General features: G+C 61.5%; 49 protein-coding genes and 3 pseudogenes (2 of these 52 cut by a window edge). 9 read left to right on the top strand and 43 right to left on the bottom strand.

Annotation, left to right across the window (positions count from 1 at the left end; genetic code table 11):
• Window positions 1-896, bottom strand: partial view of a calcium/proton exchanger gene (gene cax / locus ACH79_RS35910; RefSeq protein ID WP_161856735.1) — the 5' portion only. The gene continues 208 nt to the left of window position 1, outside the view; only the first 896 of its 1,104 coding nucleotides appear in the window; its start codon is at window positions 894-896; its stop codon lies beyond the left edge, outside the window.
• Between the two features lie 294 nt (window positions 897-1,190).
• Between cax and ACH79_RS35915 the strand changes: the two genes are divergently transcribed.
• Window positions 1,191-1,376 (top strand): hypothetical protein, encoded by a 186-nt coding sequence (locus ACH79_RS35915; RefSeq protein ID WP_161855155.1) that lies wholly within the window; start codon window positions 1,191-1,193, stop codon window positions 1,374-1,376.
• Window positions 1,377-2,030: 654 nt separating this feature from the next.
• Here the strand turns inward: ACH79_RS35915 and metK are convergent.
• A pseudogene (gene metK / locus ACH79_RS35920) lies at window positions 2,031-3,144 on the bottom strand (methionine adenosyltransferase).
• Between the two features lie 25 nt (window positions 3,145-3,169).
• Complete coding sequence (gene galE / locus ACH79_RS35925; protein ID WP_161856736.1) at window positions 3,170-4,168, bottom strand: UDP-glucose 4-epimerase GalE; 999 nt, start codon at window positions 4,166-4,168, stop codon at window positions 3,170-3,172.
• 549 nt (window positions 4,169-4,717) lie between these two features.
• Here galE and ACH79_RS35930 point away from each other — a divergent pair.
• On the top strand, window positions 4,718-5,029 hold the full coding sequence (locus ACH79_RS35930) for a hypothetical protein (protein ID WP_161855156.1): 312 nt from the start codon (window positions 4,718-4,720) through the stop codon (window positions 5,027-5,029).
• A 25-nt stretch (window positions 5,030-5,054) separates the two neighbouring features.
• Here the strand turns inward: ACH79_RS35930 and ACH79_RS35935 are convergent, their stop codons facing one another.
• On the bottom strand, window positions 5,055-6,440 hold the full coding sequence (locus ACH79_RS35935; RefSeq protein WP_161855157.1) for a polysaccharide biosynthesis/export family protein: 1,386 nt from the start codon (window positions 6,438-6,440) through the stop codon (window positions 5,055-5,057).
• Entirely contained in the window at window positions 6,437-7,990 is a 1,554-nt protein-coding gene (locus ACH79_RS35940) for a lipopolysaccharide biosynthesis protein (RefSeq protein WP_161855158.1), read from the bottom strand. The genes ACH79_RS35935 and ACH79_RS35940 overlap by 4 nt, the downstream gene beginning before the upstream one ends.
• Window positions 7,991-8,154: 164 nt before the next feature.
• Here ACH79_RS35940 and ACH79_RS35945 point away from each other — a divergent pair, with 164 nt between their 5' ends.
• The gene (locus ACH79_RS35945; protein WP_161855159.1) at window positions 8,155-8,946 is read left to right on the top strand and encodes a glycoside hydrolase family 16 protein; all 792 of its coding nucleotides are present in this window, start codon (window positions 8,155-8,157) and stop codon (window positions 8,944-8,946) included.
• A 5-nt stretch (window positions 8,947-8,951) separates the two neighbouring features.
• Here the strand turns inward: ACH79_RS35945 and ACH79_RS35950 are convergent, their stop codons facing one another.
• Genes ACH79_RS35950 through ACH79_RS36000 form a run of 11 tightly spaced genes read right to left on the bottom strand, consistent with a single transcriptional unit; the run spans window position 8,952 to window position 21,455 of the window.
• Window positions 8,952-10,016 carry a glycosyltransferase gene (locus ACH79_RS35950; protein ID WP_161855160.1) on the bottom strand — a complete coding sequence of 355 codons (1,065 nt, stop codon included), beginning with the start codon at window positions 10,014-10,016 and terminating at the stop codon, window positions 8,952-8,954.
• Entirely contained in the window at window positions 10,013-10,909 is an 897-nt protein-coding gene (locus ACH79_RS35955) for a hypothetical protein (protein WP_161855161.1), read from the bottom strand. Before ACH79_RS35955 ends, ACH79_RS35950 begins: the two co-directional genes overlap by 4 nt.
• 2 nt (window positions 10,910-10,911) lie before the next feature.
• Window positions 10,912-12,150 (bottom strand): acyltransferase, encoded by a 1,239-nt coding sequence (locus ACH79_RS35960; RefSeq protein ID WP_161855162.1) that lies wholly within the window; start codon window positions 12,148-12,150, stop codon window positions 10,912-10,914.
• Window positions 12,147-13,433, bottom strand: coding sequence for a glycosyltransferase family 4 protein (locus ACH79_RS35965; RefSeq protein WP_161855163.1), 1,287 nt, complete (start codon window positions 13,431-13,433; stop codon window positions 12,147-12,149). The genes ACH79_RS35960 and ACH79_RS35965 overlap by 4 nt, the downstream gene beginning before the upstream one ends.
• Before the next feature lie 9 nt (window positions 13,434-13,442).
• A complete protein-coding gene (locus ACH79_RS35970) occupies window positions 13,443-14,303 on the bottom strand; it encodes a glycosyltransferase family 2 protein (protein ID WP_246738262.1) in 861 nt (286 codons plus the stop codon).
• Window positions 14,304-14,362: 59 nt separating this feature from the next.
• Window positions 14,363-15,040: a methyltransferase domain-containing protein gene (locus ACH79_RS35975; protein ID WP_161855164.1), complete on the bottom strand. Its 678-nt coding sequence runs from the start codon at window positions 15,038-15,040 to the stop codon at window positions 14,363-14,365.
• A 28-nt stretch (window positions 15,041-15,068) separates the two neighbouring features.
• Entirely contained in the window at window positions 15,069-16,838 is a 1,770-nt protein-coding gene (locus ACH79_RS35980) for a Wzz/FepE/Etk N-terminal domain-containing protein (RefSeq protein WP_161855165.1), read from the bottom strand.
• 3 nt (window positions 16,839-16,841) lie between these two features.
• A complete protein-coding gene (locus ACH79_RS35985) occupies window positions 16,842-18,272 on the bottom strand; it encodes a hypothetical protein (RefSeq protein ID WP_161855166.1) in 1,431 nt (476 codons plus the stop codon).
• Window positions 18,269-19,510: a polysaccharide pyruvyl transferase family protein gene (locus ACH79_RS35990; protein WP_161855167.1), complete on the bottom strand. Its 1,242-nt coding sequence runs from the start codon at window positions 19,508-19,510 to the stop codon at window positions 18,269-18,271. The genes ACH79_RS35985 and ACH79_RS35990 overlap by 4 nt, the downstream gene beginning before the upstream one ends.
• Window positions 19,511-19,554: 44 nt before the next feature.
• Complete coding sequence (locus tag ACH79_RS35995; protein ID WP_161855168.1) at window positions 19,555-20,721, bottom strand: glycosyltransferase; 1,167 nt, start codon at window positions 20,719-20,721, stop codon at window positions 19,555-19,557.
• Window positions 20,721-21,455 carry a sugar transferase gene (locus ACH79_RS36000; RefSeq protein WP_246738263.1) on the bottom strand — a complete coding sequence of 245 codons (735 nt, stop codon included), beginning with the start codon at window positions 21,453-21,455 and terminating at the stop codon, window positions 20,721-20,723. The genes ACH79_RS35995 and ACH79_RS36000 overlap by 1 nt, the downstream gene beginning before the upstream one ends.
• A gap of 515 nt (window positions 21,456-21,970) precedes the next feature.
• Here ACH79_RS36000 and ACH79_RS45265 point away from each other — a divergent pair.
• Window positions 21,971-22,507 (top strand): transposase, encoded by a 537-nt coding sequence (locus ACH79_RS45265; RefSeq protein WP_161855170.1) that lies wholly within the window; start codon window positions 21,971-21,973, stop codon window positions 22,505-22,507.
• A gap of 436 nt (window positions 22,508-22,943) precedes the next feature.
• Window positions 22,944-23,480, top strand: coding sequence for a hypothetical protein (locus ACH79_RS43365; RefSeq protein WP_202639105.1), 537 nt, complete (start codon window positions 22,944-22,946; stop codon window positions 23,478-23,480).
• 618 nt (window positions 23,481-24,098) lie between these two features.
• On the opposite strand, the gene ACH79_RS36015 is transcribed toward ACH79_RS43365, so the two are convergent.
• The 6 genes and pseudogenes from ACH79_RS36015 to ACH79_RS36040 form a co-directional block, all read right to left on the bottom strand.
• Window positions 24,099-24,296 carry a hypothetical protein gene (locus tag ACH79_RS36015; RefSeq protein WP_161855171.1) on the bottom strand — a complete coding sequence of 66 codons (198 nt, stop codon included), beginning with the start codon at window positions 24,294-24,296 and terminating at the stop codon, window positions 24,099-24,101.
• Window positions 24,297-24,658: 362 nt separating this feature from the next.
• Window positions 24,659-25,966: a TRAP transporter large permease gene (locus tag ACH79_RS36020; protein WP_161855172.1), complete on the bottom strand. Its 1,308-nt coding sequence runs from the start codon at window positions 25,964-25,966 to the stop codon at window positions 24,659-24,661.
• A complete protein-coding gene (locus ACH79_RS36025) occupies window positions 25,963-26,589 on the bottom strand; it encodes a TRAP transporter small permease subunit (protein ID WP_161855173.1) in 627 nt (208 codons plus the stop codon). The genes ACH79_RS36020 and ACH79_RS36025 overlap by 4 nt, the downstream gene beginning before the upstream one ends.
• The gene (locus tag ACH79_RS36030) at window positions 26,582-27,592 is read right to left on the bottom strand and encodes a TRAP transporter substrate-binding protein (protein WP_161855174.1); all 1,011 of its coding nucleotides are present in this window, start codon (window positions 27,590-27,592) and stop codon (window positions 26,582-26,584) included. Before ACH79_RS36030 ends, ACH79_RS36025 begins: the two co-directional genes overlap by 8 nt.
• Window positions 27,593-27,679: 87 nt before the next feature.
• Window positions 27,680-29,338 carry a hydantoinase B/oxoprolinase family protein gene (locus ACH79_RS36035; RefSeq protein WP_161856739.1) on the bottom strand — a complete coding sequence of 553 codons (1,659 nt, stop codon included), beginning with the start codon at window positions 29,336-29,338 and terminating at the stop codon, window positions 27,680-27,682.
• Between the two features lie 2 nt (window positions 29,339-29,340).
• Window positions 29,341-31,423: pseudogene (locus ACH79_RS36040) on the bottom strand (hydantoinase/oxoprolinase family protein).
• A 222-nt stretch (window positions 31,424-31,645) separates the two neighbouring features.
• Between ACH79_RS36040 and ACH79_RS44865 the strand changes: the two are divergent.
• A complete protein-coding gene (locus tag ACH79_RS44865; RefSeq protein ID WP_256380284.1) occupies window positions 31,646-31,771 on the top strand; it encodes a hypothetical protein in 126 nt (41 codons plus the stop codon).
• 75 nt (window positions 31,772-31,846) lie between these two features.
• Window positions 31,847-32,689 carry an alpha/beta hydrolase gene (locus ACH79_RS36045; RefSeq protein ID WP_161856740.1) on the top strand — a complete coding sequence of 281 codons (843 nt, stop codon included), beginning with the start codon at window positions 31,847-31,849 and terminating at the stop codon, window positions 32,687-32,689.
• A gap of 7 nt (window positions 32,690-32,696) precedes the next feature.
• On the opposite strand, the gene ACH79_RS36050 is transcribed toward ACH79_RS36045, so the two are convergent.
• From ACH79_RS36050 to ACH79_RS36095, 10 genes and pseudogenes are all read right to left on the bottom strand, one after another.
• Window positions 32,697-33,068: a Rieske (2Fe-2S) protein gene (locus ACH79_RS36050; RefSeq protein ID WP_371419316.1), complete on the bottom strand. Its 372-nt coding sequence runs from the start codon at window positions 33,066-33,068 to the stop codon at window positions 32,697-32,699.
• Window positions 33,058-33,762, bottom strand: coding sequence for an ABC transporter ATP-binding protein (locus ACH79_RS36055; RefSeq protein WP_161855175.1), 705 nt, complete (start codon window positions 33,760-33,762; stop codon window positions 33,058-33,060). Before ACH79_RS36055 ends, ACH79_RS36050 begins: the two co-directional genes overlap by 11 nt.
• Window positions 33,755-34,531, bottom strand: coding sequence for an ABC transporter ATP-binding protein (locus ACH79_RS36060; RefSeq protein WP_161855176.1), 777 nt, complete (start codon window positions 34,529-34,531; stop codon window positions 33,755-33,757). Before ACH79_RS36060 ends, ACH79_RS36055 begins: the two co-directional genes overlap by 8 nt.
• Complete coding sequence (locus ACH79_RS36065; protein ID WP_161855177.1) at window positions 34,531-35,577, bottom strand: branched-chain amino acid ABC transporter permease; 1,047 nt, start codon at window positions 35,575-35,577, stop codon at window positions 34,531-34,533. The genes ACH79_RS36060 and ACH79_RS36065 overlap by 1 nt, the downstream gene beginning before the upstream one ends.
• Window positions 35,574-36,446, bottom strand: a complete 873-nt coding sequence (locus ACH79_RS36070) for a branched-chain amino acid ABC transporter permease (protein ID WP_161855178.1) — start codon at window positions 36,444-36,446, stop codon at window positions 35,574-35,576. The genes ACH79_RS36065 and ACH79_RS36070 overlap by 4 nt, the downstream gene beginning before the upstream one ends.
• Window positions 36,447-36,520: 74 nt before the next feature.
• Window positions 36,521-37,671 (bottom strand): annotated as a pseudogene (locus tag ACH79_RS36075) (ABC transporter substrate-binding protein).
• Window positions 37,672-37,750: 79 nt separating this feature from the next.
• Window positions 37,751-38,947: a 2Fe-2S iron-sulfur cluster-binding protein gene (locus ACH79_RS36080; protein ID WP_161855179.1), complete on the bottom strand. Its 1,197-nt coding sequence runs from the start codon at window positions 38,945-38,947 to the stop codon at window positions 37,751-37,753.
• Complete coding sequence (locus ACH79_RS36085) at window positions 38,944-39,780, bottom strand: xanthine dehydrogenase family protein subunit M (RefSeq protein WP_161855180.1); 837 nt, start codon at window positions 39,778-39,780, stop codon at window positions 38,944-38,946. The genes ACH79_RS36080 and ACH79_RS36085 overlap by 4 nt, the downstream gene beginning before the upstream one ends.
• Window positions 39,777-42,068 (bottom strand): xanthine dehydrogenase family protein molybdopterin-binding subunit, encoded by a 2,292-nt coding sequence (locus ACH79_RS36090; protein ID WP_371419486.1) that lies wholly within the window; start codon window positions 42,066-42,068, stop codon window positions 39,777-39,779. The genes ACH79_RS36085 and ACH79_RS36090 overlap by 4 nt, the downstream gene beginning before the upstream one ends.
• Before the next feature lie 127 nt (window positions 42,069-42,195).
• Window positions 42,196-43,473 (bottom strand): amidohydrolase/deacetylase family metallohydrolase, encoded by a 1,278-nt coding sequence (locus ACH79_RS36095; protein WP_161855181.1) that lies wholly within the window; start codon window positions 43,471-43,473, stop codon window positions 42,196-42,198.
• A gap of 297 nt (window positions 43,474-43,770) precedes the next feature.
• On the opposite strand from ACH79_RS36095, the gene ACH79_RS36100 reads away from it, so the two are divergent.
• Window positions 43,771-44,130: a MarR family winged helix-turn-helix transcriptional regulator gene (locus ACH79_RS36100; protein WP_246738266.1), complete on the top strand. Its 360-nt coding sequence runs from the start codon at window positions 43,771-43,773 to the stop codon at window positions 44,128-44,130.
• A 150-nt stretch (window positions 44,131-44,280) separates the two neighbouring features.
• On the opposite strand, the gene nikE is transcribed toward ACH79_RS36100, so the two are convergent.
• From nikE to hydA, 8 genes are all read right to left on the bottom strand, one after another.
• Entirely contained in the window at window positions 44,281-45,948 is a 1,668-nt protein-coding gene (gene nikE, locus ACH79_RS36105) for an ABC transporter ATP-binding protein (RefSeq protein ID WP_161855182.1), read from the bottom strand.
• The gene (locus ACH79_RS36110) at window positions 45,945-46,793 is read right to left on the bottom strand and encodes an ABC transporter permease (protein ID WP_161855183.1); all 849 of its coding nucleotides are present in this window, start codon (window positions 46,791-46,793) and stop codon (window positions 45,945-45,947) included. Before ACH79_RS36110 ends, nikE begins: the two co-directional genes overlap by 4 nt.
• Window positions 46,790-47,821 (bottom strand): ABC transporter permease, encoded by a 1,032-nt coding sequence (locus ACH79_RS36115; protein ID WP_161855184.1) that lies wholly within the window; start codon window positions 47,819-47,821, stop codon window positions 46,790-46,792. The genes ACH79_RS36110 and ACH79_RS36115 overlap by 4 nt, the downstream gene beginning before the upstream one ends.
• Window positions 47,822-47,833: 12 nt before the next feature.
• Entirely contained in the window at window positions 47,834-49,450 is a 1,617-nt protein-coding gene (locus ACH79_RS36120; protein ID WP_161855185.1) for an ABC transporter substrate-binding protein, read from the bottom strand.
• A gap of 135 nt (window positions 49,451-49,585) precedes the next feature.
• Window positions 49,586-51,022, bottom strand: coding sequence for an NAD(P)-binding domain-containing protein (locus ACH79_RS36125; protein ID WP_161855186.1), 1,437 nt, complete (start codon window positions 51,020-51,022; stop codon window positions 49,586-49,588).
• A complete protein-coding gene (locus tag ACH79_RS36130; RefSeq protein ID WP_161855187.1) occupies window positions 51,019-51,780 on the bottom strand; it encodes an SDR family oxidoreductase in 762 nt (253 codons plus the stop codon). Before ACH79_RS36130 ends, ACH79_RS36125 begins: the two co-directional genes overlap by 4 nt.
• 1 nt (window position 51,781) lies before the next feature.
• On the bottom strand, window positions 51,782-52,759 hold the full coding sequence (locus tag ACH79_RS36135; RefSeq protein ID WP_161855188.1) for an NAD(P)-dependent oxidoreductase: 978 nt from the start codon (window positions 52,757-52,759) through the stop codon (window positions 51,782-51,784).
• Window positions 52,760-52,787: 28 nt separating this feature from the next.
• The gene (gene hydA, locus ACH79_RS36140) at window positions 52,788-54,257 is read right to left on the bottom strand and encodes a dihydropyrimidinase (RefSeq protein WP_161855189.1); all 1,470 of its coding nucleotides are present in this window, start codon (window positions 54,255-54,257) and stop codon (window positions 52,788-52,790) included.
• A gap of 203 nt (window positions 54,258-54,460) precedes the next feature.
• On the opposite strand from hydA, the gene ACH79_RS36145 reads away from it, so the two are divergent.
• Window positions 54,461-55,123 carry an aspartate/glutamate racemase family protein gene (locus ACH79_RS36145; RefSeq protein WP_161855190.1) on the top strand — a complete coding sequence of 221 codons (663 nt, stop codon included), beginning with the start codon at window positions 54,461-54,463 and terminating at the stop codon, window positions 55,121-55,123.
• Here the strand turns inward: ACH79_RS36145 and ACH79_RS36150 are convergent.
• The 3 genes from ACH79_RS36150 to ACH79_RS36160 all read right to left on the bottom strand — a co-directional run.
• Window positions 55,117-55,776 carry a flavin reductase family protein gene (locus tag ACH79_RS36150; RefSeq protein ID WP_161855191.1) on the bottom strand — a complete coding sequence of 220 codons (660 nt, stop codon included), beginning with the start codon at window positions 55,774-55,776 and terminating at the stop codon, window positions 55,117-55,119. The two genes, ACH79_RS36145 and ACH79_RS36150, sit on opposite strands and share 7 nt — an antisense overlap.
• Window positions 55,777-56,709 (bottom strand): N-carbamoyl-D-amino-acid hydrolase, encoded by a 933-nt coding sequence (locus tag ACH79_RS36155; RefSeq protein WP_161855192.1) that lies wholly within the window; start codon window positions 56,707-56,709, stop codon window positions 55,777-55,779.
• A gap of 153 nt (window positions 56,710-56,862) precedes the next feature.
• A protein-coding gene (locus tag ACH79_RS36160; RefSeq protein WP_161855193.1) for an ABC transporter ATP-binding protein crosses the window boundary here: on the bottom strand, window positions 56,863-57,671 show its 3' portion. It continues 178 nt past the right edge of the window; the window shows 809 of its 987 coding nt (coding positions 179-987); the start codon falls outside the window, past its right edge; its stop codon occupies window positions 56,863-56,865.

Below are 57,671 nucleotides of genomic sequence, written 5' to 3' on the forward strand. Positions count from 1 at the left end.
AGCACAAGCACTGGCGCAACAAACAGCGCGATCTGGGACGCGCTTCCGAGCGCGATGCTGACGCTCATATCCAGGCGGTTCTTGCGGGCTGCGGAAAATGCTACGGCCATTTCAGCCGCCGCACCGACCAGGGCTACGATGATGAACCCGACGAACGCCGGGCTCATCCCCAGCGTCGTCGCCGCGTGTTGCACCGACTCAACGAAGATTTCGCTTACCAGCGCCACCAACACGGTAACAACGAGGAGTGTTCCGACAGCCAAATTGATCGGCCACTTTGCTTCTCCCGCCTCGCCGTGATCCATGCTCGCAAAGAGTTCCTTATGCGTCTTTAAGGAGAACAGCAGACTCAATCCGTATGCCACGATGAGCAGGATGGCCAAAGCAGCGCTGAAATTCTGGGCCATCACCTCTCCTCGGGCCAGATCAAGTTCGGAGACTGCCGCCGGCGCGAGTAGCGCAATCGTCGCCATCAACAGCAAGGCGGAGTACATCCTGCCTCCGGCGCGGTTGTATTCCTGAATGTGGTACCGGAAGCCACCCAACAGAAAAGACGCTCCGAGCATGAAAAGCGAATTGGTAACGATAGCGCCGGCAATCGATGCCTTCACCAGCATGTACTCTCCGGCGCGGAGCGCCGTCACCGCAATGATCAACTCCGTGAGATTTCCAAGCGTCGCATTCAGCAACCCACCCACGGCATCGCCCGTTTTTTCGGAGACCGCTTCGGTTGCATGACTAAGTAGGGCAGCAAGCGGAACGATTGCGAGAACTGCGAGGACAAACAGGAGCGTATGGGAGGTAGGCACAACCCTGGCTGCGATCAGCACGGCCGGCACAAATATCAGCATCCAGAGCAACGGGGTATGGCGGATTTCCCTTAACAGAGGGTTCATGATGTTGGCCGCCTCCATGCCTGATCGTCGTCAAAGCGCATTGATGCGGGACGCGGCCAAGGTCGACTTGAGCCAAAATGAAGCGACAGCCGGTCGTCCATGATCCCTGCGGACATGGAGCGTAGAGCAAATCGCCGCCGCACCACTCTTGTTGATCTAGATCAACGGATGCCTGCGTCGGATCTGGACCAGTAAGTCTCGCGCTCGCGCGGCGAGGGGTTCGCGGCCGGCGCGCAATCTTTTTGGACTGGCGAGGTTGCTATTGTCCGAGGCTTCCTGGACATGAGGTTTGCCATGGCTGAAACACCCAAGCTCTCGGTCGAAAAGGCGCTGAAAAAACTGCGCGCTGCCGATGCGCCAAAATCCAAGAACGCAGGACTGAGCGAAAAAACTGAAGCGCTCGAAGACGAGATAAAGCGCATGAGAGCGCAAAGACTTCGCCTAGACCGGCACCAACGACGATCGGCCAAGAGTGATTGATATTATCGTTGATTTGCGCTGATGGGATGGTCTGGTCGTGCTCCAGCCCCGAAGCAAGCGATGCGGCAGCCCGTCTTCTGGATGGATCTGCGCTGCACGCAGCCGGACCTTTTATTGCTCGCCTCCGCGTTCCCCGGGAAAGCCAGATCCGTCCCGGCGGTTAGACCGGGACGGTGAGCGAGTTATAACAAGAGTGGTTGCGGGGACACGCAACCATCTCAAATTGCTTTTTGAGGCAGTAGCCTAAAGCGCAATGTCAGACGAACAATTTGGGAAGCGGGCGCTCCCCTAGGGAAGTCCGCGAATCCAACGCTTTCGACGTGTTACTGAGAAGTTTGAGGGAAAATGTGCCTCATTGATCTTCATGATGCTTCAGCATCATTCCCCAGACTACCTTGCCGAAGACAGCGCGGTCAGCGGACCAGGCGGGAGAAGGGTCGGGGATCACTCTCGTTAGCATTTTTCGCGTGCTGTTCAGGGCGTCAAGGAGGCCCAACCGACCCATTGCGCTCTGGATGGTTGCGGGGCCTCCCAACATTCGCTGATCATCGCCTCCTGAGGTAGACAGGTCCTTGCGTTGCGGTGTTCTGGGGAAGAACGATGACAGCCGCCTCGTCCATTTGGGTCATGCTTCTACGCGACAGAACCGGCGGTTCAGACAGCGCGCTTCTGCGACTCGACCAGATCGGTCTTCTCCCAGGAAAAGCCGCCTTCATAGTCCGACATACGGCCGAAATGGCCGTAGGCCGCGGTGCGCGCGTAGATCGGGCGGTTGAGATCGAGATGGGTGCGGATGCCGCGCGGCGTCAGATCCATCGCCTTCGCAGCAGCCTTCTCGAGCCCGTCCTCCGGCACTTTTCCGGTGCCGTGGGTGTCGATATAGATCGACAGCGGCCGCGCCACGCCGATCGCGTAAGCAAGCTGCAGCGTGCAGCGGTCGGCGAGACCGGCCGCGACGATGTTCTTGGCGACGTAGCGCGCGGCATAGGCGGCCGAACGATCGACCTTGGTCGGATCCCTGCCGGAGAACGCACCGCCGCCATGCGGCGCCGCGCCACCATAGGTGTCGACGATGATCTTGCGGCCGGTGAGGCCGGAATCGCCGTCGGGACCGCCGATGTAGAACTTGCCGGTCGGATTGATGTGCCAGATGGTCTTGCCGTTGATCCATTCCTTGGGCAGCGCTTCGCGGACATAGGGCTCGACGATGTCACGAATCTGATTGGAGGAGAGGTCCTCGACCAGATGCTGGTGCGAGACCACGTTCTCGCGCACGCCGACGGGCTTGCCTTCTCGTACTGGACGGTGACCTGGCTCTTGAAGTCCGGACCGAGCACCTTCTCGCGGCCGGAATGACGCGCTTCGGAAATCAACCGCAGGATCTTGTGGGCGTAGAAAATCGGCGCCGGCATGAGGACCGGCGTTTCGTTGGTGGCGTAGCCGAACATGATGCCCTGGTCGCCCGCGCCCTCTTCCTTCTTCTCGCCCGGCTGCAGCGCATCGACGCCCTGCGCGATGTCAGCGGACTGCTGATGCAGCAGGATTTCAAGCGGTCTGTGAAAGCCGTCCTGCTCGTAGCCGATGTCCTTGATGGCCTCGCGTACGGTGCTTTCGATCTGTTCATTGGTGACCGATTCCGGGCCGCGGGTTTCGCCGGCGACACCACCTTGTTGGTGGTGGCGAGCGTTTCGCACGCTGCGCGGATCTGCCAGGGCCGGACCTCGGCGGTCCCTGTGATGTGCCTTAAGATGTCCCCTGAAGCGACAATGTCGAGTCTGTGTCAGTAATCTTGATCATGCCGGAACGCCGAGCTTTAGCTGTCGTTCCCAGCTCAGTGCGTGCTGCACGATCTGCTCGAGATGATCGTGACACGATCTCCACCGCAGGATGGACTTCGCCTTTGCGTTGGATGCCACAAGGATAGCCGGATCGCCGGGCCTGCGTTCGCGCATCCTCACGTCGAAATCGACGCGGCAAACGCGCTTGACGACATCAATCACATCCAGGACCGAGTAGCCGCGGCCATATCCCACATTGCAGGTCACGGATTCTCCCCCGCCTCGCAGATACGTCAGCGCATCGACGTGCGCCTGCGCGAGATCGGCGACGTGCACATAGTCGCGAATGCAGGATCCATCCGCGGTAGGATAATCGCTGCCAAATACGTCCATGCCCCGCCGCCGACCCAGCGCTGCCTGCACCGCGACGTGTATGAGATGAAATGCCTCTCGCGTGGACTGCCCCGAACGCCCCGCCGGATCGGCACCTGCGACATTGAAGTAGCGCAGCGCACAATACCTGAGCGGGGTCGATGCTGCTGCATCCCGTAGCATCCATTCGATGGCGAGTTTCGAGCGGCCGTATGGGTTGATTGGGACCGTCTCGTTTTCCTCCTCAATCGGGATCGTTCGCGGCTCTCCGTAAACAGCGGCAGTTGACGAAAATATGAAGTGCGAAACGCCAGCGCGCTCGGCTTGTGAGATCAGCGCATGTGTGTTCACGGTATTGTTCAAATAGTATTTTCCGGGATCACGAACGGACTCGGCGACTGATATGCTGCCGGCAAAGTGCATGATTGTATCAACAGCGTGGTCCTGCAGGATCTTGGCGACCATCGCAGCGTCGCCGCAGCTTGCACGATAGAATGGCACGCCTTCCGGAACGGCGACCCGCAGACCCGTGGATAGATCGTCGACTACGACGGCTCGCTCGCCCGCATCCAGCAGGGCCAGGACCGCGTGGCTTCCAATGTAGCCGGCTCCACCGGTGACTAGCACGCTACCGCCATTCATCAATCGCGTCGTCCGGAAGTCCTGCATCGTCATTCACCTTCTGTCGGTCCTGGCCCAGTCGCGACCGTAAAACAGGCGGTCACACACGCCCGCTCCGCCCTTCCTGAGCAGAACTGGTCTTCAATCTTCCCAACAAGTAGGGCCAATGGCGATTTCGCCTGCATCGTCGACGCCAAGGAGCCTGTAGACTTTCCAGGTCATCAGAACTTTCTTGCAGTGCTGGCACCTGACCTCGTCGCTATCGCCCAGCCTTGGCGGAGGCGCGATAGAGGCAGAGCCGCACGCGTCGCATGCAAAGTCTCTTGCGATCTTCATTACGACCTCTTCGTTTCCCGGTGGAACCGGCAATCGTTCTGCTCCTGCGCCGGCTCCCATTCTGCTCCTCGAGCTGTCGAAGGTGGCTTCCTGCCCATTTTTTAGGCGCGACTTATTGATTTGTTCATGCATCTTGACGCTAATATTCGTCGGATAGAACGCCAGCTTATCGACAGAGATCGGCGCGCGTTCCGATTGGATCGCCGACGCGACCGACCGCAAAGGTAGCTCAGAATGCTCGCGGGCATGTTGTTCATGGCCGCAGGCTTTGCCTGCGGCGTCATTTTTCGACTCGGCGCTTTTACAATCGGCGTCGCGGCTCTCATTGCCGGATACGGACTGTTGCTCGGCTTAGCCAATACCTCCTGGAAGGTGCTGGCCATCGAGTTGCTGTTGGCGCTGCTTTTTCTGCAGGTCGGATACGTGGGAGCCGTCGTCGCGCGAATATTTCTCATAAAGCTGAAGGCTCGTTCGCCCGGATTCGCCCGGCTGCATGCGATTCTGCATGTCGCACGCGCGAGCAAGACTGACCATTCCACAAGCTGAAGCCCGGTTGGTTGCATGCTCCGCTCTACTTCTCACCCGATTGCGAAACGATGGTGGCGTAGTTCCCCGCGTTGAATGCCGTTGTCGCGACACCCTTGCGCGAGACTGACGCTGCGGCACCCGGCGCGCGATTGACCTCGACGCGAACAACGTCGCCAGGTTCCACAAGCGCTCCGTCGTCAGCCGGGAATGTCGCCATCGCGCCATCCTTGCGCCGCTGTATCCAGTAGGAAAGCGACTTCCCGCCGCTCTCATTTTGAGCCGTCCGCGGCGACGTCGTTGTTTCGGCGACAAGCGTTTCAGACGTATTTATCCGATTGATCAGTTGCTCGATGCTGGCCTTGGCCTCCCGCAGTTCGGACGAGGCTTTCGCCTTTCCGTCCTTGACCAGATCGGTCGCATCCCGCTCCGTCTTCCGCACTTCCTGCTGAGCCCGCACTAACGCTGTTTGCACGTCAAGCATTCCGCTTTGAATATCTGCGGTCGTGCGCTCCAGCGCGAACTGCCGAGACGTGACTGCAAGCCCCTTATCGACAAGCGCGCCGACGGTATTCAGCTCGCGCTGGGCCAGGGCGACCTGCTTCTCCTGTGTCGCCAGCTTGCTCCGCAGTGAGGTAATCTCCTTCTCATACAGCGATCGCAGTTCCGACAAGGCCGCGAGCTGCGATTGCAGCGCGTCGCGCCGGGTTATCAGGATCGTTGCCTCCTCTGCCAGGAGACTTCCGATGTCCTTCTTGTTGGCGAGCTCGGGCGGGAGAGTGATTGTGTTCTGCTCGGCAAGTTCAGCTTCGAGCCGAGCGCGGCGGATGTAGGTCCGCCACAGTTCCAGACGTGCAGCCTCGACGTTTCCTGCCGCGTTGATCTGCTCCCGCATCCCGGCTTCGCTTGGCCGATGCAAGCCGCCGGCTACGCCGACTGCCTGCAAGACGCTTAAGCCGGGACGAAAGCTGAATTCACCGGGGCGCTCCACATCGCCGAGCACGTAGAACGGGCGATACTGGACTATCTCGACCGCCGCTTCCTGCGCACCCATAAAGCCGGTGCGCTTGTACAGTTCTGCCGTGATCGCACGAGCGAGTTGATCGCTGGTCCGCCCCTCCGCGGCGATTTCGCCGATCATCGGCAAGGACACGCGACCGGCGGGATTTACGGTGTATTCCGCGCCAAGCGGCGTCCACTCGTAGTATTCGGCCTTGCCGGCACGCCATTCGACGACTTTCAGGCGCAGTTTGTCCTGAGGACCGAGAAGATATTCAGCGCTGAAAGCCGGTGTGGCGAGAAGTTGAAGCACGCAAAGGGCCGCAAGCCATGCGCCTACGCCCGGTGGTGTGACGCGATGGCTCCAAATCGAAGCCGTAATCCATGTCTCCATCGAGTTACGCGGCATGCGGTGATCCTCTTCTGATCTCATGGCGGCAGCATTCCTTCATTACGCTTCGTTGCGCTGACGAAAGCTGCAAGACGAGCAGCGATCTCCGCGAGGGCCGGCGGCAGCGATCGCGTAAGACTAGTCAGGAAAGCGACATCACCGGGCTCGACCGCGTTCACTACGCGCAGCCCAACCACGTAGACCGCCGCCCCTGCGGCAATCGCCACCGGTATGCTTGAAGGATGGCCAATAACCTTGATGCAAACGGATGCCGCCGCAGCGCTGGCGAGTGCAGCAGCGCAGAGCTTCAGAGCCGCGACCACCGGAACGGTGAATCCGAGCCGCTGCACGACGAACCAGCAACCCAGACCGATCATCAACATCTGAATTGCCACCCGCGCGGAAGCGGCGCCCATCACGCCGAATTCGGGAATCAGCAGGAAGCCGGCGGCCAGCGCACATGCGGCGCCACAGAGGGAGCTCACAAATACGAAATCACTTCGCTCAAGCGCCTGCACCAGACTGGTGGCGACTGTCGACAACACGCTTAGCGCAGCAACGGAAACAAGGATCATTGCCGCCGGCACGGCGGCGACGAACTTGTCACCATAGAGAGCCGGCAGCAGTTCTGGGATAATGGCAGCGGTGCCAAAACATATCGGAAATACGAGTGCCGCCAGAAGCCGAACCGCGGCAGCGAACTGCCCTCTCATGCCATCGAGATCGTCACGCCCGCGCTTCTCGGCGAGCGATGCCAGCACTGCGCTTGTCAGCAACATGGGGCCCTGAATGGCGAGCTGGGTCAGCGCCAGCGCAACTGCGAACATCGCCACCGAATCCATTCCCCAGTAGCGCTCGAGGAAGAACAGCTCGATCCGCGACCAGACAATGGCGCTGGTGACGTTGGCTCCCCAGCAGAAGAGGGCAAACGAGGTCACGCGCCGGCTCAGCGTTCGATCGATCGACGCCGACCCGACCATCGTTGACAGGCACACGGCTGACGGAACCAGCATGCCGGCAGCGTAACCAGCCAATGCGCCCGTGATCCCGAACAACAGTGAACCGCCGATCACGGCGGAGACCTGAAGCAACAGCGAAACGCCTGCGATGCGCGCGGCCAAGGAAAATTCCTGCCGTCCCCTCAAACGAGCATAGGTGTAAGTGGTCAGCGCCTGGCCAACGACAAGCAGGATCATGAGGACCGCTAACGGCATTGATGCGCCCCTCGCCGCACCGCCGCTAAGAAACTCTGCAAGGGATTGGTGACCATACAGCCACACCATCATGCCGGCACAGATGGCCGCGATAAGCGCCGCAATCGCGAGCCGTCGCGAAAGGTTCCTGTCCAGATGGGCTGCCACGCTGTACTGTCCGCTTCCGTGCAAGAACGGCAGGAATCGTCCAACGGCAGACGATAGACCCAGATCGACGAATGGCGCGGCCATCCAGACAAGCCAGATGACATAGGCGACCGATCCCGTCTCGTTCACACCAAGCGTACGCGCCACGGCAATGCTGCTGAAGAAGCTCGCAAGCGCAATCGCAGCTCCAGCCAGCGCGCCAAGCGTCGAGTTCTTCACGAACCTGGACATGCCGTGCGCCCTTTTCGATTTCCAGCTTGCATGTCGACGGCCCACTGCATCAAAGGTCCCGACCTGTCGGGCCTCGGATTTTTGCCATGCATGACATCGCCATCATGCATCGCTATGGTTCTTTCGGGTCGGAGGCCTTCTCCTTCAGGGTATGAGGCGTTGACATGGTTACGCGAGTTCTTTTGCTGCTTCTTGTACTGGCTGGACTTCCAACGCTCGGGCGCGCCGATACCGGCGACGAACTCGATCTTTCGGATCTCATACAAACCTTCAGCGAGGATTTTGACACGTTGGACGTGTCCGCGTGGGGACCGGGAACGCGCTGGATCGCCCACACGCCGTGGAACGGCGACTTTGGGAGCGCGGCCTTCGCCGATCCGAAGCCGGGCTTTCCATTCACTACGCAGGACGGCCAGCTCCGCATCGAAGCCGCCAAGGGCGTGGATGGTAAGTGGCGCGGCGGGCTTCTGGCGTCTGTCGATCGGGAGGGCAAAGGCTTTGCGCAGCAGTTCGGGTACTTCGAAATGCGAGCCAGGTTTCCGGCGGGCAAGGGCCTTTGGCCCGCCTTCTGGCTGATCGGCCTCGATCGCTCTACTCATACGTCCGAGGTCGACGTGGTCGAGCACTACGGCCATATGCCCGCGCGTTACACCGCTTCGGTTCATGTGTGGGATCGCAAGGTGCCGAAAAACTCCCGCACGACGCACAAGTTCGTCGCGGTGCCGCCGAATTCCCTTTACGCAGACTTCCACACCTATGGTGTAAAGATCGACGGCGAGTGGACGCGTTTCTATTTCGATCGTCGTGAGGTGGGGAGCGTGCCGACGCCTGCCGAACATCATCAGCCGATGTACATGCTGATCGATCTTGGGCTTGGCGCCGGATGGCCCATCGACGAGGCACCAAGCCCGTCCTACATGTACGTCGACTATGTCCGAGCGTGGCAGAAGCGTTGAGGCAGTCATGCCGCAATCCTCGTGGCAACTGCCAGAAAGGCATCAATCTGCTGCTTGAAGTCGAGTTCCGGGCGGCGCGAATGCGCCAGCGCTGCCTGCTGTAGCTGCTGGTAGTACAGATCGTCGCACCACATCCGTCTCAACTCGGTGGCCCAGGTGCAGGCAGGCGCGTCATACTTGATGATGGCCCCGCCTGCACCGACCGTCTCCGGCAATGCGCCGCGATCGCTCGCCAGCACGGGAATTCCGCTGAACTGTGCCTCTGAAACGACGCGGCCCCAGGTCTCCGCCTCCCATTGGCTCGGCACAAGCAACACACGTGTCGAGGCGTAGATCGGCGACATGTCGTCGTTGCGCTCGACAAGTTCGACGTTGGCCAGCCTGCGGATACGCCCCTTGAGCAGCGCGGCCTGCCGCATTCTCAGGGGCCACCCCTTGACGAAGCGGAATCGAATGTCCGGACACTGCTCGGCAATCGCGAGGGCGACATCGACGCCCTTCTCGGCCACCGGATTGATGAAAGTGACGTAGCGACGATCACCAGCCAAGCGATAGCGCTCGGCCCGAAACACAGGCGGAATCACGCAGGCATGAATCCCGAACCGTTCGCGGAACCGTCCCGCAGTAAATTCCGAGTTGGCAATATAGGCGCAAAAAGGAAGACCTCCGCTGGTGGCGGTCCAACGCCGGCGGCCCATTTCAAATTCGAGCCCGTGCAGATAGGCGATCGCCGGCACGCCGCGGCGGACGAACGCCTCGGCGATCTCAACCATCTTCCCGTTCTGAACCACGACCAGACGAGGGAGAGGCAGCCCATCAAGACTGTCCCAAGGCTTGCGCGATCGGTAGACATCGTAGCCAAGCTGCCGGTCCACGCACACGTCGGTCCCGCGAAGAAAGTTGGCGGCGGCTCGCAATGCGCCATCCACGCGCCGTAACGGCAACCGCGACAAGACGGACGTCTTGACTCCGCGACGGTTCAGTTCGAGCGCGAGCTCATGGGTATTGACTTCCAGACCACCGACGACGTGGGGAAGGTATGATGTGCCGCTGGCCAGTAGAATGCTCACGAGCCGCCTCTGTCCGAATTCGATCTCTCTACAACTCCAACAGCCTCGACTTCCGGCTGCCGTTTAGCGGTGAGATAGAGCCACATCTGCGTTCCAGTGCGCCGCTCGTTCATGAGTTCGACAGCGGTGCGCGGCATGAACTTCGAAAGCTCGGGGATGATCGCAGCGGGCAGGTCTGCAAGCGAACGTGGCCGCGCGACAATCTGCTCAACATTGTGCGTTTCCGAAAATCGCGCCTTCAACTTTTCGGTGCAGTTGGGCACGAACGCATCATGCGTCTCCACCAGGATGTCGGCATAGGACAAGCGTGGGACCTTGACGAGGTCCAGCATGTCAAGCTCTCCGCCTTCGATATCGGCAAGCACTAGGGTCGGACCGGGGAGTTCGGCGAGTTCGGCCCCGAGGTCATCCGGACGGCAGAAGCCCCTGAGCGTCAACCGGGCGCAAACGTCGTTCAGAACAGCCGCCCGCAGCAGGCCGGCATGATGCTCCAGGGCACCCTCGAAGGCTGTAACGCTCGTCCTTGGCATCTGTCGCAAGAATCCGATGGCGTAGTATCCATCAGCCGCACCGACGTTGATGATGCGCGGATAGCCGCGCGCAATCACCTGGCGCACAACGTCATGCAGCTCCAGCTCCTGCGTGCCGAGAAGATAACCGAGCAGATTCCGGCTTGAGACCGGGGTCAAGCTCAGTTGCATTCCCGTAAACGGGCCGGACAGCACCGTGTTAGCCGCGCGATGACGGACCAGGGCTGCGGCCGCATTCCAGCGGGGCATCGCAAGCCAGCGCAGCAGGGCCCTGGCTGACGACGGAAGCAGCCTCCGATAGGAGCGGTAAACGCTCATCGCGACAGAAGAGGATTCGATGGCATTCCACGTTGCGTGCTGCATGACTAGCGTCTCCTTCTGTGGACCATGTCGGCGTGGAAGGGCGTGCCGGATGACAACTCTGGACGCGACGGCTTCAATGGCAATGCAGCTCCATTCCAGGCTGCAGTCACCTCACTAGGCCTCCCGCCCATCGAAACGGCTTTCGATCCAACAAATCGACGCTTATTGAACAATGCACTGACGCGTCGCAATCGCTTGCCGATCGGCTGCTCGACGAAATAATGGATCGCGATAGCTGCCAGGATAGCCGCGACGGCAGACACGGGGACGAACATCCATGATTCGCTTTTCCCGAAGAACCACCACCAAAGCTTCTCCGCGGCAATGATCGCAAAGAAATGGAACAGATAGAGGCTGTACGATGCATCTCCCACCTGCACGAGTCTTTGGGTGAGCCATCGCGTGTCGTCTATCCGCACCGTGACACAAAGGACGACACAAATCGCACTGATAACCCAGAAAGCAGCGATCCACTCAACGTCAGCGGGATAAGTGCGAACGAAGACTGCAAACAACGTGACATCAACAGCGAGAAACGCGGCCAGCGCGATCAAGAGGGTCGCGTGACTGCGAGCGGTATGCGCGATCTTGAGCCAGCGAGCGGCGACTCCGATCAAGACGCCGACACCGAACAGCAGGATGATAGGATCGGAATAGAACGTGATCAGGCTCGTGGGGGAGCGCGTATCGGCAATCGGCTTGAAGAGCGTTCCGGTCAAAACAACTCCTGCCATCAGAGCAATCAACGCCGCCAATCCCTTCCTGCGCGACAGCAACAGCACCGAGGCAAAAGCCGCGTAGAACATCATCTCGTAATTCAATGTCCAGCCTACGCCGAGCGTCGGACGCATCGCCGCCATCGGACCTGGCTCGACCGCAACCGGAATGAAAAACAGCGAGCAGATCAGCTTGTGGGCGTCGAGCCCGGCGCCGTGATGAAGGCGCAGCGCAACTTCAAGCGCGGTGGCCAACCAATAGATCGGAACGATCCGGATGATGCGGCTGGCGATGAACTGCCTCGCGGCGCCGGGACGAGCAAAGTTGTCGTAGTACGTGTACGACATGATGAAGCCGCTGATGATGAAGAAGATCCAGACGCCAAGGATGCCGATGTGAATCGCGATCTGACTGGTCAACGGATCGGTCGGGGCCCATTGGGCTTGCCGCAAGATTGCATGAGAAACAAGGACCAGGAGCGCCGCAACGGCACGCAGGATCTGGATCGCAGCAAGCTTGTTCATCGCGCTGCGGCCTCCTGCAGGGCGTCGCTATAGTGCGAAACAAGTCGTTGCGCCCACTCGCTCGGGCTTAGCGAGAAGCGCGCGGCGTTGGCGTACGCCAGACCGCTCATCGAAGCAGTCAGCTCGTCGTTGGATGCCAGGATCGACAGAGCTTTGCTGAAAGCACCCCGATCGTAAGGATCGCAGGATATGCCTGCTCCGACCTCCGATAGTTCGTCGGCGATCATCGCAAAACTGGAGACGACGACCGGAAGACCACTCGCGAGCGCCTCGAATGCCACCAGGCCGAACGGCTCACGGTAGCGGCTCGGCATGACCAGGGCCCTGGCATCGCGGGCGAGTGCGTGCATGTCATTTGCGCTCTTCCACCCGGTGAACTCCACGTCCGGATAGATCCCGGCAAGCTTGCCCTCGAGCGGACCGCTACCTATCACACGAACGGGCACGTTCGCGTCGCGGGCTGCCGCGAGAAGAAGGTCGACACCCTTGTCCTCCTCGAGCCTGCCAACGAACAGGAACACCTTGTTTCGCTCGGCTTCGATGCGTCGCGGGTGCCACGGCGTAACCGGGTTGCGCAGCGTCGCAAGCTTCGCCCGCGGAATTCCACCGCGTTCGAGATGCGGCAGCATGCCTTCATGAACCGCTAGAACTTTGGCACCCGACGCTAAGTCGAAGACTGCGCGACGAATTTCCTGTCGGACAGATCGCCAGAGCTTGTGGGTATAGTTGCGTCGATCGCACGAGCTGAGCAGGCACGACGCGCTCATCGGCCGCAGCGCGCAGGGACTTTCGTTGCGGAAGTTGAAATAGCCGCCGTTCGGACAAACCAAGAAGAAGTCATGAGCATTGACGATCAGGCGCTTTGCAACTGGACGCAGCGCATGGAAAACCGAAGGTGATAGTACCTTCGACCAGCCATGCAGATGATAGATCGTGCCCAGCGTATCGTTGGTGGCAATCCAGGCGGCCATTTTTTGTTCGGCCGAGACGTTGTACAGCCCGTCCAGTGCCGCGCGCGGCAATGCCTTTCGGAGGATATGCTCACCGCCAACAGCCACGACATCTGCATTGCGCAGCCGGGGCTCGGAGTGCAAGCCATCGTCGCCAGTGAAGTAAGTAACCGGAATGCCACTGCCATCCAGCAATTCCGCGGAATGCAACGCCACATTCGTGGCGCCTCCACGCACTTGGGATACATCGTTGATGATGACGACACGATCCGGCACTGGCCGCGCTTTTAGCGACCCGGATGCCGGACGAAAGTGGTCAACCACCTGCAACATACATGTATCTCACAAACTCAAAACGCGTTTCGGTGACAGGCGGCCGGCCAGCAGGTCGAGCAGCGCACGAATGTTCCCTTTCAGTCGACCCGCGCGATCGATGTAGGGCTCCGGGCGAAACGTCTTGGCGACGTTGGCCACGATGTTGCGGCTCATGAGCTTCAGCGCCTTGCTGCTCGAGCAGGTGCCCTTGCGAACCAGATAGAGCGGGTTGGAGACCTGCGAGTAGCCAAGCCGGCGACCCGATTGACGGCTGGACTTCACGCCGAGGTGTACGCCGCGCGCAGCACTGATCTTCACAATCCGGCCATATGCCGCCATGCGACGGCTGAAGTCGACATCCTCCAGCCAGCCGTAGAGTGGCAGGATCTCGTCAAACTCCAGCCCCCTCGCGCGCACCACGTCGATGCGTATCGCCATGTTGCAGCCGTAGGCGTTATAGACGTCCTCAATCTCCAGCGTTGGCTCCGCCTCACCGTCTCGCTGCAGCGTCTTGAGCGCATCCTCGAAGGCGAGCCCGGGACCACGAATGCCGTCGGCGACAACATGTCCGGTGCCAACGACAACATCGGGCCTGCTCTTAAAGATCCGTTCGACAGTCTGAAGATAACCGGGACAAGGCACGAAATCGTCGTCGAGGAAGACCACGACGTCAAAGGCTGCGCACGCCCTGAGGATCGCATTACGCTGTATCGTCAGGCCCCGATCACTGGTGATGCAGCGAAGTCCCGGATGCCCTGAATCGATCCCTGATATGTCGGCTGGAGACGGGCCGCAAACAATGACAGCATCGGCACTACGCGTCTGCACGCGCAAGCGCTCCAGCAGCCGCGCAAGAATGAGCGGGCGACCCGACGTTGCAATACCCACGACAATCCTGAGCGGCGGATGCTGCGCGCGTTCTTCCGACCAATTGGCGCTTGTGCCATTCATCCAGCCGCCTCCGCAGGTCCGAGCGGCTTCCTGGCGTATGCCCACACCATGATGGGAACATCCGGCTCGTTGCGCAGTGAGCCGAAGAAACCGCGCTTGCGCCATGCGGACAGGTTCGCCTTGAGGCACGAACGATTGCCCCAGGCGAAGGTCTGGATCCCAGCTTCGGGAAACCCTGCCTCCTGCAAGAGGCAGGAAAGCCCCTCGGACGTCCACCGGTTACAATCGATCGGCGATGGGTGATAGCGAACCAGAAACGGCGTGGCGATGAGGAAGTGGCCGCCTGGCCGCACCATCGCATGTACATTGCGAGCAGCACGGGCCGGCCACTTCAAATGCTCAAAGACCTGATCGGCGATCACCAGATCAAACTGATCCGGCAGGGCGTCCTTGCAGATATCAAACGCCGGATAGCTCGTGCCCGTAAACGACTCGAAGGCAAACCTGCTTTTCCATTGCGAGCCGGCCGACACCTCCAAAACACGAAGTCGCTCCGGTCCCAGCCGTGCGATAAACTCGAACGCATGTCGATACATTGCCACACGCACCCAGTCAGTCGTGTCATAGCCAATCGCTTCGAGGTACCTTTTCATCACCGCCTTGAGCCGGGGACGACTTCGAATGGCCGACAACACAGGAGTTGCTGAAGGTTCGACAAATGCGCTAACGGTCATCACTACCTCTCTCTCTGCCCGGCGATCGTCATGACCAGGTCTTCCGAGCAATTGCGGGCACGCGGTTGAGAACGGCACCGAGCACCTTGCCGCCTGCAAGATTGAGTTCGATCAGGCCGTCTCTTGTCTGGTCGACCGTCGTTTTCCCGAAGTCGACTACGATGATCACCTGGTCGACGTAGGGAATGAGCAGCTTCCAATGATCCGACGACAGCAGCGCTGGCAGATCGACGATGATCCGTTCGAACTCCAGCCGGGATTCCGTGAGTACTTCCGCCGTCCGTTCTGTCAGGAGCCGATTGGTTTCGCTCGGCTGGAGGTAACTTTCGGTAGACGGCAACAATGCCAGTGCAAGAGCGCCAGGCTCGACCGCTTGCTCGGACTCCTGTCGTCCATCCGGCTGCGTTTTTGTCGCCGTTCTGGCGACCAGTTCCTGACTCAATGTCCGGCTGTCAGCGCAGCTATCGACCAGAATGGTCCGTGCGCCGCTTCGGGTGTATTCATTGGCCAGGCATGTCGCAACCGTCGTCGACCCCTCCCCTTCGCAACACGCAATCACGCCGATGCATAAGACATCCGGATTCGCCGTTAACGACGCGATAGTTGTTCTTATCCTTCGAAGATCGATCTTCACCGAAGTGCTGAGGCGGCCGGCCGCAATCCTGCTCAAGGTACCCGCAACGTCTTGGGTCGTCGCGTTCCTGCTGAACCACCGCAGCTTCCCCTCCCGCCAAATGCTCGCTTCTGAAAGATCATTGATCGCGCCAAGGGGGGTTACTCCGACAGTCGTGCTGAGCTGCGTTAGGGAGCGAACGGTACGATCGCCAGTGAGGCGTACCGCCGCAAACGCCGTACCGCTCAATCCTCCCAGAATAACCGCGAATGCAAGAACGAGCGTGGTGCGCGGGCTGCTCTTGCCCAGCGGGGCCGACGCCCGAGAAATGATTCTCACGTCAGCGTCCGGATAGCTGATGCGCTGCAGCGTCTCGTTGTATTGGCGCTGGAAATCATCGTACATCCTGCGATAGCTGGTCGCGATGCTCTCGAGTTCTTCGAGCTTTGCTCGGGCGTCCTGGCTGGAAAGGGAGTCGCCGACAGAGCGGAAGCGGTTAACCCTGCGCGCCGCCTCGAACGCCTGCTGCTGCAGGGTCTCCAATCGCCCCGAGAGCCACTTGCCCTGCTCCTCCGCGAGCTTTGACTTGGCCTCGACTATCGTTCTGATGAAAGACTCAGCGATTTCATTGGCGATCTCTGCAGACGAGTTTGGATCGGCGGACGAGAAGGAAATCTCTATGACTAAAGACTGCCCGATTCGTTTCGTTGACAGTTTGCCAGCAAAGCGCGACGCAACTTCACGAAACTGCGTCGTATCTGGGGGACCCGCCTCCCCTGCTGCGGACGCCGTCGAAGTCGGAGTAATCCGCGCTAAGAGGGTTTGAACGAGCGAAGGTCCGGTCGCGAACTCCTGCCGCTGCTCAAGTTTCAGCCGTGAGATAACCGAATTGGCGACCCGGTCGGACTTGATTACCTCCATCTGGCTCTCAACGCGCGACTGATCCGACGTCATCGTCGCAGGCATCGGCGCTGCATTGAATAGTTCCGCCCCCCGGTTGGGGTCGATGAGGACGCTGGTCGTTGCCACGAATATCGGCGTCGCCAGCAGAAGATAGACCACGGCGGCAGAGACGGTCCCTGCGATGAAAACAGCAATCGTTTTGCGGTTCTCCAGGAGAAAGGCGGCAATGTCCCAGACACCGAACACTTTGTCATTCGATTCCGGATAGTGCGGCTGTATCATGAACTACGTCCCTGCAGCGTGAAATGACGCGCGCCAACCAACGGATTGCTTTTTCACCAACGCCGGAGCCGCACGCTCACGCAATTGTCGCCCGCTGGCGGCAAGCGCAAAAAAGATGAAAAAGAGAAACCCAAGATCGACGCTACCGGCCGATATGCAGGCGGAGCCAAAGAGAGCAAGGCATGCGTTCAGGCCTGCACGCCCGACAACGTCCACAAAAGAAATCGGCTTTCCCATCGCGAACACCGACGCCAGGGTCACGACGAACAGGAGCAGGCCGAGAACGCCAGTATTGGCGAGCAAGGCGACCACAAAGCTCGACGCCCGGACACTCCCGAGCCCGGCGCCGAAACCCGAAGTGTCCCAAAAATTCTGTAGCGCGAAGTAATTCCAGCGCATGCGCTCAATCCCGGACTGACTTGCCAGCTTGTTGGAAATGGCGGACTCGTACAGGCCCGTAACAGCCGACCAGACCGAAGGCACGAACAAGATGACCACTAACAGCAAGAACGGGATCATCGAGACGATAAAAAGATAGCTGCAGTCCCTGCCGGTGGCCTGTCCATTGGCGAGCTTCACAAGCGCACCGATCACCATGAGCGACGAGAACATCGCCAAGGATCCATAGGCCGTCGTCGAAGTCGATAACAACAGCGATAGCGCGAGAAGCAGCGCGAGCGATCCGGTGATGCGAGTGCGGAACCCGTACAGCCAGAGGCTCAGGGTAAATGCGTGCAAGCCGAGCGCCGCGTAGCCGAAGGCGCCGGCTTCGGTGAATGTGCCGACGATGCGTTTGAATCCGCCGATTTCCCCGGACTCGAGCATCCGGTAGTTGGCATTGCGGAGCCAGGAGAGCAGGAATCCCGTGTCGGTATAATGTGTGGCGACGTCGGCGACGGCCGACGCGAGCAAAACCACCGCACACACGATCAACGCGTTTGTGATGCCCTTGGCCTGATCCCGGACCATAAGGGCCCAGGTGCTCATGAAGCAGCCGAGATCCGCGATGAGATAGAAGGCCTGCGTCGCATTGGCGGCTCGAGGTTTCAAGGGCAGACTGACGATCCCAACGTCGGCGTCGTTTCGCGCGAGCGAGTAGGCGTAGGTCAGGCCCTGAAACAGCCGGGGCATAAAGAATGCGGTTGCAACGGCGTAGATCGTGAACAACAGGATCCAGAAACCGGGACCCGGCGGCGCAAGACTCTCGAGCGCTGCAGTACGCAGGTGTGGTCGCAGTCCGACCGTTATCGCAAGAAAGATGGCGACTACCAGAACCGGTGGGACGCTTGCGTCGCCCAGCGCTGGAACCTTGAAGGCGGCCGCCGCCCCCAGCAGGGTAGCCAGGGCCATCACCCAGAATGCGGCGATCGGGCCCTGCCACAACGCCCAGAGGCCCACCAAAACAGTCCCAATGCCGATCAGTTCGACTGTCATGCGCGAACCTTGCTGAGAGGCATTGCATTCAAGGCCCGTTCGGAATGCTCGATCAGCTTTGGCCGAGTCTCCCCCTTGAGCAGCCGCACCAAACTATCGATCGATGCCCCCGTTAATGCGAGTACACGCTTATGTTGGACATCACAGATCGTCTCGGCCCGCGCAGCGGCCAAGAGCTCCGGCATTGTCTGCACAGCGTCAGCGCTGAACTCCACCAGGTACCGGCTCCGCCCGACATTTGCGAAGAACGCCGCTAGCTTTGAGTCCCAACTCAAGCCGACGTGCGCCACGCGGTAGGAGTAAGCAAGGATGCACGCGTGCAGCCGGTGGGCGATAACTGCATCGAAGCTTCCGACCAGTTCCGCGAGTTCCCGGGGACTCCTACAGTCCGGCGCGCGCGTCAGCCCATCGTCATCACGGAATGAATCAACGACACGGTCTAGGCAAGTCCGGTCTTCCCGAGCTCCGTTCGAGAAACAGGTTACGTCGTATCCTGAAGCCAGCAGTCGCCTTATCAGGCTTCGATAGAGCCCCATGATGATCGTATCATCGGACTGTCCCTCCCCGTGATGTTGCAAAATAACCGGATGGGTTATCCCGACGCCAATGACAGGGCGTTTGCGCTGTCGCCGCACAATTGATGGCCACACCTGAGAAGCCATCAGGCCGGGATCCGGCGTCACGACGACGCCCTTCACGCGACGCTGGCGTAGCCGTTTCGCAGAGTCCCCGTCGCGCGCACCTGCGAACACCAGTTGGTCAGCATGTAACAGTGACGAGATCAGTCCTGCACCTCGTCTGGACCGGCTTTCGGCGACACCTAGGCCAAACAAGGCGATCGGAACATTGTTGCGCTTGCACTCAGCCGCTACAATCGACAGCTTGACCGGGAAATTGAGGTCGCCGTCCTGGATTAGCTGGCCACCACCGACAATCGCGAGATCGGCATCGCAGAGCGCTTCGCGCCAGACCGGTCGGCATTTCCTCCTCATCTGAAGGCGAAGGATTGCCTCGACCAACACGTCGCGCAGGATCGCGGGCGTCATCTGCAATGCTTTCAAGGCAAGGACACGACCGCCGGACCTCGCCGGACTGTCGCGATCGGTGCGTCCGGCAAGATCTAGAGCTTCAATGCTGACATCGGGTAGCCGCCGCCCAAGCTCGGCTTCGAGGCATTCGGCAATCACCCCATCACCGAGGTTCGGGCTGTACTTAACGTTGAAGGTGACAACCTTCATGATACTACCACTCGACACCGTGAGAGACTGAGAGTTCATCCGCCCTAGAACTTGCTCGCATGGACGACTCGCGCTCTGGTGCTGGACGGATTCTGATTCTGGTAGCCGGCAGCAACTGTCGCGTTTTCGCGCAATGCCCGCTCGACCGAACGTCTCATCTGGTGCTTAAAGCGCTCCTTACTGAAGCCGGCTGCATGCCGAACGATGTCGGTGACAGAGAAGCTGATCGTCTCGGAGCGCGCAATCGCATTCCCGAGCGCCTCCGTGGTCTGCTCCGCGAACAGCACACCAGTAACACCGTCGACGACTGTTTCGGTGGCTCCGCCGCGGCCGAACGCGATGACGGGCCGGCCGCTCGCCATCGCTTCGACCGGCACGATACCAAAGTCTTCTTCACCGGGGAAAATCAGAGCCAGACAACGCGCATAATGATGCCGAAGGACTGCAAATGCCTGCGGCCCCATAATCATGACGTTGGGCCGCGCGCGCCGTTTCAGAGTCTCCAGCATCTCACCGCCGCCTATGACGATGAGTCTCTTGCCAGACGCGTTGAAGGCGTCAACGACCAGGTCGGGCCGCTTATAGGCAACAAGTTCCCCCACCATCAGATAGTAGTCGCCGACATCAGAAGCCGCCACCTGTTCGAAGGCGTCGACATCGACTGGTGGAAAGACAACGTCGGATTCGCGGCGAAAGTATTTGCGGATACGTGATGACACATTGTTGGAGTTGGCGACGAACAAGTCGACCCGAGCGGATGACCCCTGATCCCAGTTGCGCAGGTAGTGGGAGAACAGCGTCATCGCGACGCGCGTCAGCACGCCGGACGCGAACCTATAGTCGTGGTACATGTTCCAGATGTACCGCATCGGGGAGTGGCAATAGCAGACATGGACCGCATGCGCGGGAGGAATGATCCCCTTCGCGGGACCGGATTCGCTGCTGATGATCAGGTCGTAGCCGCGAAGGTCGAACTGCTCGAGCGCAAGCGGCATTAGCGGCAGATACTTCTTGTACCAGACCTTTGCGCGCGGCAGCCTAGCGATAAACGACGTGATGATTCGATGGTTAGCAATCGCCGGGGAGATGGACTCCGGCGCCACCACATGCGTGAAGATGTCGGCCGATGGGTAGAGTTCGCAGATGGCTTCGAGAACCTTCTCGCCGCCGCGCATGCCGACAAGCCAATAGTGGACTATTGCGACCCGCATCAGTATGTGCCCTTGGCCGTAATCAGCACCGGCACTGTCTTCGCGATGATCTTAATGTCATTCCAGAACGACCAGTTCTCGACATAGTCTCGATCGAGGGAAACGCGGCGCTCGTAGGAAACATCGTTGCGGCCGCTGACCTGCCACGCGCCGGTCAGACCGGGACGCGTCAGCAGATAGTGCCCCGCGCTCGGTCCGTACATTGTGATCTCTTCGGCGACTACCGGCCGCGGACCGACGATGCTCATGTCGCCACGAAGAATATTCCAGAGCTGCGGCAATTCATCCAGGCTGGTTTGACGCAACACCTGGCCGACCGCAGTCACGCGTGGATCTCGCTTTAGCTTGCGTGTTTCGGCCCACTCCCTCGCAGCCTCGGGATTATCGCGAAGGTAGCGCGCCAGGACCGCGTCGCCATCCATCACCATTGTCCTGAACTTCAGACACCCGAAGCTGGAAGAGCGAAAGCCGACGCGTGGTTGCCGATAAAGAATGGCACCTCGATCCGTGACCTTTAGAAGCAATGCAACGAGGAGAAAGAGCGGTGCAAAGGCCAGTAGCGCTGACGAAGAAACGAGAATATCGAGCAGCCGTTTCGGTACGCCCCCGATCGGATACCTCGCCGATCTCTGCTTGATACGCCTGTCGATAAGCAGTCCAACTTCCGTGGTCGCACTCTTCGGCAACTGAAACAACTGCATTGGCTTAAGCTCCAATAAGGGACCGTTATGCAAGCCGTCCCCATTCCGCAGCTCGCGCCGCGGTCACGACTGGATCTCACTATGTGTCGCTTAGTCGGCAGTGCTCGGGAACAACTCTCCCTCGGTCAGGCCGTGTCGTTAATTAATGCGTAACTATCCTCGTTAATTAGTGCGTAACTATTGGTGCACCGCAACCTGATTATTCTAACCCACGAACGCGTGATGCGTGATCCCTGATGCGCTATAGTTGTGCATGCTGATCGCTCGGTGTGCACGCGCCGCTTGCGAACTCACGCTCGGGAACTGGTCAAGAGCGTAGGGTGACCACGCGCATGTCCTATCGAAGTTCTCATTTCCAGAGAAACCGATCCAAGTCAGCTAGGTACTGACCTGAGCCTTGTCAGCAATCCTTTGCAATCCGCGCTTATGTTCCATTCAAGAACTGGTACGGTTCTCGCATGGGATAAGCACACGTAAAGATTTCAGAGAATGAAATCGAAGGGGAGTGAAACATCTCGGCGACGTTTTGGAAGCAAACGAGGCCCCGTATGTGTACCGATCTCTCTCTCTGCTTCAAAGATGAATGTGCGGCGCTCGAACTCATCGAGGCCTGCCTCTGGCCGAACGGGGTCGTGTGTCCCCATTGCGGCGAAAATCGCCGGACTAGTCTCCTGAGAGGATTGAGTACCAAGACCGGCACTCACAAGTGTTATGGGTGCCGCAAGCTGTTCTCGGTGCGAACGGGCACAATGTTCGAGTGCAGTCACGTCCCATTTCATAAATGGCTGAAGGCTCTCTTCCTGACCGGGTGCGGCACGGAACCTATCAAGCCATTTCAGCTCAGCCGGGCTATCAATGTTTCCTTTAAGACCGCCGTTCTCATGCTCGCGCAGATCGAATTGTCTGCCGTAGAGTGCGGAATACGAACCTCTGACGATAAAGCCGAGACTACGCTGCCTGCGCACGAGCTCTCCACGCTGGCTCCGTCGGAGTTTCCAGTGGTTGGAGAACCGCAAATCTCGACCGTGAACTCACACGCATCGGCCTCCCACGCAGGAGCCAGCCTCGATGCAAAAGCTACCTGAGGTCCGGGATCCCGAGTCAGAGAAGCAAGACAGCGACACAAGCTCGGAACAATACAACGACGATCTCATTGCGCAGTTCAAAAGACGCCTGGGGCACCTCCTGCGGGTTGGCCGGACACGAAAGCGCCCGACCCGCAAGCAGAACAACAAGTCACACGAGGTGGGCAGCAATGACTGACCTCCAGTGCGACGTAATCGTCGGCGGGAGGCGTCGAACTATAATAAAGCTCCTCGGTAACGAAGCGCTTTGTGCCAATAGATAGGGCCAGTCGGCGGCTCGGGTGTCGGCATAGATGCAGCCGCGCTTGTACACAATCGAGCAAAACGCTAATGCAAATCAGCCCATGAAGTTCCTGCATAGCACCGGCTATCGCATTTTCGCCCAAAATTTATTGGCTTCTGCGTCGGGGCAGGCTTCGCCAGATCGGAGTCCTGCATGCGTATGGTACTTCTTGCGTCATTTTTTGTTGTTCTCTCATCGAGCGCATCAGATGCTCGTCCTTCCCGACCTTCCGTCGCCGCATCCGAATGCAACGTCACAATGCCCTGCGACTTGTCTGTCTTCCAGTCTCGTCGCGGGGGACTTGCGTCATATCCGCGAGAACAGCGCGGCTTTCAGCAGCGCGAGATTTCACATCGCAACGCAGTGGCGGAAGTGAGTGGCGGTCGTGGTCAGGTCGTCGGCGGTCGCCCGGCCGGTTGCCCGCGTTCTTTCTGTGGTTGCGGCGCATCCATACGCGTGTTCGGCCATATCGTACCGGGATTGAATCTGGCGGCCAACTGGCTGCGCTTCCCACGAACTTCGCCGGCACCGGGAATGGTTGCCGCGCGCCGCGGGCACGTCTTCGTTCTAGAACAGCACGTCGAAGGCGACATTTGGATGGCATATGATGCGAACTCAGGCGGGCGCTCAACGAGAATTCATGCGCGCTCACTGCGTGGATACACCGTGGTCAATCCGCGCGCAGCGTGACCTAGAGAAATCGCTCGCTGAAAATGTGTGGAAATGGCGACAGGCGCTACGACGGCCTGTCGCTGTTTCATTTAGGCGCGCGTTGATAGGGAAACACCCAGCTTCGTAGCCATAACAGTGGTGGCACCGGGAGTCCGCTTCAACGCTTTTGCGATCTTAGTGACGCCTAACTTTGCTTTGGCCATTGTCTTCATTGTTCGAACATCGTCTCTTGACCACGCGCGGCGAACTACTTTCTTAGCTTTTGCCATTCTTTTTCCGAATCGTATTGGGACATCCGAGCTTCTATCATGGCCGCCTCAATAGCGATCAAAGAACAAGCTTCCATTGCGAAAATGTGAACGTAAGCTTCGCTACGTGAAGGTCGGACGTGTGATCTAGATTACTATCATCGGTCGAAGAAAACGGGCATGTACCCCTATTGAGAGGGACGTACATGGACGAACGATTTTATAGGGATAGAGCGCGCGTCCTTCGGGAGCTTGCGAACGAAGCTGACCCGCTTATCAAAAGAAGGCTTTTGCGTCTTGCGAGCAACTACGACGGTTTGACCACGTTGCGTGATCAAACGGAAAAGAAGCCAAAGCTAAGTTCCATAGACGATAGTCGCGGCAGCAGTTAGCCGACAGACTCGCTCGCTTTAGCTGGCTTGGCGTTCTGAACAATTTCACCATTCAGCCAGTCTTGCTCAACGGCCAAAGCCCGCCATGCGGCTTCCATACGCTTGTATCGGTTGTAAGTTGGCTCGTCAGCAGCGCGCTCGGCAAGTTGCGCGCAGTTCTCCGCATTTTCTAAGAAATGCTGCGATTGCTTCATGATGTCCTCCGTTAGGATGGACATGGGATTGCCTGGCTGGCGATCAATGCGGTCCGGCGTGACAATTTGTCCACATGACGGGCCATAAAATCGTCCGAGCTAAAAGCAACCCGAAACTAGGTACGGAAGGACACGAACCAGACAAAGCCCATAGCGATCACCGCGACACTTACGACGATGATAAGTAGCAATAGAATCGAGGGGCCGGGCTCGGCTTGACGCGCTTCCATGGGTGTTTCGATAATGACGCCGTGCCTTTTTCTTCACCATGATTGCACCTAAATTTTCGGTGCGAGGTCGGCGCGGTCGAGTACCGGGACAGTATCAAATGCTGAGCGATGCGGAGTGGCCTGCCCGCACATCTACTTACCCAGCAGGAAATCGGCTGGCCACGTGACGATGCCGGGGACGAGTGTGATCAATATCCCGAAGCCGCACATGATGAGGAAGAACGGCAGCACTTTCCACGCCACATAGGTCTGTGAATCGCCGGTCAGATTCTGGATCACAAACAGATTGAAGGCGACTGGCGGACTCACTTGCGCCATCTCGATCGTCAGGATCAGGAAGACGCCGAACCAGACTTTGTCGAATCCGGCCGCCAGAACCACCGGCAGTACGATCGGCAGAGTGAGCACGATCATGGAGAAGCCTTCAAGCACGGTACCAAGCACGATGTAGAAGACCATCAGCAACATGATCAGAACGAACGGTGCCAGATTCCAGGACGAGATCGCCCCGGAAATAAATTGCGGCAGTCGCAGGTTCGCCAGCACGGTGCCGACGATGAAGGCTCCGAGGACGATCAAGCCAATCATGCAGGTGGTCTGCACGGTGCCGAGGCAGGATTCCTTCAGCGACTCCCACGTGAGCGCCCGCTGCAGGAGCGCTACCAGCAGCGCCCCCACGACGCCAATCGCCGCCGCTTCTGATGGGCTTGCGATACCGAGATACATCGTGCCGAGCACGGTGAATATCAGGAACGCGACCGGTCCTAACTCGACGAAGCTCTTCAGCTTGTCCGACCAACTCCATTCCGAAATCCGCCGGTCGTGCTCCGGCACGATGTCAGGCCGCATCAGGGCACGTATGGCGATATAGGTCATGAAGCTGCCGGCGACGATGAAGCCCGGCAGGAAGCTGGCGGTCAGCAGCCGCAACAGCGATTCCTCCGCCAGAACCGCATAGATGATCATCGGGATCGAGGGCGGGATCAGGAAGCCGAGCATGCCTCCGCCGGCAAGACTGCCCACAGCGATGTCCTTGTTGTAGCCGCGCCGCAGCAGCTCCGTCAGCGTGATGCGGCCCACCACCTGCGTGGTAGCGGCCGACGATCCGGAGATCGCCGAGAACAGCGAGCAGCCCAAAATAGTGGTGTGCAGGAGCCGGCCTGGGAGAAAGCCGACCCAGGGAGCGATCCCGGTGAACAGCGACTGCGACAGGCGTGTGCGGAACAGCAATTCACCCATCAGGATGAATAGCGGAAGCGAAACGACCTCGGACGAGGTAAGCACGTTGAACGACCACAGCCCGATCTGCCGCATGGTCGGGCGCGAAGTGAACAGGTCGAGCATCACGATGCCGATACCGATCAACGCCGGTCCGATCCAGATGCTGACAAGCAGCGTGGCCGAGAGCAGTCCCAGCAGGGTCAAGAGAACGATGGTCACGACGCCTCCGCCTTCGCATCCTGACCGACGCGCAACGTCTCATCCTCGCCGGGCTCACCGCGCAGCACGCGCACGAAGCGCGTCAGCGATTGCAGCGTGAACAGCAACGCGCCCAAGGCCAACGGAAACTGGGCGATCCAGAGCGGAAGTTCACTCGCCTTGTCGGAGCGCGATTCGCGCATCCAGGAGAGCCAGGTCAAATGCCCGAGCGCAAAGGTCAGGTAAGCGGCGACGATCACGCACAGCGCCGTCGCGAACAGATCGAGAGCGCGCTGGCCGGGCGGCGACAGGTTGTCGAGCAGCACCTTCACCCGTACCTGCGAGCCCGTCCGCAGTGAATAGGCGGCGCCCAGCATGAACGCCGCGCCCATGAGGTAGGCACTGAACTCCCAGGCGAAGTCGATGCTCTTGTTGAAAATGTTGCGGGCGACGACTTCTGCGACAATCAGCATCAGGATGCCGAGGATGCACAGGGCGGACGCCCACGCCCCCCATTCCGACAGGCGGTCGACGCCGTCCAGGACGCGCGCTACTGCATCCAAGGCTGGCCTAAGGCCCGCCTGCTTGTCCGTCTTGCCGTCTGACGTATTAGCCGCGGCCGCGCCGGCAGCGACATCATGCACGGCCGATATCCTTCCTGTATTTGCTGATGATATCGCCGGCGATGGCCCCCGCACGAGCGATAAAGGCCTGCTCAAGACTTGCCGTCTTCTCGCGCATCTCCTTCAGCAGGGTCGCAGGCACTTCGACCAGTTCCATGCCGCCCTCGATCAGGCGCTTGCTGCTGGCCTTATCGGCCTCGATCGACACGCTCCAGAACTCAGGCTCGAGCTTGGCGACGAGGTCCATGATAGCCTTCTGGTGCGCTGGCGAGATCTTCTTCCAACTGTCATTGTTGATGGTGACGATCTGCGAACTCCACACATGGTTGGTCCGGTAGAAGTACTTCAGGAACTCCCAGAACTTGCCGTCCACACCCGAGACGGAAGAGGTGGTCACCCCGACAACCGCGCCCGATGCAAGCGCCGGCACTGTCTCGCCCCAGGGGATCTGCACGCCCACCATGCCGAGCGCATTCACCATGTCGCCGGCCTGGCGGTCCGGCACCCGGATTTTCAGGCCCTTGAGACCCTCCAGGTTATCGGTCTTCACCTTGCTGTGGAGGTACTGCGTTGGCCATGGCACGGTGTAGAGGATCGTCTGATTGTACTTGGTCGCTATCTTGTCGAACTCGGGTCGCGAATACTTTTGCAGTACCCGCAGTTCATCCGGAGACGAGACCAGAAAAGGTACACCCTCGATGCCGAGCAACGGCGCTTCGCCGACCTGCTGGATGTTCAGGATGTCGGCCATCGGCACCAGTCCGTCGCGCACGGCATTGAGATGCTCGGGGCCCTTGTAGCCGAGCGAGCCGCCGGCGTGGACAACGATCTCGATCGCGCCGCCGGTTGCCTTGCCGACCTCGGCTGCGAAGAGTTTTGCATTCTTGGTATGGAAATTACCCTCCGGCCAAACCGTCGACAGGTCCAGCTTGATCGTGCTTTGCGCCCGCGCGATGTGCGGAGCGGCCAGGAAACCTGCCGCTGCGGCTCCGGTTGCGATGAATGTGCGCCTGGTCGTCTTCATGAACCCCTCTCCTCTTGCTGAAGCATGTGTGACGTTGTCGTTTCCGAACTTGATCAGGCTGCAAGCGCAACGCTGCCGCCGGGCGCGTCAGTCCGCGAAACCGTAAACCGCAACCGCATTCGCGCTCGACACCAGGCCGCTTTCGACGTCGTCGCAGACGCTTTCCGGCGCGCGCTGCCTTGGGTCGCCGATCCCGGCGCCCCCGGGCGTCATCACCACCAGCCGATCGTCTGGCGGCACGGTCTGAAACCCCTTGCCGCGCAGCTTCTGTCCCGACTTCAGTCCGACATAGCCGGCTTCTCCGTCACGGCCGCCATCACGGCCGCGGGGCGGATGATCGATGCGGTCGAAGGCGGCCAGAATGTCGAACGGAGCATCGACGCCGCTGCCGACTTCGATGATCTGGCCGAGGCCACCGCGGGTGCGGCCGGCGCCGCCCGAATCCGGACGCAGCTCCTTGCGCCAGAAGATCAACGGCGTCTGCGTCTCCGCGATCTCGACCGGCGTGCCGCGTACGCCGCTGGGATAGGCCGTGGCCGACAATCCATCCTTGGCAAAACGCGCACCGGTGCCGCCGTTGCTCGTCACCGCCATCGAGAATCCGTAGTTGCCGCCGGCGCCGCTGCGCGTCTGTCCGCGCACATTTAGATTCCACAGGCAGGACGTGCCTTCGGCCGGCACCCGCTCGGGAATGATCTGACGCAGGCAGCCGAACACCACGTCGGGCAGCATCTGGCCGATGACATGGCGCGACGCCACCGGCGCCGGCTTCGGAGCATTGAGGATCGAGCCCGCGGGTGCCGCGACAGTCAGCAGCGAGAGCGAGCCTGCATTGTTCGGGATCTGCGAGGCGACCACGCAGCCAAGGCCGAACACGGTGTAAGCCGTGGTGTAGGAGAGCGGCACATTGATGCCGAACTTCGAGGCAGCCGAGGTACCGTCGAAGTCGACGTGAATACCCTCTTCCGAAATAGTCAGCGTCGCCACGAGCGTGACCGGCGCATCATAGCCGTCGACGACCATGCTGTTGCGCCAGACGCCCTTCGGTAGTTTGGCGATCTCGGCGAGCACCGCCTCCCGTGAGCGGTCACAGATGAAATCGCCAAGCGTATCGAGTGAAGAGATCTCGAATTCGCGCATCATCTCGACAAGGCGCTGGCAGCCCACATCGTTGCAGCCAGCCAGCGAATAGGTGTCGCCCTCGGTGTCGATCGGCAGACGCGTGTTGCTGCGGATCATCGCCATCAGCGTTTCATTGACGACGCCCTGATCGATCAGCTTCAGCATCGGGATATAGAGCCCCTCCATGAAGACGTCGGTGGCATCAGGCCCGAAACCAATACCGCCGATATCCATCAAATGGCTGGTGCAGGAAAACAGCGCGACCGCCTTGCCGTCCTTGAAGCAGGGCGTGGTGACAACGAAGTCGTTGAGATGGCCGGTCCCCATCCAGGGATCGTTGGTGATGTAGGCGTCGCCCGGCTTCATCGTCTCGATCGGGAAATGCGCGATGAAATGTTTGACCGACTCGGCCATGGAATTGACGTGGCCAGGCGTACCCGTCACCGCCTGCGCCAACATACGCCCCTTGAGGTCGAACACACCGGCCGAGAGGTCGCCGCATTCGCGCACGATCGGGCTGAAGGCCGTGCGCAGCAGCACCTGCGCCTGCTCTTCGACCACGGCGATCAGCCGGTGCCACATGATCTGCAGATCGATCAGGCTCGCGCCGCTTGCCTCATTCATGGTCATGCCGCCTTCCGTTCCATGACGATGCTGCCGGCACCGTCGATATGGGCGTCGAAGCTCGTCGAGACGAATGTCGATGTCTCATCTTCCGCGATCACAGCGGGTCCCGCGATGGTCGCCCCCGGCGCCATCTGGTCACGGTGGTACAGCGGAATCTCGACGATCTTCCCCGCGCGGCCATCGAAAAACTTGCGGCTGCCCGCGGCTTTTCCGGCCGGCTTGCGCGTAACCTCGGCAACGCGCGACGGATTGCGCGGCTCGGTGGTCGCGAGCACCGACCAGCTCAGCACCTCGATCGCAGCGCCCGGGATCGGCCGCTCGAACAAGACCGCATAATCGGTCTCAAAGGCCTGGCGCAGACCTGCGAGATCCGCGGCCGTCAACCGCCGATTCGGCAGCTCGACCGTGATCTCATGTCCCTGTCCGACATACCGCATGAAGGCGGCGCGTCGTTCGCGCACCGGCGCACCGGCAGCGCCGGGCTCGACCAAAGCGCGCGCCTCGGTCGCCATCTCATCCAGCAGGTCGGACACAGCTGCGACATCGAACGCATCGAGCCTGGCATGACGGCTGCGCACCAACTCGTAGGCGATGGGCGCGGCAAGAAATCCGACGGCCGAGCCAACGCCGGCATTGGACGGTACGATCACGCGCGAGACGCCGATCTTCTCGGCGACACGGGCCGCATGCAGCGGCGCGGCGCCGCCGAAAGCGATCAGGGTGTGCTGGCCGACGACGGCGCCGCGCTCGACTGCATGCACGCGGGCAGCGCTCGCCATATTCTCGCACACGACCTCATGCACGGCGTAGGCCGAAGTTTCCGCCGACAGTCCCAGTGGTTCACCAATATCGCGCAACAAGGCCCGTTTAGACAGTTCGGGGCTAAGCTTGATCGTCCCGCCCGCAAATGCGTCAGGATCGATCTTGCCGAGCGCGACATCCGCATCCGTCACAGCGGGTCGTTGACCGCCGCGGCCGTAGCAGGCCGGCCCCGGCTCGGATGACGCGCTCTCGGGCCCGACCGTGACGCGCTTCAGGGCGTCGACCCGCGCGATCGAGCCGCCGCCGGCGCCGATCTCGACCATCTCGATCACGGGAATGCGCACCGGCAGGCCCGACCCTTTCAGAAAGCGGGCGGCGCGATCGACCTCAAACACGCGCGAGGTTTCGGGCTGATACTTTTCGATCAGGCAGATCTTCGCGGTGGTGCCACCCATGTCGAAGGACAGAACCCTGCTCTCGCCGAGACGCGCCGCGATTTGCGCCGCAAAAATCGCGCCGCCAGCCGGCCCCGATTCAACCAGGCGCACCGGAAAGCGCCGCGCCGTCTCGATCGAGGTGACGCCGCCGCCCGAGGTCACGAGGTAGATGGCGCCGCGAAACTGCTCGGCCTGCAGCCCCTCGGCCATGCGCGCGAGATAGCCGTCGATCAACGGCTGCACATAGGCATTGGCCACCGCAGTCGAGGTCCGCTCGTATTCGCGGATTTCAGGGCACACCGCCGACGACAGCGTTACCCAGACGCCCTGCATTTCCTGCTTCAGGATCGCGGCGGCGCGCCGTTCATGCTCGGGATTGGCATAGGAGTGGAGGAAGGCGAAGGCGACACTTTCTACATTCTGCGCGCGCAGCTCGGGCACGAGTGCACGCACGGCGGCTTCGTCGAGCGGCAACCGCACGGCGCCCTGCGCGTCGATGCGCTCGGGGACCGTGAAGCGCAGGGCGCGCGGCGCCAGCGGTTTCGGCTTGTCGATCGCAAGGTCGTATTGATCGTAGCGGCTCTCGGTACCGATATCGAGCACATCGCGGAAACCTTGCGTCGCGACAAGCGCCGTCTTCGCGCCGCGGCGTTCGATAATGGCGTTGGTCGCAAGCGTCGTGCCGTGAATGAAGACGTCGATATCGCATATGTGGGCGCGCGCGTCGGCCAGAATGAGACGCATCCCGTCCAGCACCGCTTGCTCCGGTCGCGTGGGCGTCGTCAGCACCTTGCGTCCTGCGATCCTGGCCCACGTCCAAGACGAAATCCGTGAACGTGCCTCCGATATCGACGGCAAGCCGCACTTCGGCTCCCTCAAGCATTCCAAAATCTCCGCGTGCTGACCGACGAACTGTAGCCAAATGTTCAGCAATTTCCATGCCATTGACTGCGCCGGCGGAGACGTATCCAGCTATTTTGCTGGGCACCTATGCAGCACGGCGCAACTTCGACGAACTCGCCCTTCCCCGGCCAAGCGACTACGGCGCTCGCAAGCATCTCATTGGCACCGGCCCTGTACTTACCCTTCCAAGCACGAGAATTGCATGGTTCCACCCTGCATGAACCTGACCAAACCGGACATCCGCATGCTGCGCTCGCTGACACCGGTCGCCAAAACCGGCAGCATCGCCGCGACCGCGCGGGGGGGCTTGGTCGTACTAAACTCGTGATCGTCCCCTAGGGGACTTGAACAACAACGAACGCTTAGGCTTCAGCGGGAGTGACGCGTGACTGACATATCGGCGATGAAAGACAAAATTCCCGATCCCCGGTCGAGCTGGGCAGCGCTTTCCCAGCCGGAGCGTGACGCCGCCTATGACAACAATGCAGCGGTAAAGAACAGCGCAGCGCTGATCGCCGAAAGAAACCAGATGTCCGAAACGCTGCGCGCCAGCCGCAGCTCGTTTCTTGATGTTCCCTATGGCGAACGCGAAAGGACAAAGATCGACCTCTATCCGGCCGCCGAGAAGACGGCACCCTGCCTGGTCTTCCTGCATGGCGGCTATTGGCAGCGCAATTCGCGCGAAGTGTTTGCCATGCTGGTCGAAGGCGTCGCGGCGCATGGCTGGTCGGTTGCCATTCCCGGATATTCGCTGGCGCCCGACGCTTCGCTGACGGAGATCGTGACTGAGATATCCCGGTCGCTCGATTGGTTGACCCAAAACGGAGAGTCATACGGCATCTCCGGGCCCGTCGTGCTCTCGGGCTGGTCGGCCGGCGCGCACCTCGTCGCAATGGCACTCGAGCACCCGCGCGTCACCGCGGGACTGGCGATTTCCGGCGTGTACGATCTTGCGCCGATCCGCGACACCGGGCTCAACAACGCGCTGAAGCTGACCGACCAGGAAATCGCAAGTCTTTCGCCACTTAGCCTGCCTGCCGTCCACAAGCGGCTCGATATTGCCTATGGCACGGCCGAACTGCCGGCGCTGGTTTTCGATTCGATCAAGCTTCATGAATCGCGGATGGCCGCGCACGCGCCAGGTAATCTGTTCCCGATCGAAGGCGCAGACCATTTCAGCATCCTTAGTGAACTGCGGCGTCCTGACGGCGCGCTTGTCGATATCGCCCGAAAGCTGGTCGGATAGCCATTGGCTAGGCCATGGGCTTCTTGATCGCGCCTGCGTCCGTCCAGATCTGATCGTCCCTGATCCGGACCGGGTATAGCCGCAACGGCCGGCTCGGCCAGCCGGAGGAAATCCGGCCATTACGGAGATCGAACGAGGCCGCGTGACGGGGACAGAACAAGCGCCCTCCCGACAGATGTCCAAGACTGAGGTCAGCCTGTTCGTGCGGGCATATTCGTTCGCAGGCTACCGCGCGTCCTTCGCTCCAGACCAGGATCAAGTCGACGCCGGTCACGCGGACACAGACGATCGTCTGCGAAATCAGCCGGCTAATGCCGCAGACCGGCATCCATTGCTCATCGCCCGACAACGCCGCCGTTTCAGGCCGCTCATCCGCCAAGATAGGCCTTTCGCACGTGCTCGTTCTCGATCATCTCCGCGCCAGGCCCGGACAGAACGATGCGGCCACCTTCCAAGAGATAGGCGTGGTCGCACATCTCGAGCGCCGCAAAGGCGTTCTGCTCCACCAGCAGCACCGTCGTTCCAGCATCGCGGATGCCGCGGATGATCGCAAAAGTTCGCTCGACGATGTTGGGCGCAAGCCCGAGGGAAGGCTCGTCGAACATGATCAGGCGTGGACGTGACATTAACGCCCGGCCGATCGCCAGCATCTGCTGCTCACCACCCGACAAGGTGCCGGCAGCCTGCCGCTTGCGGTCGGCAAGGCGTGGAAATTCGGCATAGATCCGATCGCGGTCGGCCGCGATCTCGGCGGTACTACTGCGCAGATAGGCCCCCATGTCGAGATTTTCCTCGACCGTCATATGAGGAAATACCCGCCGTCCTTCCGGACAATGCGCGATCCCGCAGGCCACCACGCGCGGCGGTTTGGCACCCGCAATGTCCTTGCCTTCGAACAGCATCGATCCCGAACGCGGCGCAACCAGCCCGGAGATCGCGCGCAGCGTGGTGCTCTTGCCGGCGCCATTGGCGCCGATCAAGGCGACGAGCTGCCCGGCCTTGACCTCCAGCGAAATGCCGCGGAGAGCAGTGACACCGCCATAGCCACATACCATGTCGCGAATCTCAAGCACGTGTCGCTCCCTGCCCGAGATAGGCCTCGATGACCGCCGGATCGTTCCGGATCACGTCCGGCGGTCCCTCGGCAATGATCCGGCCGTAGTTCAGCACCACGATCCTATCCGAGACACTCATCACCATCGGCATATCGTGTTCGACAAGTAGGATGGTGACGCCGCGATCCCTGATGTTGCGGACCAACTGCACGAAGGTGTGGGTTTCCGAGGCGTTCATGCCAGAGACCGGCTCGTCGAGCAGCAGCATCGACGGTTCGGCGGCCAGCGCCAGCGCCACGCCGACAAGACGCTGCTCTCCGTAGGACAGCGAGCCTGCAAGATCGTGCGCGCGGCGTTCGAGCCCGACCCATTCGACCAATTCGCTGGCGCGTTCCCGCAAACGGCGCTCCGAAGACCGCGCGCGCGGCAGGCCGAGAATGGCCTCGAGCAGGCTGACCCTCCCCTGGCGATGCAGCCCGACCAGCAGATTGTCGTAGACGGTGTCGTTCGGAAAAACGCTGGTGCGCTGGAAGGTGCGGGCCAAACCGAGATCGGCGATCTGATGCGGCTTCAATCCATTGAGCGCGGTTCCACGATAGCTCACGGCACCGCGGGTTGGGTCAAGAAAGCCCGTGACGACGTTGAAAGCCGTCGTCTTGCCGGCGCCGTTAGGCCCGATCAGGCTGACGATTTCGCCCTCGCCGACCGTAAAGTTCATGTCCGAGAGCGCGACCAGCCCCCCGAAGTGCACGGCGACCTGCTCGACCTTCAAGGCAGTCGCTATCATCACGCGTGCTCCTTGGCGTCGCGTTCGGAGAAGGCAACCGGAGCAACCGCCTCGGCCCGGCTCCGCGGTTTCACAAATCGCAGCGCCAGCGACGGTACGATCCCGCGCGGCAATATGAACAGGATAACGATCAGCACGCCGCCATACGCGATCCACTGCGCCTCCGGCGCCATGATCGGACGCAGAAACACAGGCAACAGTCCAAAGATCATGCCGCCGACGACGGGCCCGGCCAGCGACCCCTTGCCGCCGGTGATGACCATGATCACCATCGTCACCGTGTTAATGAAGGCGAACACCTCGGGATCGATGATCCGGATGTAGTGTGCATAGAGGCTGCCGGCTGCGCCTGCGATCCCGGCCGAGATCACCGCTGCCAAAGTGAGGGTCCTTGTCACGTCGATGCCGACGGATACCGCCAGCGTTTCGTTTTCCATCAGCCCACGCATGGCGCGACCGAAATGTGAATGGACCAGGCGCGAGATCAGCAGATAGGTGACAACCGCGACGGCAAGCACGAGGTAGTAGTTCTGCAGCTTGGTGCGGAGAGTCAGATCTCCGAAACCCGGCAATCCAATCGTCATCGAGGGAATGTTGGTCAGCGCCAGCGGGCCCTGCGTCAGCTCGACCCAGTTCAGCGCTACCAATCGCACCACCTCGGCAAAGGAAATCGTCACGATCACGAAATAGGCGCCGCGGACGCGAAACGACAGCAGCCCCACCAGATATCCACATAATCCAGCAACGACGATGGCCAACACGAAGCCCGCGATCGGCGGCCAGGGAGCGTGAACAATGCGAAGGCCAAAGGGCAAGCCGACATCGAAACCAAGCGACGTCAATGCGCTGACATAAGCGCCAATGCCGAAGAACGCGATGTGACCGAGGCTGAGCTGGCCGGTGAACCCGAGCAGCAGATTGAGGCTCATCGCGCCGATGATGAAGATGCCGGTCGTGATCAGCGCGTTCATGAGATACGGATCGCGCAGCCACAACGGCACCGATGCGAACGCGACGACCGTGAGAATGGCGAGTGCTGACTTCATCCGACGCGCTCCGAACGCGCGAAAAGCCCGGTCGGCTTGAAGATCAGAACCGCAATGATGATCAAAAAGCCCATGGCGTCACGGTATCCCGACGAGACATAGCCAGCGCCCAGTTCCTCCGCCAATGCCAGAATGAAGCCGCCAATGACCGCGCCGGTGATGTTGCCCAGTCCGCCGAGGATCACGATCGCGAATGCCTTGACGGCGGCGAGATCGCCCATTTGCGGGAAGATGACGTAGACCGGACCGAGCAGCGCGCCCGCCGCGGCGGCGAGGCTCGAACCGATCGCGAAGGTCGAGGTGTAGATCAGGTCGACATTGACGCCCATCAGCGAGGCGGTGTCCTGATCCTGAAACGTCGCCCGCATCGCACAGCCGAGCTTTGTCCTGTTGATCAGGAGATAGGTGACCACAATCAGTATCGCCGCAGCTGCGAGCACGAACAGCCGCAACCAGGACACCGAGACTGGTCCCAGGACCAGTGGCGCCTCGGGGAAAGGCGTGGTCACCGATTTCGCGACGCCGCCCCATATCCACAACGTGCCGGACTGCATCGCGATCCAGGCGCCGATCATGACAAGCATGGTCGTGTCGATGTCGGAGCCGCGCAGCGGCCGCAGCAGGGTCAGTTCGATCACCGCGCCAAGCAGCCAGCCCGCGAGGACGGCGAGCGGCAGCGCGAGGAAGAAGTTAATTCCGAGCTGGTGCACCACGATGAACATGATGTAGGCGCCGAACGTGTACAGCACCCCGTGCGTGAAGTTCACGACGTTCATGATGCCGAAGATCAAGGTCAGCCCGATGCCCAGCAGCGCATAGGTGCCGCCGAGCACCAGCATGTTGATCAGATGTTGCAGAAACTCGCTCAAGGTGGCTCCCGGATAATCTCAATGCCGTCGAGGGTCGCGATCCGCAGCAGCCCTCGACAGTCAGTAACGTGTCGTCAGAGCGTCTTCATGCCGATCTTGCCGTCGGTGATTTCGATCAGATAGACGTTGGGCTGGCTCTGACCGCTTTCCTTGCCTTCGGGACCGGACTTGCGGAACACGATGTCGCCGTTCAGGCCCTTCACCTTGATATCCCAGAGCGCCGCCTTTATCGCCGCAGGCTCAGCCTTGCCCGCCTTCTCGATTGCCGCCGCCACCGTGCGGATGCCGTCATAGCCACGAAAACTTTCGGTGCAGCCGGCGAAGTCGTAGCCACGCTTCTTCCATTCAGCGATGAAGTAGCTGGTCGCTTCCGGGTTCGGCGTCTTCTCGGGGAACCAGGGCAGGAAGGTCGTCAGATGCATGGTGCCGTTCGCCGCAGCACCCGCTTGTGCGATGATCTGATCGGGATTCTGCGAACCTCCGGTCGTGATGATGCGCTTCTTGAGGCCGAGGGCGGCGGCCTGCTTGAATATCAGCGTTAGCTGGTCGACCGCCGTCGTCACGATGATGGTCTCGGAATCCGTGCCCTTGAGCTTGGAGAGCTGTGCGCTCATGTCCTGGGCGCCCTGGTCCATCGTCTCGACGGTCCCGACCGCGATCCCCTTTTCCTTCATCATCTTGCTGAAATCTTCAGCGGTGCCGCGACCCCAGTCGTTGTTGATGATGAGGAAATCGACCTTCTTCAATTCGAGCTTGTCGACGATCCCCTTGAATGCCGCGGCTTCGATCGCCGATGGCGGCGAGATACGGAAGATGTAGGGGTTGCCGGTTGTGGTGATCTTGCCCGACGAGGAGGTCTCGACCACCATCGGCGTCTCGTATTCCATCAGCTTAGGCATCACGGCAAGCGTCAGGCTAGAACCCCACGCCCCCATCAGAACCGGCACCTTGTCGCTCGTGATCAGCTTTTCAGCGACGGCGGCTGCTTCGGTGGGATTGCTTTGTCCTCGATGACAAGTTCAAGCTTCTTGCCGAGAATGCCGCCCTTCGCATTGATCTCATCGGCCGCGATCTTGGCGCCGTTGACGACGTAGGTACCGGACGCGGCGAACGCGCCTGTCAGGGGCTCATTCACGCCGATCTTGATGGTTTGAGCGTTCGCGGTACCACCCAGCAAGGCGAACGCGAGCGCCATCGTCGGAACAAGTCTGAAAGTCCATGTCATGTGGTTCTCCAATCTCACGCTGTTCATCTATCCGCAGTTCAAACCTCGTCGTTTCCGCGCCACGCGGACGATCGATCCATCACGTCGCTCCGTCCTTGTTGGACGAGAAACGGCCAATCCAACCGGCGACCCGCGCACGCAAGAGACCGAAAACCAGCGCCACTCCATTCAGCTCGGCCGCTGTGGCGTCGTCCGGTGACGAACCCGACAGGCGGCGGTCGAGATTGCCGGCAAACTCCGCGATCAGACGCGCCGCGAGATCGCGCACCAGCCCCGGCCTCCCGACCTGCGCCAGCACGCCCGTGAGCGTGTATCCGATGGAAAGATCGACGCGCGTCCCGTGCTCGAGCGGCACCAGCCGGTAGCGAATTTCGCCCTGCGTCGAAGACCGGCTACGCCGGTCATTGCCGATGCCGACGATGCGGCCGGACATGTCAGCGGGGTTTTGCTCGACGCGTGCGACGCCCTGGAACGTCGCGGCGATCGGACCGATCCTGACCCGGATCGCTCCTTCGATCCGCTCCGGCTTCGGCGACGCCGTCAATGACGCACCAGGAAGACAGGCCGCGACGGCTGCGATGTCGTCGAACATCGCAAATACTTGCTCGGGCGGATGCGCGACGCTGAATTGCTGCTCCAGGACGGTGGCCGGGATGAAATCCGGAATCGAAGGAACCGAACCGGCCGCTTCGGGCGATGTTGGCTCGCTTTCGACCGATCGCATGCATTCGGTCCGGTCCGCGTCGCTGCGACCTGAGCCAACGGGACCCAAGATCTTTCGTCCTCCGTCCGGCATCGGTGCGATACTGCGAGCGCGCCGCGCTTCGATCACGGATTGCACCGCCCGCACGATTCCGACATAGCCGGTGCACCGGCACAGATTGCCGCTCAATCCGACGCGGATCAGGCGCTCGTCGGCTTGCGGCAGGCGCAGCACCAGATCGCGCGCCGAGACCAGCATTCCCGGTGTACAATAGCCGCATTGCAGCGCATGCTCGCGGGTGAAGGCCGCGCGAAGCTCTGTCGTAACGCTATCCTCATCGAGGCCTTCGATCGTGGTAACCTCAGCCCCTTCACAGGCCACCGCATACGTGATGCACGAGCGCGCCGGCACGCCATCGAGCAGCACCGTGCAAGCGCCGCAAACGCCGTGTTCGCAGCCAAGATGCGTGCCGGTCAGATCGAGCTTCTCGCGGACGAAATCCGCAAGATTGGTGCGCGGTTCGGCTGATACCTGCACGGCGCGCCGGTTCACGGTGAGTGCGATCACGCTCATGCGGCGGCCTCGCTGACCGCACGCTTGAGCACGTTCACATGAATATGACGATGCACCGCGTTCGAGACGCCCGCCTTTGCCAGCAGGACATCAGCGACACGCGCGTCGAAGCGATCCTTGTAGTCGCCGGCAATGCGCCCACCGAACAGCTCTGCAGCATCCGTGATGACGATCGGCGCGGCATCGATCGCACCGATCACGACGCGGGCGGTCGCAGCGCTCGGATCGACCAGGATTGCGCCGATCGCATGCGCGAACTCGCCTGTCTTGCGGCAACTCTTGGCATAGCCCCAGTGCGCCGATGCCGGTATCGCCGGGACATGAACGGTTTCGACGATCTCGCCATCGCTCAGCGCAGATTCGAGTGCGGCGACGATGAAGTCCTCCATCGTGACCATCCGCGCACCCACGCGGCTTCGCAGCGTCAACCGCGCACCCAGCGCCGAGAGCGCGGATACCCAGTCTGCCGCAGGATCGGCATGGCTGAGCGACCCGCCCACCGTGCCGCGATTGCGCACGGCGCGGTAGGCGATGTTGGCGGCGACGCGCTGCATGGCGCCGCGCGTGACGTCCGGAATTCGTCCATCCTCGATGTCGGCATGGGTGACACATGCCCCAAGCACGAGTTCGTCGCCACGACGCTCGACCTGCTTGAGCTCGGCAAGACCGCTGATGTCGACGATCAACTGCGGCTCGACCAGCCGCAGATTGAGCATGGGACCAAGCGACTGACCGCCGGCAATGATCTTGGTGGAAGTCTTGGTCTCGCCGAGCACGGCAAGTGCCGCCTGCAAGTCGCGTGGACGTTCGTAGCCGAAAGGCGCCGGTTTCATGCCGCCGGCCTTTCTGCGTCGCGCGCGGCCAGAACCGCCTCGACGACGCGATAAGGCGTAATCGGCGACTGCATCAGCTCCACGCCGAGCGGCCGCAGCGCGTCGTTGACGGCGTTGGCGATCGCGGCCGGCGGGGCGATGGCGCCGCCCTCGCCGATGCCCTTCACGCCGAACTGCGTGTAGGGCGACGGCGTCTCCATGTGATCGAGACGCGGCGCCGGCACTTCGGTGGGCCCGGGCAGCAGATAGTCCGCGAGCGTCGTTGCCAACGGTTGACCAGCCGCGTCGAACGGCATCTCCTCGTACAGCGCGGTACCGATGCCCTGCGCCAGGCCACCATAGATCTGGCCGTCCACCACCATCGGATTGACGAGAACGCCGCCGTCCTCGACGATGACGTAATCGAGGATCTCGACCTCTCCGATGTCAGGATCGACGGCAACGACCGCGGCATGCGCGGCATAGCTGAAGGTCCCGGTGTCGCGCTGCGGCTTGTAGCCTGCCGTGACCTCCAGTCCGCCGGGATCGACATCAGCAGGCAGATCCTGCGGCCGGCGATACCAGGTATGGGCGATTTCCTTCAGGGTGACGCTGCCGTTGACGCCACGAACCTCGCCGTTCTGCAGCACCACCGCAGCCGGATCGTGCTGCAACAGCTTGGCGCCGATGCGTCTGGCGCGTTCGCCCAACTCACGGCAAGCGGTTGCGACCGCACCGCCCGCCATCACCATCGAACGCGAACCCCAAGTACCGGTGGAATACGGCGTCATCGCCGTGTCGCCGAGGACGATGCGGACCTTGGCGACGTCGACGCCGAGCATTTCGTGCGCGACCTGGGCGAGCGTCGTTTCCATCCCCTGCCCGTGGGAATGCACCCCCACTCGCAGTTCGAGGCCGCCGTCCGGCGTCAAGCGCGCAGACGCCTGCTCGTGTCCGGGCACCATCGGGATGCCCCAGCCGGAATAGACCGACGTGCCATGCGCGGCCTGCTCGCAATAGATGGAGACGCCGACGCCGATCCGGCGTCCATCTGCCTCGCCCCTGTGCTGACGCGCGCGCACGCCTTCGACGTCGATGGACGCCAACGCCCGTCTCATCGCCTCGGGATAGTCGCCGCTGTCGAAGTGTTTGTTGGTGATGTTGTCGAACGGCATCTGCTCCGGCCGCACCAGATTGCGCAAGCGCACTTCGCCCGGCTCCAGCCCGGCTTGCGCCGCGACAAGATCGAGCATCAGTTCCAGCGCGAAGCAGACGCCGGTGCGGGCCACGCCGCGATAAGGCAGGATCGGACACTTGTTGGTGGCGACCGAAAACGTCCGGCAGCGATAGGCCGGCATCAAATAAGGTCCAGGCAGGATGCTGGCGACCTGCGCCGCCTCAAGGCACGCCGAGAACGGATATGACGAGTAAGCACCGGAATCGACGGTCGCTTCGCAATCGATGCCGCGCAGCCGGCCGTCACGGTCGGCATAGACGGTGATTTTGTAGTGGTGCTCGCGGCAGTTGGAGCTGGCGGTGAGATGCTCGCGGCGGTCCTCGGTCCAGCGCACGGGATGACCGCGACGCATCGTCAGCCATGAGAGGCAGACTTCTTCTGGCAGAAGGATTCCCTTGTGCCCGAAGCCGCCGCCGACGTCGGGCGAAACGATGCGGATTCGGCCCTGCTCCATGCCGAGGCATTCGGCAAGGCCGCTGCGCGTGATGTGCGGCATCTGGGCCGAGGAATAGAGCGTGAGCTGGTCGAGACGGTGATCGAAGGTCGCGACCACGCCGCGCCCCTCGAGCGGCGACATGCACTGCCGCGCCGTCGATATCTCGCGCGACACCTTGATCGGCGCATCGAACGCCCTGGAGATGTCGACCTCGAAATTGGTTTCGAGAAAGACGTTATCGCCCCAATGCTCGTGCACGAGAGCCGAACCCGGCTCGCGCGCCTTCCGCATGTCATAGACGGCAGGAAGCTCTTCGAGATCGAGCATCACCGCTGCCGCAACATCCTCGGCCTCGGCACGCGTCGGCGCGACGCACATGGCGACGAGTTCGCCGACCTGACGCACCTTGCCGGTGGCCAGCACCGGCTGTTCGGAAATCTTGAATCCCGGCAACCCAGACACTGCGCGGATCGGATTGACGCCTGCTAGATCCACCGCGGTGAAGACGCTGCCGCGATAACGCTCCGGCACGTGGATGCCACGGACCAGCGCATGCGCCAAAGGGCTGCGTACAAAAGCAACGTCTTGCAGCCCGGCGAGGCGGATGTCGGCCACGAACTGGCCGCGGCCCCGCATCAGCCGATCGTCTTCCTTTCGCGGCAGCCGAGCGCCGACGCCTTGTCCGGCGCCCGCCCCGCCTGCGGAAGGAAACTCGCGCTCATTGCGCACGGTGACGCTCTCCTCGATCGGGCTGATGCTGCTCCTACGCCGCAACCGCCTGCGGCAAAATTGGCGCCACTGCGTCGTATCGCGCACCCGCGCGCAAGCAGAACTCAGGCTGCAGCAGACGCTCAGCGACGACTTCATTGTTCTCGTTGTCACGAAGGGCAAATCGTCCGGTTCGCTCTCCGATCACCGAGACGTCGGCGTCCCTGCCGATCTTGAGGGCGCCGATTTCGTCAACCCGATCGAGCATCCTGGCCGGGTTGGATGTGACCATCGGCACGACCTGCTCGAGCGTGAGCCCGAGCGCCATCATCGAACTCATCGCCTGGACCAGGCTGAACTTGGCCTGGCCGGCGAAGGGATGATTTTCGTCGTCCTCATGCTGGTCGGGTGTGCCGGCGGGCGCAGGCACATGGGTATTGTAACCGTGAATATCAGCGCCGAGCGTGGTCGGAATGATTCCAGCGGCGATCGCTTTCCTGGCGAGACGATAGGAGAAATGACTGCCGTGACCAACGTCGACCTTCAAGCCGCGATCGAGCGCCGCCTGGATCACCGGATGCACTTCACCGTCACGGTTGACGAAGCCTCCGGGATGACGCGTGAAGGGATGCGCCAGCACGTCGCCTTCTCGCAGCAAGGGAATCACGCGCGCCAAAATCGTATCGACGTCTTCGCCATTGGTGCCGCTTTCAGGCAGGCCCCAGAGCTGGCCGAAGTGCACATAGACCGGCAGATCTGCGCGGCGTCCAATCTCCGCCGCCATTTCGATAACGCGAATACCCCAACGCGCGAAACCGCCGATCTCGGCATGAGCCTTGATGCCGCGAACAATGTCGAGATTGGCCGTCGCCGCCTTCACCGTGGCGTCGATATCGACACCTTCAGGACTATAGAGTTGCGGATAGTAATGGCCCTCGAGCCCACCGACCAGGTAAGCCGACAGGAAGGCATAAACGCGCGATTTCGCAGGCTCGGCGACGAAGTGTCGGAAACCGGGCAGCGTCATGCAGGACGGGCCACCTTGATCGACCAAGGTCGTCACGCCGGACTGGACGCCCACCATGTCGGCATTCATGCCGAAGCGGCCGGTGACATACTGATAGACATGCGCGTGGGTATCGATGAGGCCCGGCAATACCAGCTTGCCGGTTACGTCGATCACCTCTCTGGCGCTGGTCGGCAAAATGTCGCTCTGCACCGCCGCGATCTTGCCATTGCGGATGGCGACATCCCTGATCCCGTCGATGCCGGAGGCCGGGCAGATCACGCGGCCGCCGCGCAGAAGCTGGTCGAAGGTGGCGCTGATCGACATGAACAATCTCTCCTGTCTTCGCCGGCGGCGTCACCCCGCCGTCGCCAGAATACGAAGCATACTTCGTATTTTACAAGAGCAAACTTCATGCCATGATCTTCCCGTGGCGAAGCCGATCGAATCGAGCTATTCGCGCTGACGTTCCGAGGCTGGGAGAGTGCGTTGCGGAAAGCAAAAAAGCGTCATGGCGAGACCAGACATCGCCCGTGGCCGCTGTCAGAACGACCGGGCTTTCTGATCCGGCGGCTGCATCAGATTCACGTCGCGCTGTTCCAGGAAGCGTGCGGAGAATTCGAGGTGACGCCGCTGCAATACAGCCTGCTTTCGGCGCTCGCGGTGCGGAAAACCGCCGATCAGACCACGTTGGCGGCCGATATCGCGTTGGACAGGACGACGACGACCGGCGCGCTCAAGCGGCTGGCCGCTCACAATTATGTCGAGAGAGCCGTAAATGATGAGGACCGCCGCGCGCGGCTCTGTAAATTGACGCCGGCGGGAGCGGCGCTTCTGGCAAAAATCGAGGCATCAGCGCGGGCCGCGCACCGCGCCACGCTCGATAATTTAAGTGAACGGGAGCAGGCCGTATTCGTCGAAATGATGCAGCGCATCGTCGCAGCGCACTCCAATCGCGACAGCGGTACTGCCCTATTCGATTGAGCACCACGGTGTCATCTGCCGCCTTTTTAATTCGTACTGCATAATTTGTAGTCATTCGACCGCGGTGCATTCCAATGGACGCAGAGGAACGCCGCCGCAACTGATCGAGCGGAAGCGGCTCCTTGCAGTGGGTCGTGGCCGTCAATGGTGTCAGGTCGCGAACGCAGCTAGCCCGGGCTCGATATGCGGCACGGCATCGACCAGTTCGCGTGTGTAAGCGGTTTTCGGATTGTCAAACATGGCCCGGCTTTCGCCCTGTTCGACGATGCGGCCGTTCTGCAGAACGATGGTTCGATCGCACATCATGCGAACGACGTTGAGGTCGTGGCTGACAAAAAGGAAGGCCAAATCATCCTCGCGCCGCAACCGGTCAAGCAGTTGAAGCACCACCGCCTGCACCGAGACATCCAGCGCCGCCGTCGGCTCGTCCAGCACCAAGAGGCGCGGCCGGCAGGCGATGGCGCGGGCAATGCCGACACGGGCCTTTTGACCGCCTGAGAGTTGATGCGGAAAGCGCGTCAGCAATTCGATCCCCAATCCCACGCGCTGCGCACACTCTTCCACTCGCTGCCGTAGCGCGTCGCCCGGGCGCATGCCGCCAAGCCGCAGCAGCGGATGGGCGATGCAATCAAAGGCGGTGAAACGCGGATTGAGGCTGTCGTTCGGATCCTGAAAGACGATCTGGATATCCTTGCGAAACGGCGACCGGTGAAAATCGCGGGCCGGGATATGGCCGATCGACTGTCCCTCGAACGCGATCTCCCCCTCGCTCGGATCGATCAGCCGGCAGATGATGCGCGACGTCGTGCTCTTGCCGGAACCGGATTCGCCAACCAGACCGACGCTCTCGCCGGCGGTGATCGTCATTGAAAAATCTGCTACCGCCGCGGCACCCTGATCGAACCGCTTAACGAGTTTCTGCACCTCCAGCAGCGGCGGGGTACCCGGCGCCGGCTCCGGCCGGGATGCGACGTGCGTCGCAATTTGCCGCCCCCGCTCCTCTTCCGGCACCAAATCCGCGATCCGCGAACTCGCCGTGGGCGAAGCCGCCACCAGACGTTTGGTGTAAGGGTGTTGTGGCGCGTGGAAGAGAGTCTTCGGCTCGGCCTCCTCGACCAGCCGGCCCTGCTCCATCACCACGACGCGGCGACAGTAGCGGGCGGCGAGACCGAGGTCATGGGTGATCAGGATGGTCGCCATGCCGCGCTCGGCCGCAATGCCGATCAGAAGGTCCATCACGACCTTCTGCGTCGTGACGTCGAGGCCGGTGGTCGGCTCGTCGGCGATCAGGAGCGCCGGGTTGCAGGAAATCGCCATGGCGATCATCACACGCTGGCACATGCCGCCGGAGAGCTCGTGCGGGTAAGCAGCCATCCGCTTTTCGGGATCGCGAATTTGCACGGCGCGCAGCAGCTCCAGCGCCTGCGCGCGCGCCTGATCGCGGGGCATTCGCTTGTGGGCCGTGATCGCATCGGCGATCTGGTCGCCGACGGCACGGATCGGATTGAGTGCTGCACGCGGGTTCTGGAAGATCATCGCCATCGCCGCGCCGTGCAGATGGCGGAAATCACCCGCCGATATTCGCGTGATGTCCTGCCCACGAAACCGGATATGGCCTGCCGTGACCCGCCCGGCCGCATCGAGCAGCCGCGTGATCGCAAAGCCGGTGACGGACTTGCCCGAGCCGCTCTCGCCGACAAGGCCGAGCATCTCGCCCTCGCCAAGCGACAGCGTGACACCGCGCACCGCCTCGACAAGGCCACGCCGCGTCGAGAAGGTCACGTGCAGGTCGCTCAGTGCGAGCAGCGACTGGGTCATGTTCGCATGCGGGGGTCAAGAATATCGCGCACCCCGTCGCCGAGCAGGTTGAAGCACAGCACCGTCAGCATCAGCGCCAGGCCTGGAAAGGCGACCAGCCACCATTTGCCGGTGGAAATGAAGCGCGCGCCCTCCGCAACCATGATGCCCCATTCCGGCGTTGGCGGTTTGACGCCGAGGCCGATGAAGGAGAGTCCAGCCGCATTGAGGATCGCCCAGCCGAGATTGAGCGATATCTGCACGGCCATGGCCGGCAGCACGTTCGGGAGCAGGAAGCGCAGCACGACCGAGAGGTGGCTGTCGCCGCAGGCGCGCGCCGCTTCAACCCAGCCGACATTGCGGCGGACATTCACCTCCGCCCGCGCAAACCGGATGTAGAACGGCAGATTGATGATGGCCGTCGCGATAACGATGTTCTCGACCCGGTTGCCGAGTGCCGCGACCATCGCCATTGCCAGCACGAAAAGCGGAAAGGCCATCACGACATCGACGAAGCGGCCGACGCCGCGATCGAGCCGGCCGCCGACATAGCCGCAGATCGCGCCGATAACGGCTCCGATGGCAAAGGAGATTCCGACCGCCGAAACGGCAATGGCGAGATCGAGCCGTGCTGCAACGATAAGGCGGCTGAACACGTCGCGGCCGAGCTGATCGGTACCGGCGATGTGCGCCGCGCTCGGTGGCATCAGGGCTTGCGACACGTTCGAGACGATCGGATCGTACGGCACGATCCACGGCCCGAAAATCGCGATGAGTGCAAGCAGGAAAACGCCGGCAGCGGCAACGGCGGTGAGCGGGTTGCCGCGCAGGATCCAGCCGGCATGGCGAAGCGTCGCTGAGGTCATCCGATTGTCACCCGTGGATCGGCGATGCCATAAAGGATATCCACCAGCAGATTGACGATCACAAACACGGTGGCCATCAGCAGCACAAAACCCTGCACCGGCGCATAATCGGAAGACAGCAGCGCATCGAGCGCGTAGGAGGCGACGCCCGGCCAGGAGAACACCTTCTCGACCAGAACATTGGCGCCGAGCATGGTCGAGAACACGATGCCTGCGATGGTAATGACCGGCAGTATGGCGTTTCGGAGTGCATAGGTGACGACGACCCGCCACCAGGGAAGGCCTACGGAACGCGCGGTGCGTACGAAATCGCTGCCCAACGAGACCAGCATCGAGGCCCGCGTGATGCGCGCTAGCGGCGCCACCACGAACAGCGCCATGCTCAGCGCCGGCAAGATCAATTGCCTGAAGGCGGCCCACCATCCATCGAAATCGCCTGCGAGCAGGAAGTCGATCAGCAGGAAGCCGGTCCGCCGGGGCGGCAGCGACGCAAAGATATCAACCCGGCCGGTCGGGTCGGGCGCGAGCCCGAGCAGGTAGTAGAACACATAGATCAGCAGCAGGCCCGAAACGAACGTCGGTACGCAGACGCCAAGCGCGCAGAAAAACCGCACGCCGTGGTCGATGAGGGAGCCCGGTCTCAGCGCCGCTAGCACACCGAGCGGCACCGCCGTCACCAGTGCGATCAACAGCGCCGTGAAGGTAAGCTCCAGCGAAGCCGGCAGCCGCTCGCGGAGGTCCTTCGTGACCAGCTGCCCGGTCATCATCGATCTGCCGAGATTGCCGCTGCCGACATCATAGAGATACAGCATCAGTTGTTCCGGCACCGGCTTGTTGAGGCCCATCTGCTTGCGGATGACCTCGATCTCCTCTTTGCCAGCATTCGGCCCCGAAGCGAAGAACACCGCGGGATCCCCCGGCAGCACCCGCATCAAGAGGAAGGTGAAGACGAGCACGCCAAAGAGCGCCGGCAGCGAGGACAGGAAGCGCCTGCCCGCCCGTACCACCGTTGCTCCAAGGGCCTGCATCTGACTGACCTGTTACTTGCGATTGAGATCGCGATAGTCCACCTGGCGGTGGAACTGGTAGGTGTAACCCTCGACCGAGGACGCCATCACGGCGTCCTGGCTGGGCTGCCAGAGCGGTATCTGCGGTATCTCGCTGAAATGGATGGCGTTGAGCTTGATGCCGTCTTCCTCATACTTGGCCGCATCGGGTTCGAAACGAGCTTTCTGCGCGATCTCCACCAGTTCCGGATTGTTGATCGACGAGTAATTCCAGCGCTGATTGCCGGTGTAGAAGTTGCGGTAGAAATAGTCGGTCGACGGCAGCCAAGCGACGATACCCTCGGTGAAGAAGGGAAGCTTTTTCTCATTGATCTGCGTCGACATCTGGGCATCCGGCAGCTTCTGGATATCGACCTTGATCCCGATCTTGGCCAGCGATTCCTTCACCAGCGCCGCCATCGGTTCGGCGGTCGACGCCTGGCCGACATTGAAGCTGAACGTGGTCGAGAAGCCGTCAGGCATGCCTGCCGCCTTCAGATATTCCTTGGCCTTGTCGAGGTCGAGCTTCACCGGCTGCGGGATCGGATAGGCGCCGCTCGATGGCTTGCCATCCGCCCATGTCGCGCCGAACAGCGGCGAGCCGCGGCCGAACAGTGCCGCCTTGAACATGTCGTCATAGGGCAACGCAAAGGCGATGGCGCGGCGCACATTGACGTTATCGAATGGCGGGATCTGGTTGTTCATCGAGACGAAGGTGACGGCGTTGTACTGGGGCGTCGAGATCACCTTCAGCTTGGCCTTTGCCTCGAGCGACTGGACGTCACTCGCCTGCAGATCGATGACGAGATCGGCGTCACCGCGCTCGACCAGATTGGCGCGCGTCGCCGGCTCCGGCACCGACTGCACGATGACGCGCTTGAAGAACGCCGACTTGTCGGCGGTGCCGCGATTCCATTCCGCGTTACGCGCCATGATCACCTGCTCGCCGGGCTTGAAGATCTCGATCTTGTAGGCGCCGCTACCGGCCGTGTTCTCCTTCAACCATGCCAGTGCCCAGGGATCGTCTGGCGTCGCATGCGCCTTCGCAACCTTGGAGTTGAAGATGATCGGATAGACGGTCGCGAGATTGGGAAGCGCCAATTTATCCGGTTTCGGCAACGTCACCTCGATGGTCAAGGGATCGATCACCTTGAACTGGTCAGCCGATGTCATCGATCCCGTAAGGAGCTGTGCCTTGCCGAGAACCGGCGCCGTGACAACCCGGTCAAGCGACCATTTGACGTCTTCCGCCGTTACCGGCGTGCCGTCCTGAAACTTGGCGTCCTTGCGCAGGCGGAATGTCATCTTCAGCCCGTCCGGGCTGACTTCGTACGTTTCCGCCAGCTCCCCCGTGATCTTGCTGAGGTCAAACACCCATTTGCCGTTGAGCTGCTTGCGGCCGAAGGAAACCAGCCGGTCGTAGGTACTCAGACTCACCGCAAAAGCTTCGCGGGTCGACCCTGGAATATTCGGGTCGAGCGTATTGACGGAAGCGCCGGTCACGTAGCGCAATGTTTCGGCGCGCGTTTGCGCCTGCACCGATCCAGCAGCCAACGAAACCGCAATAAAGGCAGCCACCGGAAGCAGACGCCTGGATCCTGTAACGCTCATCGGACTTATTCCCTGTTTTGCCAAGTTTTCTGAATGAGAACATCAACTTAAAAGCAAGGGATATGCCAACCAGACCCGCCGGAAGCACAAGCATAGTAGGTATGAGCCAAGCTCCCTAACGTCATCGAAATCGTTTCACCGTTTCTCGCCGGCGGCCGGCACTTGCCGCTCGACGACCGCCTGAGGCACGTCATACGCCTTGAACGAAGCCCAGTGCCGTTCGATGTCCGCGCGAAACAGGCCGCGTGTCAACCCATGCACGAGTTTCGGCACCGCCGTGGTCATCGCATTGATCGATGAGCCCGACGCGCCGAAGCTCATGGTGGAGGCGATCGCGAAGACATGGACATCCGCAATCCAGGGCGTTTCGCCTGCGATGCGCTCCATCAGCGCATAGTCGTCAGCGAGATAGGGAAAGCGCCCAAGCCGCGGGCTGCGCTCGTCCGGCGGCGGCTGGTAGCGGTCGGCCCAGGTTGCGATGTTGGCGGCGCAGTTTCGCAGCTCGGGCCGGCCTGCAAAATTCATGTCGATGCCGGTGCCGCAAATCACGAAGTCGGTTGCGAACCCGCCCCGCGGCGTCTGCAGTTCGACACCGCGAGCCGTTTCCCTGGCGGCTTCGATCGGTGCGCTCTCTTGCAGATAAAAATTGGCATGGCGGGCGCAGCGATCGTAGGTCGCTTGCGGAAAGCCTTCCCGCATCTCCAGAACGGCGCGCATGAAGCGCCAGCGCCAGGCATCATCCAGATCGCAAAAATGCCGAAGGAAGCCGCGGAAGGTAAGCCAACGATAGGGCTGGATCACCTGGATCTCCGCCCTGCGGCAAAACAGATGCACCTCGGCCGCGCCAGCCTCCAGCGCGGTCGCGGCATTGTCGAAAGCCGAGGCCCCGGCGCCGATCACCGCAACCCGTTTGCCACGCAGACGCGCGAAGTCGATCGGCTGCGCCGCATACACGCAAAGCGACGGCGGCAGATGGCGCAGCGGCTCCGGAACGGTCCAGTCGCCCATGCCTTCCTGCCCCGTCGCCAGCACGATCTTGCGCGCAAAGACAATGTCGACACCATCAGTGGTCTGCACCTTGGCCGCGAGCAATCCACCTGCTGTAGGCGAAATCTCGATGACCTCGCAACCATTGCGCACCGGCAGGTCCAGGACGCTCCTGAACCAGAGCAGGTATTCCGCCCAATGCTCGCGCGAAATCAGGTCGAGATTCCGCCAATCCTGCTCACCGAAGCGCGCCTCGTGCCAGGACTGGTAGGTCAGGCTGGGAATATCAAGATCAGGCCCGGTGAAATGCTTCGGACTGCGCAGCGTATGCATGCGGGCATAGGTGAGCCACGGCCCTTCCCATCCCTCCTCGGATTTGTCGAGCACAAGGATGTTGCTCACTTGCGAACGCATCAGCCCAAACGCTGTCGCGAGACCCGATTGGCCCGCGCCTACCACGAGCACATCCAGTGCCGGTCTGTCGTCCGGCGCGAGTCTGGGCGTAAGCCACGCGGCATCCGGATGCGCGGTCTTGGCAAGATCGGCGCGAACCCGGGCTTCGAGAGCGATAAGGGCGCTACTCATGCTACGAGCCAACCGCCATCGACCACCATCACGGTGCCGGTCGTAAAGGAAGACGCATCGCTGGCAAGATGGAGCGCGGCCTCGGCCACCTCCTCTGCCTTGCCAAACCGCTTCATGGCGTGACGGTTGCGCGATGCTTCTTGCACCGGCTCGGGGTCGGCGTGACGGGCAAAACTGCGCCGCAGCATCGGTGTGTCGATGGCGCCCGGCGCAATCGCATTGACGCGGATGCCGTCGGCTGCGAAGTCGAGCGCCATCGTCCGGGTCAGGCTGATGATCGCCCCCTTCGCGGCGATATAGGCGCTGTTGCCCTTGCCGCCGGCGATTGCGAGTTGCGATGCCAGCGTGATGATCGAGCCGCCGCCTTGCCGCTGCATCTCGGGCACCACCGCGCGTGACCAAAGCCAGGTACCACCGACATTGGTACGGAACACCGCATCCCAATCGTCGGGATCGGTGGTCAGCACCGTGCCGCCGCAGGAAAAGCCGGCAGCGGCCATCAGCACATCCAGCCGCCCGCGCCGCGCCAAGACATCGCCCACGGTATCTTTCGCGAAATCGACCTCGCTGACATCGCCGACATGGACCGATGCTTCGCCTTTGGCGCCCTCGATCGCCGCCAGCGTCTCCTGCAAGCCCGCGCGGTCGCGATCGACCAGCGCAACAAAGGCACCTTCCTTAGCGAAAAGCACCGCGCTGGCCCGGCCGATGCCGGAGCCGGAGCCGGTCACGATCGCGGTCCGCCCTGCCAGTCTCATGTCAGGCTCCCCCTCGATGCCCGGTCCACCAACGGCTCAGATCGGCAGCCGAATCCGCGCAGCCGAACCGCGCGCGCCAGCCGAACTCCTTTGCCATGCGCGCGACCGACAGCGGTGCCCGGTCGGCCGGACTATGCAGGTCGACCGTTGCCACTTCACTGGTATCCGTCAGCCGGCAGATGAAGCCGGGATGCAAGGCGGCCAGTTCCTGGCCCCATTGCAGCGCCGACCATTCCACGCCGGTTGAAATGTTATAGAGCTGATGCTCCGGCTTCGCGGCCTCGATCAGCAATGTCACGGCCTCCGCAATATCCACGGCATAGATCCAGTCCCTGACGCCCGGACGCGGCAGAACCGCCTCGCGCCCGTCTTGCATCGCGGCCAGAATCTGGGCCTGCGGGCTTGGCGTGTCGCGCACGTCGTTGCTCCGCTCCCAGGGCCCGAACACCGCGCTCAACCGCATGCTGATGATCTCGCATTGCCAGAGACTGGCCAGACGCGCGGCAACTTTCTCGGAAGCGAATTTGGTGATGGCATAGAGCGAGGCCGGATCGCAGAGAGTCTCTTCATCGAGCAGCACGTCCCGGAATGCGCTCGCGCCGTAGGCCGCCGCGGACGACAGATTGATGATGCGTTTAACGCCGCTGCTTCGCGCCGCAATCAGGATCGGCGTCTGAGCCAACAGGTTTGCCCGTAAGATGGTCTCGGGATCACTCGCCTCACGCGCCGGTCCGGCGGTGATCGCTGCGCCCAGAATGATGGCGTCATAACCCGACGCGATCACCGCTTCCACGGCCTGACTATCCGTGACATCGCTCTGGATCGCCGTCAGCCGATCGCCGTGAAGGGCAAACTCCTTCCTTGCCTCAGGCGGCAAGCCCGCGCGGTCGAACAACGTCACCGCATGATCGCGCGCCAGCAGTGCCGCGGCGATATTGAGCCCGACGAAACCGGCGCCGCCGAAGACAAGGACTCTCATCGCTCAATCCGACATTGCGGCGGACGGATCACAGCAGGGTCGCGCCAAAATTCTGTTCGGGATCCATGTCCGGCATCAGGCGCCCGGTCGGTTTCGCTGCCTCGCCGCCCGTACGCGGAAGGAAGCGCCCGGAGCCCGCTCCGACCGAGCGTTTGCCGTCCGCCACGATGACGCGCCCGCGCGACAGCACGGTCACTGGCCAGCCGCGCAGCTTGCGGCCGGCGAAGGGCGTGTAGCCCGCCAGATCATGCATCATCGCATCGCTCAGTGTGACCTCTCGCGCCGGATCCCAGATCGCGATGTCAGCATCGGCGCCGACCGCGATTGAGCCCTTGCGCGGATGCAAATTGTAGATCTTTGCCGGTGCGGTCGCGGTCAGTTCGACGAATTTTTCGAGGCCCAATCGGCCCTTTGAAGCCATGGCATCGAACAGCAGTGGCAAGCGGACTTCGAGGCCGGGCAGACCGTTTGCCACCTGCTTGAAATTGGGATTGGGGCCGGCGCGCAGTTTTCCGGTCTCATCGAACCGGTACGGCGCGTGATCGGACGAAACGGTCTGGAGATCGCCGAGGGCAAGCGCCTGCCACAACGCTTCCTGGTCAGCGGCGCGACGCGACGGCGGGCTGCACATCCATTTGGCGCCTTCCACGCCGGGCTTGTCGAGATCGTCGGCGGTGAGAAAGAGATATTGCGGGCAGGTCTCGGCGAACACCTTCAGCCCCTGCCCGCGCGCATCGCGGATCACCTTGGCACCTTCGGCCGTCGACACGTGAAAGATCATGATCGGCTGGTCGATCAACGCGGCCATGCCGATCAGCCGGTTGAAGGCCTCCGCTTCCGAGACGCGGGCGTGGCTGATGGCATGATATTTTGGATCGGTATAGCCGCGCGCCAGCAGCCGCTTCACCATCCAGGAGATGATGCCGTGGTTCTCGGCATGGGCACAGAGCATCGCGCCACCGTCGCGCGCCGCAAGCAGAATGTCGAGCAGCGGTTCGTCGTCGATTTTCAGGCGATCATAGGTCATGAAGATCTTGATCGAACCATGGCCCTGCTTGATCAGCGTGGGCAGATCCGCTTCCAGCGTTTCCCTGGTCGGATCGGCGATGATCATGTGAAATGCATAATCAATGACCGCGCCCTTTCTTGCCAGCGCGTGATATTCCTCCAGCACTTGCGGCAGCTTCATGCCAACGTGCTGGGCCGCGAACGGGATCACGGTGGTGGTGCCGCCGAAGGCCGCCGAAACAGTCGCACTCTCGAACGTGTCGGCGTTCACAATGCCAGCGGCCGAGAGTTGCTCGATATGGGCGTGGCTGTCGACACCGCCGGGGAGAACCAGCTTGCCCCGCGCGTCGATCTCCCGCCGCGCGCCCGGTAGCCCGCGGCCGACGGCTGCGATCGTCTCACCGGAAATGGCGACGTCGGCCTCGAACACGTCGCTTACGGTCGCGACGCGTCCGCCGCGAATGAGAAGGTCGTAGGCGGGCTCGGTCATGACAAACTCCCCGAATATTGTGTCCTGAATCCTAGGTCTTGCATTTCCCGAATAAAAGCACAGATCGTACCGTTACCCTCCCTTGCGCTTTCACAGCAGACAGTGGACCATGCATCACTGGATGGCATGGTCATTGCTTCCATTGTCGTCTTGTTGCGCGTCGATCTCGCAGGATCAACCGACGCATCCCGCAGGAAAACACCATGTCCCGGTCACGCATTCTCGTCATCAATCCCAATTCCAACCAGCTCGTGACACAAGGGCTGGAGCAAGCCTTGAAGCCGCTCGACTTTGAAGGCGGACCGGAGATCGTCTGCGAAACGCTGACCGAGGGTCCTTACGGGATCGAGAGCCAGGCCGACGTCGATGGCGTGGCGATGCCGCTGCGCCGCCTCGTCGAAGGCGACAACCATTCGGCTGCCTTCGTCATTGCCTGCTATAGCGATCCGGGTCTGCATGTCTGCCGCGAAGCAACCGACCGGCCCGTGTTCGGCATCGCCGAATGCGGCGTGCTGACGGCGCTGGCGCGCGCCGAAACCTTCGGCGTTATTGCGATCGCACAGCGCTCGATCCGCCGCCATGTCCGCTACCTCAGGCAGATGGGCCTGATGGATCGCCTGACCAGGGAACGGCCGCTCAACATGAGCGTGGCTGAGACCGCGTCGGGCGAAGGGACGCTCGCGAAGATGATCGAGGTCGGGCGCGCGCTCAAGGACGAAGACGGATCCGGCGCCATCGTGATGGGTTGTGCCGGCATGGCGCGGCACCGCCGGCCGCTGGAGCAGGCGCTCGGGATTCCCGTGATCGACCCGACCCAGGCGGCCGTGACCATGGCGCTGGGCACGGTACAGTTCTCGCATCACTGACTTTGGTCGGACGTTTCGGCCGCTCCGTTGCGCGCGAGCCACTGCGCGTGGCTTTCGCGCGCCAGTGCGAAGGTGTCGCGCTGGGCAGCGTAGAGATTGCCGAACAAGCGCCCGATCGGCCGGTAAACGTCGAAATCGACATACATCTTTTCCCGGTCGATCAGGCCCTCGCGCGCGTGCAGGCGCAGCACCTCCCCAACAAGGAGTTCGCGGCCGGGCCCGAAGGCGAGCGCGACATGCTGTCGGCATTCGAGTGCGAAAGGCGCCACGGCTAATCTCGGCACATCGATATCGATCGACGGCAATGTCTTCAGCCCCGTCGCCTCCACTTCGCTGTCACCGGAGGGAAAGTCGACCGCGCAGTCGTTCATGGCGGCCGCCAGCGCCTCGTCTACCAGATGCACGACGAACTGCCCACTGCGGTGGATGTTGCGCGTGGTGTCCTTGGGACTGAGATCGGCCTTGTGCTGCAGGCCGAGCACAAGAAGGGGCGGATCTTCGGAGAAGACGTTGAAGAAGCTGAACGGCGCCGCGTTGACGCTACCATTCTCGTCGAGCGTCGTGACCAGCGCGATCGGCCGCGGCACGACGGCCCCACACAGCAGCTTGTACCGGTCGTGCGGGTCAAGTTCGCGGAAGGAGATACCCGACATCTAGTTTTCCGGAGGCGGCACCGCGCCGGCGCGGCTGGTGATCAGGCCGTAATGTTCAATGCGGCGGTGGCGCGCGAAATTGAAGATCGTGTTCTTGCCGAAGATGGTGGCGTCGAGATCGCAGGGGTGAATCAGCAGCTCATCCTCCTCGGTCTTGGCCTCGACGACGATCTCGCCGTCCGGATCGACAATCAGGCTGCCGCCGATCAAGGGATGGCCGTCTTCGATGCCGGCCTTTGCAACGCATACGACCCAGGTCGAGTTCTGGTAGGCACCGGCCTGCGCGGAGAGCCGGTTGTGGAACAGCCGCTTTTCGGGCCCCTCCTCGGGCTTCTCGGCATTGAACGAGGGCGTGTTGTAGCCGATCAGCACCATCTCGACACCTTGCAGGCCCATCACGCGATAGGTCTCCGGCCAGCGCCGGTCGTTGCAGACAGCCATGCCGAAGATGCCGCCGAGTGCGCGCCAGACGTTGAACCCGAGATCGCCCGGCTCGAAGTAGCGTTTCTCCAGATGCTGGAACGCGCGTTTCGTGTCGAACTCCGAATGACCGGGCAGATGAACCTTGCGGTACTTGCCGACAATTTTTGCGGATTTGTCGGTGAGGATGCAGGTGTTGAAGTGATGCCCATCCGGCGTCAGTTCGGCATAGCCAAAATTCATTGCGATCTTGTGGTGGGCGGCCCGCTCGAACAAAGGTCTTGTCGCCGGATTCGGCATCTCGCGTTCGAACCAGGTGTCAACCTCGGCCTGATCCTCCATGTACCAGCGCGGAAAGAACGTGGTGAGCGCAAGTTCCGGATAGACGATCAGGTCGGCGCCCTTCGCCTTGGCTTCATCCATCAGCGCGATCATGCGCTTGACGACGGCATCACGGCTTTCGGCTTTCTGGATCGGGCCCAGCTGGGCAGCGGCAACATTGATGACGCGCATGGCTAACTTTCTGGATGCTTCGATCTAAGGCGGCGCTTGCATGAAGGTGACGTAGTCTGCGGAGATCGGATCTCTATCCGGCTCAATCGAAGCCAGCAGTTAAAGTTTTGGTTCACTCGAAGTCAATTCCAGAGACAGTCCGCGACACGCACATCAGTTCTGCGCCGGCAGCGCGTCGAGATGACACGCCACCCATTGACCGCCTTCCACCAACCGAAGCTCCGGCTCTTCCGTCCGGCAGCGATCGAACACGTATGGACATCTGGTGTGGAAGCGGCAACCGCTGGGCGGATTGATCGGGCTCGGCACGTCGCCCTTCAAAATGATCGGGTTTCGAACGGCTCCGGGCTCCGGCACCGGCACGGCCGACAGCAGCGCCTTGGTGTAAGGATGCCTCGGCGCGGTGAAGATTTGTTGTCTGGGCGCCATCTCGACGATCTTGCCGAGATACATGACGGCAACACGGTGCGTCATATGCTCGACGATCGCCAGATCGTGGCTGATGAAGAGCAGCGCGAGGCCGAACTCGCGCTGCAGATCCTGCAACAGGTTGACGATCTGCGCCTTGACGGAGACGTCGAGTGCCGAGACCGCCTCGTCGCAGACGATCAGTTCGGGTTCCGCGGCAAGCGCCCGGGCGATGCCGATACGCTGGCGCTGGCCACCCGAGAATTCGTGCGGTCGGCGGCCCAGCGCGTCGCGCGGCAGGCGCACGGTGTCCATCAGCGCCGCAACCTTCGCATCGAGTTCGGCGGAAGATTTGGCGAGGCCGAAATTGCGGATCGGCTCCGCCAGGATGTCGCGTACGCGCATGCGCGGATTGAGGCTAGAGAACGGATCCTGGAACACCACCTGCACGCGGCGGCGCATGCTGCGCAGCCCGCCGGGTGAAAGACCGTCAATGCGCTGGCCATCCAACACCACCTGGCCGGCGGTGATGTCGAACAGCCGCAAGATGGCCC

The organism is Bradyrhizobium sp. CCBAU 051011, from assembly GCF_009930815.1.
GTDB lineage: Bacteria > Pseudomonadota > Alphaproteobacteria > Rhizobiales > Xanthobacteraceae > Bradyrhizobium.

What these genes read in the sequence shown, in the direction of transcription:
- ACH79_RS35915 (WP_161855155.1), top strand. Translation starts at nt 1,191, where the DNA reads ATGGCTGAAACACCCAAGCTCTCGGTCGAAAAGGCGCTGAAAAAACTG.
- galE (WP_161856736.1), bottom strand. Translation starts at nt 4,168, where the DNA reads ATGAATGGCGGTAGCGTGCTAGTCACCGGTGGAGCCGGCTACATTGGA.
- ACH79_RS35930 (WP_161855156.1), top strand. Translation starts at nt 4,718, where the DNA reads ATGCTCGCGGGCATGTTGTTCATGGCCGCAGGCTTTGCCTGCGGCGTC.
- ACH79_RS35935 (WP_161855157.1), bottom strand. Translation starts at nt 6,440, where the DNA reads ATGAGATCAGAAGAGGATCACCGCATGCCGCGTAACTCGATGGAGACA.
- ACH79_RS35940 (WP_161855158.1), bottom strand. Translation starts at nt 7,990, where the DNA reads ATGTCCAGGTTCGTGAAGAACTCGACGCTTGGCGCGCTGGCTGGAGCT.
- ACH79_RS35945 (WP_161855159.1), top strand. Translation starts at nt 8,155, where the DNA reads ATGGTTACGCGAGTTCTTTTGCTGCTTCTTGTACTGGCTGGACTTCCA.
- ACH79_RS35955 (WP_161855161.1), bottom strand. Translation starts at nt 10,909, where the DNA reads ATGCAGCACGCAACGTGGAATGCCATCGAATCCTCTTCTGTCGCGATG.
- ACH79_RS35960 (WP_161855162.1), bottom strand. Translation starts at nt 12,150, where the DNA reads ATGAACAAGCTTGCTGCGATCCAGATCCTGCGTGCCGTTGCGGCGCTC.
- ACH79_RS35965 (WP_161855163.1), bottom strand. Translation starts at nt 13,433, where the DNA reads ATGTTGCAGGTGGTTGACCACTTTCGTCCGGCATCCGGGTCGCTAAAA.
- ACH79_RS35975 (WP_161855164.1), bottom strand. Translation starts at nt 15,040, where the DNA reads ATGACCGTTAGCGCATTTGTCGAACCTTCAGCAACTCCTGTGTTGTCG.
- ACH79_RS35980 (WP_161855165.1), bottom strand. Translation starts at nt 16,838, where the DNA reads ATGATACAGCCGCACTATCCGGAATCGAATGACAAAGTGTTCGGTGTC.
- ACH79_RS35985 (WP_161855166.1), bottom strand. Translation starts at nt 18,272, where the DNA reads ATGACAGTCGAACTGATCGGCATTGGGACTGTTTTGGTGGGCCTCTGG.
- ACH79_RS35990 (WP_161855167.1), bottom strand. Translation starts at nt 19,510, where the DNA reads ATGAAGGTTGTCACCTTCAACGTTAAGTACAGCCCGAACCTCGGTGAT.
- ACH79_RS35995 (WP_161855168.1), bottom strand. Translation starts at nt 20,721, where the DNA reads ATGCGGGTCGCAATAGTCCACTATTGGCTTGTCGGCATGCGCGGCGGC.
- ACH79_RS45265 (WP_161855170.1), top strand. Translation starts at nt 21,971, where the DNA reads ATGTGTACCGATCTCTCTCTCTGCTTCAAAGATGAATGTGCGGCGCTC.
- ACH79_RS43365 (WP_202639105.1), top strand. Translation starts at nt 22,944, where the DNA reads ATGCGTATGGTACTTCTTGCGTCATTTTTTGTTGTTCTCTCATCGAGC.
- ACH79_RS36015 (WP_161855171.1), bottom strand. Translation starts at nt 24,296, where the DNA reads ATGAAGCAATCGCAGCATTTCTTAGAAAATGCGGAGAACTGCGCGCAA.
- ACH79_RS36030 (WP_161855174.1), bottom strand. Translation starts at nt 27,592, where the DNA reads ATGAAGACGACCAGGCGCACATTCATCGCAACCGGAGCCGCAGCGGCA.
- ACH79_RS36035 (WP_161856739.1), bottom strand. Translation starts at nt 29,338, where the DNA reads ATGAATGAGGCAAGCGGCGCGAGCCTGATCGATCTGCAGATCATGTGG.
- ACH79_RS44865 (WP_256380284.1), top strand. Translation starts at nt 31,646, where the DNA reads ATGGTTCCACCCTGCATGAACCTGACCAAACCGGACATCCGCATGCTG.
- ACH79_RS36045 (WP_161856740.1), top strand. Translation starts at nt 31,847, where the DNA reads ATGAAAGACAAAATTCCCGATCCCCGGTCGAGCTGGGCAGCGCTTTCC.
- ACH79_RS36060 (WP_161855176.1), bottom strand. Translation starts at nt 34,531, where the DNA reads ATGATAGCGACTGCCTTGAAGGTCGAGCAGGTCGCCGTGCACTTCGGG.
- ACH79_RS36065 (WP_161855177.1), bottom strand. Translation starts at nt 35,577, where the DNA reads ATGAAGTCAGCACTCGCCATTCTCACGGTCGTCGCGTTCGCATCGGTG.
- ACH79_RS36080 (WP_161855179.1), bottom strand. Translation starts at nt 38,947, where the DNA reads ATGAGCGTGATCGCACTCACCGTGAACCGGCGCGCCGTGCAGGTATCA.
- ACH79_RS36085 (WP_161855180.1), bottom strand. Translation starts at nt 39,780, where the DNA reads ATGAAACCGGCGCCTTTCGGCTACGAACGTCCACGCGACTTGCAGGCG.
- ACH79_RS36090 (WP_371419486.1), bottom strand. Translation starts at nt 42,068, where the DNA reads ATGCGGGGCCGCGGCCAGTTCGTGGCCGACATCCGCCTCGCCGGGCTG.
- ACH79_RS36095 (WP_161855181.1), bottom strand. Translation starts at nt 43,473, where the DNA reads ATGTCGATCAGCGCCACCTTCGACCAGCTTCTGCGCGGCGGCCGCGTG.
- nikE (WP_161855182.1), bottom strand. Translation starts at nt 45,948, where the DNA reads ATGACCCAGTCGCTGCTCGCACTGAGCGACCTGCACGTGACCTTCTCG.
- ACH79_RS36110 (WP_161855183.1), bottom strand. Translation starts at nt 46,793, where the DNA reads ATGACCTCAGCGACGCTTCGCCATGCCGGCTGGATCCTGCGCGGCAAC.
- ACH79_RS36115 (WP_161855184.1), bottom strand. Translation starts at nt 47,821, where the DNA reads ATGCAGGCCCTTGGAGCAACGGTGGTACGGGCGGGCAGGCGCTTCCTG.
- ACH79_RS36120 (WP_161855185.1), bottom strand. Translation starts at nt 49,450, where the DNA reads ATGAGCGTTACAGGATCCAGGCGTCTGCTTCCGGTGGCTGCCTTTATT.
- ACH79_RS36125 (WP_161855186.1), bottom strand. Translation starts at nt 51,022, where the DNA reads ATGAGTAGCGCCCTTATCGCTCTCGAAGCCCGGGTTCGCGCCGATCTT.
- ACH79_RS36130 (WP_161855187.1), bottom strand. Translation starts at nt 51,780, where the DNA reads ATGAGACTGGCAGGGCGGACCGCGATCGTGACCGGCTCCGGCTCCGGC.
- ACH79_RS36135 (WP_161855188.1), bottom strand. Translation starts at nt 52,759, where the DNA reads ATGAGAGTCCTTGTCTTCGGCGGCGCCGGTTTCGTCGGGCTCAATATC.
- hydA (WP_161855189.1), bottom strand. Translation starts at nt 54,257, where the DNA reads ATGACCGAGCCCGCCTACGACCTTCTCATTCGCGGCGGACGCGTCGCG.
- ACH79_RS36145 (WP_161855190.1), top strand. Translation starts at nt 54,461, where the DNA reads ATGTCCCGGTCACGCATTCTCGTCATCAATCCCAATTCCAACCAGCTC.
- ACH79_RS36150 (WP_161855191.1), bottom strand. Translation starts at nt 55,776, where the DNA reads ATGTCGGGTATCTCCTTCCGCGAACTTGACCCGCACGACCGGTACAAG.
- ACH79_RS36155 (WP_161855192.1), bottom strand. Translation starts at nt 56,709, where the DNA reads ATGCGCGTCATCAATGTTGCCGCTGCCCAGCTGGGCCCGATCCAGAAA.